This window comes from Paraburkholderia sp. GAS38 (genome assembly GCF_050434965.1).
GTDB classification, from domain to species: domain Bacteria; phylum Pseudomonadota; class Gammaproteobacteria; order Burkholderiales; family Burkholderiaceae; genus Paraburkholderia; species Paraburkholderia phenazinium_A.
In genome coordinates, this window is record NZ_JBNDJO010000011.1 from 56,800 (window position 1) to 114,470 (window position 57,671).

General features: G+C 63.0%; 46 protein-coding genes (1 of these 46 running past the window's edge). 22 read left to right on the forward strand and 24 right to left on the reverse strand.

Features of this window, described 5'->3' with window-relative positions; translation table 11 throughout:
- Together P3T42_RS23985 and P3T42_RS23990 are read right to left on the reverse strand one after the other, a co-directional pair.
- On the reverse strand, window positions 1-87 hold the 5' end (the start) of the coding sequence (locus P3T42_RS23985) for an HIT family protein (RefSeq protein ID WP_074300799.1). The gene continues 348 nt to the left of window position 1, outside the view; 87 of the gene's 435 nt are visible here — the first part of the coding sequence; its start codon is at window positions 85-87; the stop codon falls past the left edge of the window.
- A 34-nt stretch (window positions 88-121) separates the two neighbouring features.
- On the reverse strand, window positions 122-4,216 hold the full coding sequence (locus P3T42_RS23990) for a DUF3683 domain-containing protein (protein ID WP_429307440.1): 4,095 nt from the start codon (window positions 4,214-4,216) through the stop codon (window positions 122-124).
- 527 nt (window positions 4,217-4,743) lie between these two features.
- Between P3T42_RS23990 and ilvA the strand changes: the two genes are divergently transcribed.
- The 3 genes from ilvA to queF are packed head-to-tail and all read left to right on the forward strand — an operon-like array spanning window position 4,744 to window position 8,023.
- Window positions 4,744-6,267 carry a threonine ammonia-lyase, biosynthetic gene (gene ilvA, locus P3T42_RS23995; RefSeq protein ID WP_074300802.1) on the forward strand — a complete coding sequence of 508 codons (1,524 nt, stop codon included), beginning with the start codon at window positions 4,744-4,746 and terminating at the stop codon, window positions 6,265-6,267.
- Between the two features lie 17 nt (window positions 6,268-6,284).
- Window positions 6,285-7,202 carry a 5'-nucleotidase gene (locus tag P3T42_RS24000; protein WP_074300803.1) on the forward strand — a complete coding sequence of 306 codons (918 nt, stop codon included), beginning with the start codon at window positions 6,285-6,287 and terminating at the stop codon, window positions 7,200-7,202.
- Window positions 7,199-8,023 carry an NADPH-dependent 7-cyano-7-deazaguanine reductase QueF gene (gene queF, locus P3T42_RS24005; RefSeq protein ID WP_074300804.1) on the forward strand — a complete coding sequence of 275 codons (825 nt, stop codon included), beginning with the start codon at window positions 7,199-7,201 and terminating at the stop codon, window positions 8,021-8,023. The genes P3T42_RS24000 and queF overlap by 4 nt, the downstream gene beginning before the upstream one ends.
- Before the next feature lie 577 nt (window positions 8,024-8,600).
- Here queF and P3T42_RS24010 read toward each other — a convergent pair.
- The 4 genes from P3T42_RS24010 to P3T42_RS24025 all read right to left on the reverse strand — a co-directional run bounded on the left by P3T42_RS24010 (window position 8,601) and on the right by P3T42_RS24025 (window position 12,377).
- Window positions 8,601-9,071 carry a hypothetical protein gene (locus P3T42_RS24010; RefSeq protein ID WP_429307441.1) on the reverse strand — a complete coding sequence of 157 codons (471 nt, stop codon included), beginning with the start codon at window positions 9,069-9,071 and terminating at the stop codon, window positions 8,601-8,603.
- Window positions 9,072-9,498: 427 nt separating this feature from the next.
- The gene (locus P3T42_RS24015; RefSeq protein WP_074300807.1) at window positions 9,499-9,891 is read right to left on the reverse strand and encodes a RidA family protein; all 393 of its coding nucleotides are present in this window, start codon (window positions 9,889-9,891) and stop codon (window positions 9,499-9,501) included.
- A 110-nt stretch (window positions 9,892-10,001) separates the two neighbouring features.
- Complete coding sequence (locus P3T42_RS24020; protein ID WP_429307442.1) at window positions 10,002-11,483, reverse strand: N-acyl-D-amino-acid deacylase family protein; 1,482 nt, start codon at window positions 11,481-11,483, stop codon at window positions 10,002-10,004.
- A 3-nt stretch (window positions 11,484-11,486) separates the two neighbouring features.
- The gene (locus P3T42_RS24025; RefSeq protein WP_429307443.1) at window positions 11,487-12,377 is read right to left on the reverse strand and encodes a MurR/RpiR family transcriptional regulator; all 891 of its coding nucleotides are present in this window, start codon (window positions 12,375-12,377) and stop codon (window positions 11,487-11,489) included.
- 175 nt (window positions 12,378-12,552) lie between these two features.
- Between P3T42_RS24025 and P3T42_RS24030 the strand changes: the two genes are divergently transcribed.
- Complete coding sequence (locus P3T42_RS24030; protein WP_074300810.1) at window positions 12,553-13,830, forward strand: amino acid deaminase; 1,278 nt, start codon at window positions 12,553-12,555, stop codon at window positions 13,828-13,830.
- A 42-nt stretch (window positions 13,831-13,872) separates the two neighbouring features.
- On the opposite strand, the gene P3T42_RS24035 is transcribed toward P3T42_RS24030, so the two are convergent.
- Together P3T42_RS24035 and P3T42_RS24040 are read right to left on the reverse strand one after the other, a co-directional pair.
- Window positions 13,873-14,328, reverse strand: a complete 456-nt coding sequence (locus tag P3T42_RS24035; RefSeq protein WP_429307444.1) for a MarR family winged helix-turn-helix transcriptional regulator — start codon at window positions 14,326-14,328, stop codon at window positions 13,873-13,875.
- A 29-nt stretch (window positions 14,329-14,357) separates the two neighbouring features.
- Window positions 14,358-15,953 carry an MDR family MFS transporter gene (locus P3T42_RS24040; RefSeq protein ID WP_074300812.1) on the reverse strand — a complete coding sequence of 532 codons (1,596 nt, stop codon included), beginning with the start codon at window positions 15,951-15,953 and terminating at the stop codon, window positions 14,358-14,360.
- Window positions 15,954-16,095: 142 nt separating this feature from the next.
- On the opposite strand from P3T42_RS24040, the gene P3T42_RS24045 reads away from it, so the two are divergent.
- A complete protein-coding gene (locus P3T42_RS24045; RefSeq protein ID WP_074300813.1) occupies window positions 16,096-16,938 on the forward strand; it encodes an EcsC family protein in 843 nt (280 codons plus the stop codon).
- On the opposite strand, the gene P3T42_RS24050 is transcribed toward P3T42_RS24045, so the two are convergent.
- The 8 genes from P3T42_RS24050 to P3T42_RS24085 all read right to left on the reverse strand — a co-directional run bounded on the left by P3T42_RS24050 (window position 16,908) and on the right by P3T42_RS24085 (window position 28,264).
- Window positions 16,908-17,867: an alpha/beta hydrolase gene (locus P3T42_RS24050; protein ID WP_429307445.1), complete on the reverse strand. Its 960-nt coding sequence runs from the start codon at window positions 17,865-17,867 to the stop codon at window positions 16,908-16,910. The two genes, P3T42_RS24045 and P3T42_RS24050, sit on opposite strands and share 31 nt — an antisense overlap.
- 193 nt (window positions 17,868-18,060) lie before the next feature.
- On the reverse strand, window positions 18,061-18,495 hold the full coding sequence (locus P3T42_RS24055) for a CHRD domain-containing protein (protein ID WP_074300815.1): 435 nt from the start codon (window positions 18,493-18,495) through the stop codon (window positions 18,061-18,063).
- Between the two features lie 387 nt (window positions 18,496-18,882).
- Window positions 18,883-23,280 (reverse strand): ATP-binding protein, encoded by a 4,398-nt coding sequence (locus P3T42_RS24060; protein WP_429307446.1) that lies wholly within the window; start codon window positions 23,278-23,280, stop codon window positions 18,883-18,885.
- A gap of 105 nt (window positions 23,281-23,385) precedes the next feature.
- A complete protein-coding gene (aqpZ, locus tag P3T42_RS24065; RefSeq protein WP_074300816.1) occupies window positions 23,386-24,132 on the reverse strand; it encodes an aquaporin Z in 747 nt (248 codons plus the stop codon).
- Between the two features lie 241 nt (window positions 24,133-24,373).
- Window positions 24,374-25,018, reverse strand: a complete 645-nt coding sequence (locus P3T42_RS24070; RefSeq protein WP_074300817.1) for a response regulator transcription factor — start codon at window positions 25,016-25,018, stop codon at window positions 24,374-24,376.
- A 112-nt stretch (window positions 25,019-25,130) separates the two neighbouring features.
- The gene (locus P3T42_RS24075) at window positions 25,131-25,823 is read right to left on the reverse strand and encodes a response regulator transcription factor (RefSeq protein WP_074300818.1); all 693 of its coding nucleotides are present in this window, start codon (window positions 25,821-25,823) and stop codon (window positions 25,131-25,133) included.
- A gap of 166 nt (window positions 25,824-25,989) precedes the next feature.
- Window positions 25,990-26,640 carry a response regulator transcription factor gene (locus tag P3T42_RS24080; protein ID WP_253190228.1) on the reverse strand — a complete coding sequence of 217 codons (651 nt, stop codon included), beginning with the start codon at window positions 26,638-26,640 and terminating at the stop codon, window positions 25,990-25,992.
- Window positions 26,641-26,932: 292 nt separating this feature from the next.
- The gene (locus P3T42_RS24085) at window positions 26,933-28,264 is read right to left on the reverse strand and encodes an MFS transporter (protein WP_429307447.1); all 1,332 of its coding nucleotides are present in this window, start codon (window positions 28,262-28,264) and stop codon (window positions 26,933-26,935) included.
- A 97-nt stretch (window positions 28,265-28,361) separates the two neighbouring features.
- Between P3T42_RS24085 and P3T42_RS24090 the strand changes: the two genes are divergently transcribed.
- The 7 genes from P3T42_RS24090 to P3T42_RS24120 all read left to right on the forward strand — a co-directional run bounded on the left by P3T42_RS24090 (window position 28,362) and on the right by P3T42_RS24120 (window position 34,837).
- Entirely contained in the window at window positions 28,362-29,252 is an 891-nt protein-coding gene (locus tag P3T42_RS24090) for a LysR family transcriptional regulator (RefSeq protein ID WP_074300820.1), read from the forward strand.
- A gap of 309 nt (window positions 29,253-29,561) precedes the next feature.
- Window positions 29,562-30,278 carry a c-type cytochrome gene (locus tag P3T42_RS24095; RefSeq protein ID WP_429307448.1) on the forward strand — a complete coding sequence of 239 codons (717 nt, stop codon included), beginning with the start codon at window positions 29,562-29,564 and terminating at the stop codon, window positions 30,276-30,278.
- Window positions 30,275-31,576, forward strand: coding sequence for a c-type cytochrome (locus P3T42_RS24100; RefSeq protein ID WP_429307449.1), 1,302 nt, complete (start codon window positions 30,275-30,277; stop codon window positions 31,574-31,576). The genes P3T42_RS24095 and P3T42_RS24100 overlap by 4 nt, the downstream gene beginning before the upstream one ends.
- 88 nt (window positions 31,577-31,664) lie before the next feature.
- Entirely contained in the window at window positions 31,665-31,841 is a 177-nt protein-coding gene (locus P3T42_RS24105) for a hypothetical protein (RefSeq protein WP_171991728.1), read from the forward strand.
- Between the two features lie 2 nt (window positions 31,842-31,843).
- Window positions 31,844-32,416, forward strand: coding sequence for a cytochrome C oxidase subunit II (locus P3T42_RS24110; protein WP_074300823.1), 573 nt, complete (start codon window positions 31,844-31,846; stop codon window positions 32,414-32,416).
- Window positions 32,403-34,028: a b(o/a)3-type cytochrome-c oxidase subunit 1 gene (locus tag P3T42_RS24115; protein ID WP_429307450.1), complete on the forward strand. Its 1,626-nt coding sequence runs from the start codon at window positions 32,403-32,405 to the stop codon at window positions 34,026-34,028. The genes P3T42_RS24110 and P3T42_RS24115 overlap by 14 nt, the downstream gene beginning before the upstream one ends.
- Window positions 34,025-34,837, forward strand: a complete 813-nt coding sequence (locus tag P3T42_RS24120; RefSeq protein WP_429307451.1) for a c-type cytochrome — start codon at window positions 34,025-34,027, stop codon at window positions 34,835-34,837. The genes P3T42_RS24115 and P3T42_RS24120 overlap by 4 nt, the downstream gene beginning before the upstream one ends.
- 38 nt (window positions 34,838-34,875) lie before the next feature.
- Here the strand turns inward: P3T42_RS24120 and P3T42_RS24125 are convergent, their stop codons facing one another.
- On the reverse strand, window positions 34,876-36,510 hold the full coding sequence (locus tag P3T42_RS24125; protein WP_074300826.1) for a methyl-accepting chemotaxis protein: 1,635 nt from the start codon (window positions 36,508-36,510) through the stop codon (window positions 34,876-34,878).
- Between the two features lie 337 nt (window positions 36,511-36,847).
- Here P3T42_RS24125 and P3T42_RS24130 point away from each other — a divergent pair, with 337 nt between their 5' ends.
- Entirely contained in the window at window positions 36,848-37,651 is an 804-nt protein-coding gene (locus P3T42_RS24130; RefSeq protein WP_429307452.1) for a hypothetical protein, read from the forward strand.
- Window positions 37,652-37,690: 39 nt separating this feature from the next.
- Here P3T42_RS24130 and P3T42_RS24135 read toward each other — a convergent pair whose 3' ends face one another.
- Window positions 37,691-38,764: a Leu/Phe/Val dehydrogenase gene (locus P3T42_RS24135; RefSeq protein WP_429307453.1), complete on the reverse strand. Its 1,074-nt coding sequence runs from the start codon at window positions 38,762-38,764 to the stop codon at window positions 37,691-37,693.
- 288 nt (window positions 38,765-39,052) lie between these two features.
- Between P3T42_RS24135 and P3T42_RS24140 the strand changes: the two genes are divergently transcribed.
- The gene (locus tag P3T42_RS24140) at window positions 39,053-39,511 is read left to right on the forward strand and encodes an Lrp/AsnC family transcriptional regulator (RefSeq protein ID WP_074300829.1); all 459 of its coding nucleotides are present in this window, start codon (window positions 39,053-39,055) and stop codon (window positions 39,509-39,511) included.
- Here P3T42_RS24140 and P3T42_RS24145 read toward each other — a convergent pair.
- Window positions 39,448-40,401, reverse strand: coding sequence for a LysR substrate-binding domain-containing protein (locus P3T42_RS24145; RefSeq protein ID WP_429307454.1), 954 nt, complete (start codon window positions 40,399-40,401; stop codon window positions 39,448-39,450). The genes P3T42_RS24140 and P3T42_RS24145 overlap by 64 nt on opposite strands.
- Window positions 40,402-40,574: 173 nt before the next feature.
- On the opposite strand from P3T42_RS24145, the gene P3T42_RS24150 reads away from it, so the two are divergent.
- From P3T42_RS24150 to P3T42_RS24175, 6 genes are all read left to right on the forward strand, one after another.
- Entirely contained in the window at window positions 40,575-41,174 is a 600-nt protein-coding gene (locus P3T42_RS24150) for a LysE family translocator (RefSeq protein ID WP_429307455.1), read from the forward strand.
- A gap of 867 nt (window positions 41,175-42,041) precedes the next feature.
- Window positions 42,042-43,658, forward strand: a complete 1,617-nt coding sequence (locus tag P3T42_RS24155; protein WP_429307456.1) for a peptide ABC transporter substrate-binding protein — start codon at window positions 42,042-42,044, stop codon at window positions 43,656-43,658.
- 44 nt (window positions 43,659-43,702) lie between these two features.
- Window positions 43,703-44,641, forward strand: a complete 939-nt coding sequence (locus P3T42_RS24160) for an ABC transporter permease subunit (protein WP_074300833.1) — start codon at window positions 43,703-43,705, stop codon at window positions 44,639-44,641.
- A 49-nt stretch (window positions 44,642-44,690) separates the two neighbouring features.
- The gene (locus P3T42_RS24165; RefSeq protein WP_074300834.1) at window positions 44,691-45,590 is read left to right on the forward strand and encodes an ABC transporter permease; all 900 of its coding nucleotides are present in this window, start codon (window positions 44,691-44,693) and stop codon (window positions 45,588-45,590) included.
- Between the two features lies 1 nt (window position 45,591).
- On the forward strand, window positions 45,592-46,599 hold the full coding sequence (locus tag P3T42_RS24170; RefSeq protein ID WP_429307457.1) for an ABC transporter ATP-binding protein: 1,008 nt from the start codon (window positions 45,592-45,594) through the stop codon (window positions 46,597-46,599).
- A gap of 29 nt (window positions 46,600-46,628) precedes the next feature.
- Window positions 46,629-47,726, forward strand: a complete 1,098-nt coding sequence (locus tag P3T42_RS24175; RefSeq protein ID WP_429307530.1) for an ABC transporter ATP-binding protein — start codon at window positions 46,629-46,631, stop codon at window positions 47,724-47,726.
- Between the two features lie 67 nt (window positions 47,727-47,793).
- On the opposite strand, the gene praA is transcribed toward P3T42_RS24175, so the two are convergent.
- A complete protein-coding gene (gene praA, locus P3T42_RS24180) occupies window positions 47,794-48,276 on the reverse strand; it encodes an alkane oxidation protein activator PraA (protein WP_074300837.1) in 483 nt (160 codons plus the stop codon).
- Between the two features lie 221 nt (window positions 48,277-48,497).
- On the reverse strand, window positions 48,498-50,153 hold the full coding sequence (locus tag P3T42_RS24185; protein WP_429307458.1) for a DUF2957 domain-containing protein: 1,656 nt from the start codon (window positions 50,151-50,153) through the stop codon (window positions 48,498-48,500).
- Between the two features lie 487 nt (window positions 50,154-50,640).
- Between P3T42_RS24185 and P3T42_RS24190 the strand changes: the two genes are divergently transcribed.
- Together P3T42_RS24190 and P3T42_RS24195 are read left to right on the forward strand one after the other, a co-directional pair.
- On the forward strand, window positions 50,641-51,591 hold the full coding sequence (locus P3T42_RS24190) for a hypothetical protein (RefSeq protein ID WP_429307459.1): 951 nt from the start codon (window positions 50,641-50,643) through the stop codon (window positions 51,589-51,591).
- A gap of 319 nt (window positions 51,592-51,910) precedes the next feature.
- Complete coding sequence (locus P3T42_RS24195; RefSeq protein WP_074300840.1) at window positions 51,911-52,963, forward strand: hypothetical protein; 1,053 nt, start codon at window positions 51,911-51,913, stop codon at window positions 52,961-52,963.
- Window positions 52,964-53,032: 69 nt separating this feature from the next.
- On the opposite strand, the gene P3T42_RS24200 is transcribed toward P3T42_RS24195, so the two are convergent.
- From P3T42_RS24200 to P3T42_RS24210, 3 genes are all read right to left on the reverse strand, one after another.
- On the reverse strand, window positions 53,033-54,211 hold the full coding sequence (locus tag P3T42_RS24200; protein WP_074300841.1) for an anaerobic sulfatase maturase: 1,179 nt from the start codon (window positions 54,209-54,211) through the stop codon (window positions 53,033-53,035).
- 184 nt (window positions 54,212-54,395) lie between these two features.
- Window positions 54,396-56,000: an arylsulfatase gene (locus P3T42_RS24205; RefSeq protein WP_429307460.1), complete on the reverse strand. Its 1,605-nt coding sequence runs from the start codon at window positions 55,998-56,000 to the stop codon at window positions 54,396-54,398.
- Window positions 56,001-56,241: 241 nt separating this feature from the next.
- Window positions 56,242-57,201 carry a SphA family protein gene (locus P3T42_RS24210; protein WP_429307461.1) on the reverse strand — a complete coding sequence of 320 codons (960 nt, stop codon included), beginning with the start codon at window positions 57,199-57,201 and terminating at the stop codon, window positions 56,242-56,244.
- Between the last annotated feature and the right edge of the window lie 470 nt (window positions 57,202-57,671).

The window sequence follows — 57,671 nt, forward strand, 5'->3', positions numbered from 1 at the left end:
ATCGTGTTCGTCGGCGAGGACGACACGCAGCGTATCGTCCTGCCACAGCACGTCGCCGCCATCTTCACGGCAAAATACACAGTCCATCGTCGTCCTCAGGCGGGAATCGTCAGTCGTGCCATTAAACCAGCACGCGCTCGATTCCGCCATTGTTCGCACGCTGAACGTAGTCCGCCATCCAGTCTTCACCCAGCACGTGACGGGCCATTTCGACGACGATGTAGTCCGCCTCGATGTTCGCGTCCTCGTTGTAGCGCGACAGCCCTTGCAGGCAGGACGGGCAGCTCGTCAGGATCTTGATGTCGGTGGCGCCGTTCGGCGTTGGACCGTTGCCGGCCTTGAGCACCGAGCCTTCCGGCGCGCCGGCCGCACCCGCAGAAGCATTAGCCGGGTTGATGCCGTTGGCGCCGGCTTCGGCCACCAAAGGAATGCCCCGCAGCTTCGCGGCGCCCTTGCGGATCTCCTCTTCCTTGCGGAAACGGACCTGCGTCGAGATGTCCGGACGCGTCACCGCGAGTGTGCCGGATTCGCCACAGCAACGATCGTTCTTCTCGATCGTGTAGCCGTCCTTCTCCGAACCCATCAGCTGGTTGACGAGCTTGACCGGGTCCATCGTCTTGATCGGCGTGTGGCACGGGTCGTGATACATGTAGCGCATGCCATTGACGCCGTCGAGCTTCATGCCCTTCTCGAGCAGGAATTCGTGGATGTCGATGATCCGGCAACCGGGGAAAATCTTCTCGAATTCGTAGCCGGCGAGCTGGTCGTAGCACGTGCCGCACGACACCACCACCGTCTTGATGTCGAGGTAGTTCAGCGTGTTGGCGACGCGGTGGAACAGCACGCGGTTGTCCGTGACGATCTTCTCGGCCTTGTCGAACTGGCCCGAGCCGCGCTGCGGATAGCCGCAGCACAGGTAGCCCGGCGGCAGCACGGTTTGCACGCCCGCTTCCCACAGCATGGCCTGAGTCGCCAGACCCACCTGCGAGAACAGACGCTCGGAGCCGCAGCCCGGGAAGTAGAACACCGCTTCCGTATCCACCGTGGTGGTCTTCGGATTGCGGATGATCGGCACGATCTTGTTGTCTTCGATGTCCAGCAGCGCGCGCGCCGTCTTCTTCGGCAGATTGCCCGGCATCTTCTTGTTCATGAAGTGGATCACCTGCTCCACCACCTTCGGCTTGCCGACGGTGGCCGGCGGGTGCGCCGTCTGCTTCTTCGCGAACTTTTTCAGCACGTCGTTGCCGAGCCGCTGCGCCTTGTAGCCGACGCCCATCATCGCGGTGCGCGCGAGATTGATGGTCTGCGGGTTGGTGGCGTTGAGGAAGAACATGCCGGCCGCGTTGCCCGCGTTGAACTTCTTCTTGCCCATCTTGCGCAGCAGATTGCGCATGTTCATCGTGACATCGCCGAAGTCGATCTTCACCGGGCACGGCGTCACGCACTTGTGACAGACCGTGCAGTGATCGGCGACGTCGTTGAACTCATCCCAATGTTTGATGGACACGCCGCGGCGCGTCTGTTCCTCGTAAAGGAACGCCTCCACCAGCAGCGAGGTGGCGAGAATCTTGTTGCGCGGGCTGTACAGCAGGTTGGCGCGCGGCACGTGGGTCGCGCACACCGGCTTGCACTTGCCGCAGCGCAAGCAGTCCTTGATGGACTCGGAGATGGCGCCGATGTCCGACTGCTGCATGATCAACGATTCATAGCCCATCAGCCCGAAGCTCGGCGTGTAGGCGTTGCGCAGGTCCGCGCCTTCGAGCAGCTTGCCCGCATTGAAGCGGCCGTGCGGATCGACGCGTTGCTTGTACTTGCGGAATTCGCCGATCTCTTCTTCGGTGAGGAATTCGAGCTTGGTAATGCCGATGCCGTGCTCGCCCGAGATCACGCCGTCAAGCGAACGCGCCAGCTTCATGATGCGCGCGACCGCCGTATGGGCGTCCTGCAGCATCTCGTAGTTGTCGGAGTTGACGGGCAGGTTCGTATGAACATTGCCGTCGCCCGCGTGCATGTGCAGCGCGACGAACACGCGGCCACGCAGCACCTTCTTGTGGATGGCCTGCGCTTCTTCGAGGATCGGCTTGAATTCGCCGCCGTTGAAGATCTGGCGCAGTTCGGCGCGAACTTCCTGCTTCCATGAGACGCGGATCGTACGGTCCTGCGTGACATGGAACACCGTGGCGTCGGGCTGCGCGTCGGCGCGATCGGCAAACTTCTCCGCGAGTGCTTCGTAGCCGAGTCCCACCAGGTAATGCTGGGCTTCACGCAAGGACAGATCGAGCTTGTCGCGCAGGAATTCCCAGCGGGTGCGGACCTGCTTGAGGAGATCGAGCGCGTGCTGCACGCGGTCTTCCAGCAGTTCGGCGCTCGGAATTTCATTGGCGTCGTCGCTCTTGCCGAGCGGCAGCTTGCCGGCCTTGAAGAACGCTTCGAGCGCGTCGAGCAGTTGCAGCTTGTTCTTGATCGACAGTTCGATGTTGATGCGCTCGATACCGTCGGTGTACTCGCCCATGCGGTTCAGCGGAATCACCACGTCTTCGTTGATCTTGAAGGCGTTGGTGTGCTTCGCGATCGCGGCGGTGCGGCTGCGGTCCAGCCAGAAGCGCTTGCGCGCCTCCGCGTTCACCGCGACGAAGCCTTCGCCGCTCTTGCCGTTGGCCATGCGCACGACTTCCGAGGTGGCTTGCGCCACCGCATCCGCATCGTCGCCGACGATATCGCCGATCAGCACCATCTTCGGAAACGCGTTGCGCTTGGACTTGGTCGCATAACCGACTGCGCGCAGATAGCGCTCGTCCAGATGCTCCAGGCCGGCGAGAATCGCGCCGCCCTTCTTCGACGTTTCGAACAGGTAGTCCTTGATTTCGACGATGCTCGGAATCGCGTCGCGCGCCTGGCCGAAAAATTCGAGGCAGACGGTGCGCGTATGCGCGGGCATCTTGTGCAGCACCCAGCGCGCCGACGTGATCAGGCCGTCGCAACCTTCCTTCTGGATGCCCGGCAGGCCGGCGAGGAATTTATCCGTGACGTCCTTGCCCAGGCCTTCCTTGCGGAACACGCGGCCCTTGATGTCGAGCGATTCCGTGCGCAGCAGCTTTTCACCGGGCGCGTGTTCGCCGTCGAACCACTTCAGTTCGAAGCGGGCCACCTTGATGTCATGGATCTTGCCCATGTTGTGGTCAAGACGCGTGACTTCGAGCCAGTTGCCCTCCGGGTCGACCATGCGCCACCAGGCGAGATTGTCGAGCGCGGTGCCCCATAGCACGGCCTTCTTGCCGCCCGCATTCATGGCGACGTTGCCGCCAATGCACGAGGCGTCGAGCGAGGTGGGGTCGACCGCGAACACGAAGCCCGCCTGTTCGGCCGCTTCCGTCACGCGGCGCGTGACGACGCCGGCGCCCGAGAAGATCGTGGCGACCTTGCGCGGCACGCCCGGCAGTTCGGTCATTTCAACCGCGCCCAACTGTTCCAGCTTCTCGGTGTTGATGACGGCCGAGAACGGCGTGAGCGGCACGGCGCCGCCCGTGTAGCCGGTGCCGCCGCCCCGCGGAATCACCGTCAGGCCCAGCTCGAAGCAGGCCTTGATCATGCCGGCGATCTCGGCTTCGGTGTCTGGCGTCAGCACGACGAACGGATACTCGACGCGCCAGTCGGTCGCGTCCGTGACGTGCGAAACGCGTGAGAGGCCGTCGAACTTGATGTTGTCTTTCTGCGTGACGCGGCCCAGCACCTTGGTGGCGCGGCGGCGCAGCTCGGTGGTCTTGTCGAACTCGGCGGAGAAGTCGTCCACGGCACGGCGCGCGGCCACCACCAGCGTTTCCACGCGGGCTGCCCGGCCGACGCCCGCTTCGTCGCCGTGCTCGGTCAGGTCGGCGCGACGGCGCTTCTCGATCTCCGACAGGCGGTGATGCAGGGCTTCGATCAGCAGCGCGCGGCGCTTCGGGTTGTCGAGCAGGTCGTCTTGCAGGTAAGGATTGCGGCGCACCACCCAGATGTCGCCGAGCACTTCGTACAGCATCCGTGCCGAGCGGCCGGTGCGGCGTTCGGCGCGCAATTCGGCCAGCGCGTCCCACGCATCGTTGCCCAGCAGGCGGATAACGATTTCACGGTCGGAAAACGAGGTGTAGTTATAGGGAATTTCGCGCAGGCGCGCTTCAGGGTCGGCGGCCACCGCAGCGGCGGCTCCGTGCGGATCGAATACTTGAGGTGCGTTCATGGTTGGACGACTCGGTAGGTCTGTCAGTTGGGCGCGCTCGCTAATCGACGACGTTGATTGACGATAAGGAGGCACCGCCTGACGGTGCGCGTGGGGCGCAATTCTGGAAATCTTCTAGTTCAGCGAAGCACCTGCCGGCGGGCGACACACGCCGGCCGCTTCGCGGCGCTCAGAGGCAGCTACACGATCGTGTGCAACAGACGTGCCGCTGCGCCGCGGGGCGAGACTCACGCGGGGCGGGCATCAAATGGGCGATCCGAGGCTGCCAGTGCATCTTCCGGTCCTTGTTCCAAATTGGAATTCTACCGCATGATCTGCGCACGCGTTGATGCTCGAATCGGGCTGTAACGAGGCTTTTGCACGCGCAAGCGCAGAAATATGTTCCAACTGGTGAGTTCATAATTGATCGACCGAACGGTCGGGCGGCTGCGCTTCCCGCACCCTGGCCATTCGGTAGAGTCCAGCGCACGGGCCGTTGGCGCTATCATTGTCCTTTCCCGTCTCACACAGCGCACCGCGCCACCCGCATGGCTTCCCACGACTATCTGAAGAAAACCTTGACCGCGCGCGTCTACGACGTCGCCCGCGAGACCGAACTCGAGCATGCGCCGAATCTGTCGGCACGGCTGCGCAATCCGATTTACCTGAAGCGCGAAGACAACCAGCCGGTCTTCTCGTTCAAGGTGCGCGGCGCGTACAACAAGATGGCGCATATTCCGGCCGAAGCGCTGCAACGCGGCGTGATTACGGCGTCGGCGGGGAATCACGCCCAGGGCGTGGCGCTGTCGGCCGCGCGCATGGGCGTCAAGGCGATTATCGTGGTGCCGGTCACGACACCGCAGGTGAAAGTCGACGCGGTGCGCGCACACGGCGGCCCGACGGTGGAGGTCGTGCAGGTGGGCGAGTCGTATAGCGACGCCTACGCGCATGCCGTCAAGCTGCAGGAAGAGCACGGCCTGACCTTCGTGCACCCGTTCGACGATCCGTACGTGATTGCCGGCCAGGGCACGGTGGCAATGGAGATCCTGAGCCAGCATCAGGGGCCGATTCACGCCATCTTTGTGCCGATTGGCGGTGGCGGGCTGGCGGCCGGGGTTGCCGCTTACGTCAAGTCGGTGCGCCCGGAGATCAAGGTGATCGGCGTGCAGACCGACGATTCCTGCGCGATGGCGCAGTCTCTTAAGGCGGGCGAGCGGGTCACGCTGAGCGAAGTGGGTCTCTTCTCCGACGGCACGGCCGTGAAGCTGGTGGGCGAGGAAACCTTCCGCCTGTGCCGCGAGTATCTCGACGACGTGCTGATCGTGAATACCGACGCCCTGTGCGCGGCGATCAAGGACGTGTTCCAGGACACCCGCAGCGTGCTGGAGCCGGCGGGCTCGCTGGCGGTGGCGGGCGCCAAGCAGTATGCGGAGCGCGAAGGCATCGAGAACCAGACGCTGATCGCGGTCACCTCCGGCGCCAACATGAATTTCGACCGGATGCGTTTTGTGGCTGAGCGTGCCGAGGTCGGCGAGGCGCGCGAGGCCGTGTTCGCGGTGACGATCCCCGAAGAACGCGGCAGTTTCAAGCGCTTCTGCGAACTGGTCGGCACGCGCAGTGTGACCGAGTTCAATTACCGGATCGCCGACACGAACTCCGCGCATATCTTCGTGGGCGTGCAGATCAGGAACCGCAGCGAATCCGCGCAGATTGCAGGCGCTCTCGAAACACACGGCTTTGCCACGGTCGATCTGACCGGCGACGAGCTCTCCAAGCAACATATCCGCTACATGGTGGGCGGCCGCTCGCCGCTCGCGCATAGCGAACGCCTGTTCCGTTTCGAATTCCCGGAACGGCCGGGTGCGTTGATGAAATTCCTGTCGTCGATGGCGCCGAACTGGAATATCAGCCTGTTCCATTACCGGAACCAGGGCGCGGATTACAGCTCGATCCTGGTGGGCATCCAGGTGCCCGTTTCGGAAAGCAGCGAGTTCGACCGCTTCCTGACGACGCTCGGCTATCCGTATTGGGAAGAGACGACGAACCCGGTGTACCGGCTGTTCCTCGCATAGGCTCACGGACCAGGCTTATGGCACTTACGCTTCAGGACAAACTGGTCGTCGCGATTTCGTCGCGCGCGCTGTTCGACTTCGAGGAAGAGAACCGCGTGTACGAGGAAGGCGACCTGCACGCCTACGAGACGTTGCAGCGCGAGCGGCTCAGCGTGCCCGCCAAACCGGGCGTGGCGTTTCCGCTGATCCGCAAGCTGCTGGCGCTGAATGCGGGCGCGCATCGCGTCGAGGTGGTGATCCTGTCGCGCAGCGATCCGATTAGCGGACTGCGGGCGTTCCACTCGTGCCGCGAACATGGCCTCGCGATCGAGCGCGGCGTGTTTACGCGTGGACGTGCGCCGTTTAGCTATTTGAAGCCGCTGAATGCATCGCTCTTTCTGTCCGCCAATCAGGAGGACGTGCGCGATGCTTTAGCCGCAGGATTTCCGGCTGCACGCGTGTTGCCGGAATCGGCGAAAATGGCGAGCAAGTATCCGGACGAGATCCGCATTGCCTTCGACGGCGACGCCGTGCTGTTTTCCGACGAGGCCGAACGGGTGTTTCAGAAAGATGGCTTGCGAGCGTTTGTGGGCCATGAAATCCACAACAAGGATTTGCCGTTGGCCGACGGCCCGCTCAAGCCCTTGCTCGAAGCGCTGCACCGGCTGCAGAACCTGGCGGGCGAGGCTGCGCCGACCCAGGCCGCGCCGATGCACATTCGTACGGCGCTGGTGACAGCGCGTTCGGCGCCGGCACACGAACGCGCAATCCGCACGCTGATGGCGTGGAACATCGAAATCGACGAAGCGATGTTCCTCGGCGGTCTCGACAAGAGCGCATTTTTGCGCGAGTTCGAGCCGGACTTTTTCTTCGACGATCAAATTGGCCACTGCGAATCGGCCCGCGTCGTGACGGCGACGGGGCACGTGATGAGTGGCATCGTGAACGCATCATGACACCCGAACAATCACCGCTTGGCAAACCTGCCGCTTATACCGAACAGTACGACGCGACGCTGCTCTTTCCGATCGCGCGCAAGGCCGCGCGCGAGGCGATTGGGATTGGCGCGCAGTTGCCGTTCTTTGGGACGGACATCTGGAATGCCTACGAGCTTTCCTGGCTGAATGGGCGCGGCAAGCCGCAGATTGCTGTGGCGACTTTTTATGTGCCGGCGGATTCGCCGAATATCGTCGAGTCGAAGTCGTTCAAGTTGTATCTTGGGTCGTTTGCGCAGACTTCGTTTGAGTCGTTTGAGGCGGTTAGGGATACGATCAAGCGGGATGTTTCTGCTGTCTGTGGGGCGAGTGTTTCGGTGCACCTCACCGGGCCGATGGATTTTGGCAAGCTCGCGCTTGAGGAGTTTGAAGGCACTTCACTGGATCGGCTTGATCTCGATACGGATGTCTATCAGCCGGATTCCTCTTTGCTCAAGGCCGCGCTTGAGGAGTCTCCTGTTGAGGAAACCTTGTTTTCCAATCTTCTTAAGTCGAATTGTCCTGTTACCGGGCAGCCTGATTGGGGGAGCCTGCAGATTCACTACGTCGGGCCACAGATCGATCATGCCGGGCTACTGCGGTATATCGTTTCCTACCGGAATCACACCGGGTTTCATGAGCAGTGTGTTGAGCGGATCTTTGTCGATGTTCTCAAGATTTGCAAGCCGCTGAAGTTGGCTGTGTATGCGCGTTACACGCGGCGTGGGGGGCTTGATATCAATCCGTTTCGTACTAACTTTAATCTGCCTATGCCGGATAATTTTAGGACTGCGCGGCAGTAAGGGTTTTGCCTGCGGCGCCTTGTTGGTTGTTTGTTTATGGCGTTGGCCTCTCCTTGTATTCTTATCGGTCTATTTGTGTCGCCCCTGTGCGGGGCGGCACTTACTTTCTTTGCCGCCGCAAAGAAAGTAAGCAAAGAAAGCGGGCTCACACCGCTAGCCCGTAGTGAGACTCCTCTCTTACAACCACGGAGTGGTCCGAGACGAGATGGGCTCTCGCGCTACAAGCGTTAGTGACACAGCCATCATCCGCTCCAGCGTCGCGCTTCGCGCCCCGCCGATAGGTATAGTCCATTTGTACCTCCTTGAAGAACATCGTTCGCAATGAACCGCAGTTCCCCCTGTCAAATTTCGTAGAGTCTCTACCGTGCATGGCCCCAAAGCGATTCAATCCCATGTCGGCCCATGTACAGAGGCAGGTTCGAGCAATGCCCAGTGTTTTGCTCTGGCGGCGTGTTCGGTCTGAAATGTGGTGGGCCGACTCCTCCAATTCCGGCGGTTCCTTCATCCTCGTTGCAACGCCGTAAAGGCGCGATCGCTCCCAGCCTTCGTCGTTACTTTGCGCCATGTGTACGTGCTCTCAGTGCTGCACAGCTACCGTCTGCACATCGGTTGTCGCCAGCTTAACGCGTTTCGCTGACACCGCTTTACTTCTAACGCCTTTAGCCCCACCTCGAGCCCCGCGGGAATCACCTTCCGCTTTCCGCGCCGACGTCAGAAGCCGCGCGGCCGACCGAGCATCGAGCCTCGTATCCGGCACCCCGCCCGCATCGCAAGCAATAATGCGGAACATCTCAAGTGAGCCCTCCGCCTCCCTCAAATACGTCTCCGCCGTATCAACGAGCAGCCCGAGCAGCACATGTTGACTTTGTCGCTCCTGAAACGTCATCGCAGGAGCCCTAAGCATGGCCGCCGACAACTCGACAAGTCTCTTAAGGTTATCTATCTGCCCTTCGCAAAACTCAAAGGCAGAGCGCGCAACGCGCTCATGGTGGATGGCGCTGACAGGCTTGGGTGGCGCAAGGTGTTTGTGTTCAGCCGATTGGGTCATGGTGCGATTTCCGGTTGTATCCCTGGATCGCCCGACACTCGCTTACAGATGGGGTGAGCGGGCACGTAACGGGGTTAGCAGACCGGGTCATAACCAAACCGGCGAGCCTTGCGGCTCCCCCGCTACGGCCCGCCCATTGAAGACAGACGTGCAGCAGCAGACGCACGCCCCGCCTGGACGGGGGTGCGGGTTATGACGCAGGCTGCTAAACCTGACCATCGGTTGTTGCCAATGGCGAGGAAAAGTATAAAACCGCCTACGCCGAAACCCATCAACTATTCAGGCGAAATACAAATATTCCAGAAAATCGGATTTATCTAATTGCAATTTACCTGGCACTACGATCCAAGTGGATCACACAGCGGCCCCCTCAGAGTCAGCGGTCTGACGGACCTGTCCCGACTCCGTCAGACGCAACACCCAAACCTCAAGCCTTCCCAGCAGGCGCCTTATAAGCAACGCAATCAACTTCGACTTTACAGTCAATCACCATGCTGGAAACCACGCATGCCCGCGCCGGAGGATTCTCCCCAAAATACTCGCGAAACACTTTATTGAACGAAGCAAAGTCTCGCGGATCATCGAGCCAAACCCCGCATCGAACCACGTGCTCAGCGCCATATCCAGCTTCCTTGAGAATAGCGAAGACGTTCTGAATCGCCTTGTGCGACTGCGCCACAATCCCGCCCTCGATCACTTCGCCGTTCTCCATCGGCGTCTGCCCCGACACGAACAACCACCCATCCGCTTCAACCGCACGCGCGAACGGCATATGTTGCCCGCCGGTTCCCTTGCCACCTTCAACGCCATAACGCTTCATCGAAACACTCCTTATAAGATCCAGCGGCACGCAAGCCCAGGCCCAATCGCAAGCACCAAAGCACCAATGCACCCAAGCCAAACACGCACCGCATCAACAAAAACAAACCCTCAAAACACGCCCTGCGCATCCACCCGCGATGCCGCACCGCGCGCCACAAAATGCCCGGCCCGCTCACCGGTCGGCTGCCCATCCCGATACGACAACACGCCATTCACCCACACCGCGTCAATCCCATCCGCCGGCTGCTGCGGCTTCTCGAACGTCGCCGCATCGCGCACCCGCGCCGGGTCGAACAGCACCAGATCCGCGTGATACCCGATATGCACCTCGCCACGCTGCGTCAACCCAAAGCGCCGCGCCGACAAGCTCGTCATCTTGCGCACCGCCTCCTCCAGCGGCAACAACCTCACATCACGCGCGTAATGCCCCAGCACGCGCGGGAACGCGCCCCACAAGCGCGGATGCGGCAACGGATCGTTCGGCAAGCCATCGGAGCCCACCATCGTCGCCGGATGCGCCAGGATGCGCATCACGTCGTCCTCCGACATGTTGTGATACACCGCGCCCGCCGGCTGCAAACGCTTGCCCGCCTCCTGCTGCGACACGCCCCACTCCGCGGCAATCACCTTCACCAGCTTGCCCGCCATCTCCGGATGCGGCTCCGACCACGTAATCGTGATGTTGATATCGCCCGTCACCTGCTTCAGATCCAAAGTCGACGAACTACGGTTGTACGGATAACAGTCGCAGCCAATAGGCTGCAATCGACGCGCGCCCTCCAGCGACTTCAGCACCTCGGGGCTGCGCCCCCAGTTCGACGGCCCCGCGCACTTCAGATGCGAAATCACCACCGGCACCCGCGCGTGACGTCCCACGCGGTAGGCCTCATCCATCGCGTCGAGAATCGCCTCGAACTCCGTGCGCATGTGCGTCGTGTACAGCGCACCGGCCGCCGCGAGAGGCTCGGCGAGCGCCATCACTTCTTCCGTCGGCGCCGAGAACGCTGAGCCGTACGCCAGGCCCGAACTCAGCCCGAGCGCGCCATGCTGAAGCGCCTCTTCCAGCTGCGCGCACATCCCTTCGATTTCCTGCGCGGTCGCCGCACGGTCGAGCCGGTCCATCTGGTTGTTGCGCAGCGCCGTATGCCCGATCAGCGCACCGACGTTCACCGCCGGGCGCGCCGCATTCACGGCTTCGACGTACGCAGCGAAGGTCGGATACTGGAACGCGTCGCGCTCGCCGAGCAGATTCATCGGATCGGGTGGATCGCCCTTCAACGCCACCGGCGACGCGCTGATGCCGCAGTTGCCGACGATCACCGTCGTCACCCCCTGGCTGATCTTCGGCAGCATTTGCGGCGCGCGAATCACGTGGGTGTCGTCGTGCGTGTGGACGTCGATAAACCCTGGCGCCAGCGCCCGTCCGTTCGCTTCGACGATCTCTTCGGCCAGCCAGTTGGACAGATTGCCGATCGCCACAATCTTGCCGTCACGCACGGCCACGTCGCGTTCGACCGGAGGCGCGCCTGTGCCGTCGTACAGTTGTGCGTCGATGATCAGCGTGTCCGCGGCTTCGGGATGCGAATGCATGGGTCAGTCTCCTAGCGGTTGTCGGTCGCCGCCGCCGCGGTGCGCATCCAGCGCGTGTTTCATGCGGCGCAGCAATTCGCGGCTCTCGTCACCCTGGCTGACAGCGAGTTCGGTGACGAGAACATCGAGCGCCATCATCATCGCGTAGCGGGATGACGATGGCTTGTAAATGAAATCGGTTTCGAAAGCGACGATCGGGATCACCCAGTCGGCCAGCCGCGCCAGCGGCGATGCGGGCGCGGTCAGCGTAATCAGCGTCGCGCCGTAGCTGCGCGCGATGCGGCAGTTCTCCACCATCTCCGGCACCCGTCCGGTGGCCGATAACGCAATCACGACACATTCGCGCGATACCGTGCTTGCCACCATGCGTTGCAGCAAGCCGTCCTGGTAGGTTGCCACCGGCCGGCCGAGGCGCACAAGGCGAAAGCGCATTTCATCGGCCAGCGCAGTCGAACCGCCGCCCATGCCGAACACGTAGATCATGCGCGCTTCGCGCAAGGCGGCGGCGGCCTCGGCGACCGGCGCCTTGCGCAGCAACTGATGGTTATGAGTCAGCGCGGTCTGCACTTCCTCGAACACCCGGGTAGCAAGCGGTTCAGGCGTCTGTGCCGACGCGCCGCTTTGCAAAAAGCGCTGGCCCACCGCCGCCGCCTGCGCGAGCCGCAGCTTCAGTTCGCGCACGTCACGGCAGCCCACGGCCTTGGCAAAGCGCGTGACCGTGGCGACGCTCACGCCGGCCTGCAGCGCCAGCGCGCCAATGCTCGCGCGCGATGCGCCGGTCAGGTCGTCGAGGATCAGCGCGGCTACCTTGCGCTCGGCCGAACGCAACTCCGGCGCGCATTCGGCGATGCGGGCGACGATGTCGAAAGTAAGCGGTTCAGCGCTGGAGTTCATGAGGGACGTCAGGATCGTGGGGACCGTAGCGGCGCCCGAAACGCCGCGCGCGGCACCTTGTACCAACCGGCTGTGCCGTCGTGGTACTAAATAACATTTCAGGAAACATCCTACTTTCGGTAACATGTGAAAGTCAACTTCGCTGCAATTTATCTGGACGATGGAGCAGGATTACATGAAAGTTACAAACTATCAGGGCGCAACGATTGATCCTTATAGCAAGGGCTTGGGCATGGTTCCGGGCACCAGTATCCAGTTGATGGACGCCGGCCGCCTTGAATGGAATCTGCTGAACGAGGACGTGAGCCTGCCGGCCGCCGTGCTCTACGCAGATCGCATCGAGCACAACCTGAAGTGGATGCAAGCGTTCGTCGCGGAATACGGCGTCAAGCTCGCGCCGCACGGCAAGACCACCATGGCGCCGCAACTGTTTCGCCGTCAGCTCGAAACCGGCGCATGGGGCATCACGCTCGCCACCGCTCACCAGGTGCGGGCCGCTTATCACGGCGGCGTGTCGCGCGTCCTGATGGCCAATCAACTGGTCGGTCGCCGCAACATGCTGATGATCGCCGAAATGCTGAGCGATCCCGAGTTCGAGTTCTTCTGCCTGGTGGATTCGGTTGAGGGCGTCGAGCAACTCGGCAAGTTCTTCGGCTCGGTGCGCAAATCGCTGAACGTGCTGCTCGAACTCGGCGTGCCGGGCGGGCGCACTGGCGTGCGCGACGAGGCACAGCGCAACGCGGTACTCGACGCGATCGCGCGCTATCCGGATGCGCTGAAGCTCGCCGGCGTCGAACTGTACGAGGGTGTGCTGAAGGAAGAGCAGGAAGTGCGCGAGTTTCTGCAGAGCGCCGTGGCCATCACGCGCACGCTGACTGACGAAGGACGCTTTGCGCGCACGCCGGCCATTCTGTCCGGCGCCGGCTCGGCCTGGTACGACGTGGTGGCGGAAGAATTCGTGAAGGCATCGCAAGCGGGCGAGGTGGAAGTCGTGCTGCGGCCGGGCTGCTATCTGACGCATGACGTCGGCGTCTACCGGAAAGCGCAGACGGACATTTTTGCGCGCAATCCGGTGGCCAGGAAGATGGGTGAAGGGCTATTGCCGGCGCTGCAACTGTGGGCCTATGTGCAGTCGATTCCCGAACCGGACCGCGCCATCATCGGACTCGGCAAGCGTGATTCCGCTTTCGACGCCGGCATGCCCGAACCCGCCCGCCACTACCGTCCGGGCAACGAAGCGCCGCGCGAGATTGCGGCCAGCGAGGGTTGGGAGATTTTCAGCATGATGGATCAGCACGCGTATCTGCGGATTCCCGCCGGAGCAGATCTGAAAGTCGGCGACATGATTGCGTTCGACATCTCGCATCCCTGCCTGACCTTCGATAAGTGGCGCCAGTTGCTGGTGGTGGATCCGTCGTATCAGGTCACGGAAGTGATCGAGACGTTCTTCTGACAGAGGAACATACGAGGAGCGGTAAGCGTGAGCGCTTGCCGCTCACTGAGCGTCTTGCGCCGCTCCCGCCGCGCTGACCTCGCCAATCCGTACCTCGAGCATCTTCAACGCACCGGATAGCGCAGCCAGCGCGTCGTCCGGTACCCCGGCGATCGTGTCATGCAGGAACGCGTTGCGGCGCGGCAGGCTCTCTGCTGTCGCGGCCATGCCCGCTTCCGTGAGACGCACGTTGGTCACGCGGTTATCGCGCTCGTCCATGCTGCGCGAAATCCAGCCCAGCACTTCGAGCGCTTTCAACTGCCGCGTCAATGCACCGGGATCGACCCGCAGGCGCTCGACGAGTCGCTTCTGCGACGACTCTCCACCCTGGTCGTGCAAGGCCAGCATCACACGCCAACGCGGCATGGGATGCCCAACCTGCGCCTCGAACGCCGACATGAACGCCCGATAGGTGCGGCCGAATTGCTGAACGATGGCGATGCGATCCTGATCTTCCATGGTGTACCGACGATGCGGGTGTTCGAAACTCAATCTGCGTGGATGACCGGTTCAACCTGACGCCGGATCTTGATAGGCGGCACACGGTGGCTCTGCCAGACCGACACGACGGCGATCACGGCGGCCAGCGCGAGACCCAGATGAATCGCCGAGACAAGCGCTTCGCGCGCCGACTCGAGCAGCATTGCACCGTTGTGGCCGGCGTGCGTCAACTGGCCCAGCAAGGTGGCTTGCGCGTCGTGATTGATGAGGATCTGCGGATCCCCGAGATCGGAGAACCAGTGCGTGGCCTGATCGCGCTCCAGCGCGCTACGCACGCCGCTCGCGTACATATGCGTCACGAGCGTACCGGTCAGCGCCGTGCCGATCATCCCGCCAATCATCCGCAGCGATTGCAGCAACGCCGTCGCAATACCAAGGTGTTCCCGCCCGGCGGTTTGCTGCGCGAAGATCGTCAGATTCGGCATCACAAAGCCAAGACCAAGACCGCCGATCACCATGAACGTCATCAACAGCCATTGCGGCATCGCGCGGGTCGCCACCACGACGCCGAGACACGCCAGCGCCATCATCGTAAAGCCGATATACAGCATCAGATTCGGATTGCGCACCCGCGACACGATCCGGCCGTTGGCGATGCTGCCAATCGTAATGAACACGACCAGCGGCGTGATCACGAGGCCCGCCTCCTTCGGCGACATGCCAAAGCCGCCCTGGAACAGCAGCGGTGCGTAGAACAGCAGGGAGAACATCGAAAAACCGCCGAGCACGGCCAGCGTGAACAATGCGGCGAGACTGCGGTTGCGGAACATGTCGACCGGCAGAATGGCCGTCGGGCAACGCTGTTCCCATTTCCACAGCGAGTAGGCCGAGGCCACGCTCGCCACCAGCAGGGCAACGGCCGTAAACGTCACGCCGTGTTTAGGCAGCATCTCGACGAACAATTGCAGCGAGCCGAGCGAGATGGCGATCAGCAACGCGCCAGGCCAATCGAGGCGCATCTTGCCTTCGTGCTCGACATGCCGTAAATGCGGCAGGAAGCGCCAGACGAAGAACAGCGACAGCAAGCCGACCGGCAGATTCACATAGAAGACCGAACGCCACCCGTAGTACTGCGTGAGAAAGCCGCCGAGCGATGGTCCGATTGCGTTGGCGATGCCGAACGCCGAACTCATCAACACCTGCCAGCGCAGGCGGACGACGGAATCGGGGAACAGATCGGGAATACAGGCGAAGGCGGTGCCGACCAGCATACCGCCGCCGATACCCTGCAGACCGCGCGCCAGCACGAGGAACAGCATGCTGTTGGCCATGCCGCACAGTACCGAAGCGGCCGTGAAGACCACGATCGACGCAATCACGAACGGCTTGCGCCCGTAGTAGTCGCCGAGGCGGCCGAAGATCGGCACCGTGATGACCGAGGTCAGCAGGTACGACGTGGCGACCCACGCGTAGAGCTCGAAGCCTTTGAGCTCGGCCACGATCGTGGGCAACGCGGTGCCGACGACGGTTTGGTCGAGCGCGACCAGCATCGTCACGAAAGACACGCCGAGCATCGCCATCAGCGATTCCCGGAACGGTAAGACTTGCCCACTCGAGTGGTGAGCCGCGGTATGGACGGCCATATTTTTGATAGCGCAACAGTTGACGCGTCAAACAATAGGGAATCATACCATGTTATGGCGCTCTAAACTGCGAGTGACGGTGCACATTCCGGTTCGCCGCCGATCGAACTATCTACAGAATCCGCCTGCGCCAGGGAGGCACATGGAGTCCACTTCGCTCGCCGAACAAAGCTTGTCCGACGAAGACCTGATTGCGCTGCGCCGCGCAAAACACGAGCTGGAAAGCCCTGCGCTGGCGATGAAACTTGCCAGCATCGTCGGGGCGCCGCTCGAAAAGCTGCTGTCGCGGATGCCGGCCATCGCCAACGAAAAGGTGACCGACGCCACCCAGCTCGCGCTACGCAAGTGCCTGCAGATCGCGCTACGCACGCTCGGGCGTCAGGACGGTGCCACGCCGATAATGGTGCCGGACAAGCCCAGCAATCTGCTGCACAAGTTCGCGGTGGCGACAACGGGTGCGGCCGGCGGGGCCTTCGGGCTGTTCGCACTACCGGTGGAATTGCCGGTCACGACCACGCTGATGTTCCGCTCGATCTGCGACATCGCCCGCAGCGAGGGTGAGGACCTGTCGTCGATCGACACGCAGTTGCAATGTCTCACGGTGCTGGGGATGGGCGGCACGTCGAAAGCCGACGACGATGCCGACTTCGGCTATTTCATCATGCGCGGCGCGCTGGCCCAGGCGGTCTCGAAGGCGTCGTCGGAGATTGCGACCAAGGGCTTCACCGCGCACGGCTCAGCCGCACTGCTGCGTCTGCTCAACACCATCGCCTCGCGCTTTTCCGTTCAGGTGAGCGAACAGATCGCGGCCAAGTCGATCCCGGCGATCGGCGCCGTGCTCGGCGCGATGGTCAATACGGTGTTCATGGACCACTTCCAGCTGGTGGCGCATGGCCACTTCACGGTGCGCCGGCTCGAGCGCCAGTACGGACCGGAACTCGTCAAGTCCGCCTATCAGACCATCGACATCGCGCTCGACGGTTGACTGCTGCGCGGGCTCGTCACCTGGCGCACGAAACCGGCGGCGCCGTCGAGCGCCCGCCGCGCCTCCGGGATGAAGGGCGTGAAGATCTGCCAGACGTGCGGCATGTTCGGCCATATCTGCAATTCGACCGACACGCCCGCCGAACGCGCGGTCTCGGCTACCCGTCGCGCGTCGTCCAGCAACACCTCGGTGCTGCCGGCCTGAATGAACAGCGGCGGCAAGCCGTGCAGGTCCGCATAGACCGGCGACGCATAGGGATGAGTGGCTGGCGTATCGCCCAGATAGAGCTTGGCCGCCCGGCCGATGGCGGGACCGCTGAACATCGGGTCGACGCCGTCGTTGGTGCGGATCGACGCGCCGCTCGCGCCCAGATCCGTCCACGGTGAGAACAGCAGGCCGCCCGCCGGCAACGGATCGCCGGCGTCGCGCAGTGCGACGAGGGTCGCCAATGCAAGACCGCCGCCCGCGGAGTCGCCGGAGATCACGATCGATTGCGCCGGCGTGCCGTCCGCGAGCAGTTGGCGGTAGGCGGCCAGCGCATCGTCGAGTGCAGCGGGAAACCGGGCTTCGGGTGCGAGCCGGTAATCGAGCGAAAACGCGGGCGCGCGCGAGCGCGTCGCGAGGCCGAACACGAGCGACCGGTGCGAACGCGGCGAACAGAAGTAGTAACCGCCGCCGTGCAGATAGAGGATGGTAGGTGTGCCAGCCGCGCGGCCCGCGCCGGCGGCGGCAGGTTCCAGCCACTCGCCGCGCAACGTCTCGCCGGCGCCGTACTGTTCGCGCAAGCGCCACCCGGACGGCACTTTCGGCGACCATGCGCGCTTTGCCGTCAGGGCGCGCGCGCCCGCGACATTGATCTCCGTCTTTTGCGTGGCCGGTCGAAACTGACGGCGCAGATACCAGCATGCGAGAGCACTTTGCCAACTCATCGGATCCCCTCCGTGAACGCTTGACGGTCATGGTACGTGCGTTCGTGGGCACGTCGCTGGGTGAGCGGTTCTAATCCGGCTGGAATGCGACCTGAACGGGGGCCTTCGTGATCGGCATGTGCCGCGTCCGGGGCGAGAACGTGATATTCATTCCGACCAGCCGACGGCTATGGCTGTGGCTACGACGCGCCGGTTAGTTGGAAGGCAACACCTGACCGCGAATCTCACCCGATGGGTTCTGCACGGTATGGATGTTGAAATACCATTGGCCGGCCATCAGGTCGGTCACCTGCTGATCCGATAGGGTCGCCGAACCTTTGATCGGGCTGGCGAGCGCACCCTTCTCGATCGGAACCTGGACCTTGGCGTTTTGCCCGACCGGCGCCGGACCGTGGAAGTGAGCCCCCGTAGTGGGACTGGACAGGCCTTCGTATGTGATCGTCCACTGCAACGCCTTGGTCGACGTATCGAAGGTGGCGTTCAGCATGCCGTGCCCGTGACTCACGCGCGGTGGCACTTCGCTCGACGGTTCGAGGTCGGCCTTGAGCGCCACCGTGTCTGCGAAGGCGATCCCCGACGCCAGCGCCCACAACACGACGCCCAGACTCAGCTTCCGAATTGCAATCATTTTTTTCTCCGGACTTGGTGCACCGCCGCACCAGCGGACAGGCTGCGCACGGAGCCACCACATACTAGTGCAATTCACTCGCTGACGTTGGGCTGACTGGACCATCCGACGCACGGCCGATTCCTTCCCGGCAGAAACCGTGCCGCCACCCGGTTCAACATTTCAAAATACTTAATTGCGCATTTTGCACAGAATCGACTCGCGATGGAGCGCTATGCTTCGGTTAGCGAGAAGTGACTCCTTCATCGAAGGATGTCTCCAATCTTTAACGCGGCTTCGGCCGCGTTTTTTTTCGCCTGGAAGAACGGGAAAGCTGTGCCCGGTGGCGCCGATGAGCCGATTCGCGACATGCGCCGCGGCGCGGCCACCGCCACCGCCGCAGCCTGATCAGGCGAGCAGTGCAGCCTGCTCTTCGATCCCATCGAGCATGGCGTGGCATTTTCTGACGAGCGCGAGGCCATCCGCGCGGAGCGAATCGGGCGTCTTGACGGCCATACCGGCCCGGTATTGTTCCAGCGCGGTGAGGAGTGGCGGATACTGCAGCACGCCCACCGCGCCCGCCACCCGGTGATGCCATTCGCGCAATTGCGCGACATTCGCGTCATCGAGCAACGTCGGCAACGCCCGGACGTCGTCCCGCACGGACGTGACGAACGAATCCAGCAACGCCTTCACGGTCGATTCACTGCCCCACAACTGCGTCATGTGGCCAAGATCCACGGGCACGAAGGGTTCGACGGACTCCTGCCCTTGCTCTGGGACGGCCAGCGGGACGCTGACCGCGTCGGCCGGCATCGCGGCCTGGCGCGCCCCATCCGCGCCGAACCAGCGGCTCAGATGTTCGCGCAGGGTTGCGAGACGGGTGGGCTTGACGAGGCAATCGTCCATGCCGGCGTCGCGGCATTGGCTCAAATCCTCCGGCGCAGTGTTGGCCGTGATACCGAGGATCGGCAGACGCTGCGCGCCGCTGCCCTGTGCCTCTTCAGCTTCGCGCACTCGACGTGCCAGTTCGTAGCCGGACAGGTTTGGCATATGGCAATCGGTGATCAGGCATCCGTAGCTTGTCTGTTTCAGCGCGGCGAGCGCTTCTACGCCGTCGTTCACAACATCGCACGCGAACCCGAGCAGCGTCAGTTGATGACGGATCAACTCCTGATTGACCGGATGGTCCTCCGCCACGAGGATCAGGCGGCCGCTTGCGATGGCACGCTCCCGGTCCGGCGGAGCCGAGCCCGCTTCGGCAAGGCCGCGTGAACGCGGCGCAGGAGTCGACAGGCCGGTCAACGCCGCCGCACACGCTGCACCGAGTCCGCGCCAGGAGATGGGGTTGATGCTGACGCGCACGGTGTCGTCGAGAATGCGGTAACCGGTCGGCTTGGGTTTCTCCGTCAGGCAAATCAGACGCGAGCCGAGACGCGCGGCGCCCGGTATTTCGATCCCCTCGCTCAGGAAAATCAGGTCCGCGCCAGCCAGCGCCGCCGGGTCGCTCAACTCCGCGCTACCCAGCCCCACCCTGCGCAATTCGATACCGAGCGCCTGGCCAAAATGCACCAGCGCCTGCGCGACGCGAGCGTCGGCCACGGCGACGACACCGCGCTTGCCGCGCAGACCGCCCACCTTGTAGCGCTGCGCCTCGATGGGCATCGCGAGCCGCACGGTCATGCGGGTTCCCACGCCAGGTGTGCTCTGCAACTCCAGCACACCGTCCATCAGGGCGATGAGCTTGCGACAGATGGTCAAGCCAAGCCCTGTGCCGCCGAAGCGCCGCGTCGTCGACGATTCCGCCTGCACGAACGGCTCGAACAGGCGCGCCTGCACGTCAGGCGCGATACCGATGCCGGTGTCTTCAACCGTCATCTCGAGCGTCTGCGCCGCGTGGGTCTGTTCGGTGACCGCGACCCGCACGTCGACCTCGCCGACCGGCGTGAACTTGATGGCATTGCCGAGCAGATTGAAGAGAATCTGCCGCAGCCGCACGCTGTCGCCCCGCAAGCTCGCCGCCACCTCGGGCGCAATGTCCACGCGCACTTTCAGGCCCTTCTCGTGCGCGCGCCCGGCAAGCAGGCCCACGGCGTTGTCGACCAGTTCGCGCATGTCGATCGGCTCCGCTTCAATCGTGAGCCGCCCGGCTTCGATCTTCGAATAGTCGAGCAGATCGTCCAGAATCTGCAGCAAGGCACCGGCGGACTCGTGGATCATGCCGAGCATTTCGCCCTGATCGGCGTTCAGGCGCGTACGTTCCAGCACCTCGACGAGTCCGAGCACACCGTTCATCGGCGTGCGGATTTCGTGGCTCATCATGGCGAGGAAATCGTCCTTGGCACGCGATGCCGCTTCGGCGAGATCGCGTGCACGCGCCAGCTCCTCCGAGCGAGCGTGCTCCGCGCTGGCGTCCACCCAGTAACCGCTCCAGACCACACTGTCGGGAGATTCGCGACGCGGCACCAGTTCCGCCCGCACCCACTTGAGGCCGTCGGACGCCAGGAAGCGAAACTCCATATGAATCTGGGTTCCGGCGCGTGCCGAGCGTTCGAGTTCGGCCAGCACGCGCGGCCGGTCTTCCTCGCAGACGCGCTCGAAGTCGATCGCGCCGCGGCTCGTGAACGCGCTGCTGTGGCCACCCAGCAAATGCTCGGCGTCGCCCCCAATATACGGAAACGAGTAGCGGCCATCCGCATCGCGCCGCAACTGAAATACCACGGCCGGCAGCGAGCGCGTGACGTCGAACAGGCGCCGCTCGTTCTCACGAGCGCGCATCTCGGCTCGCCGGATATCCGTGATGTCGACCATCGTGCCCAGCACGCACGAGGGCTGGCCGTCGACGCGATGACAAATGCTGGTCCAGAACAGGCCATGACGCCCATCGCCGTTGGCGTCCTCGAACTCGAGTTCGAGTTGGGCACGCTCGCCGGTTTCCAGCATCTCGCGCGTCGCCCGTTCGAGTCGGCGGCTGTTGAGTGGGCCCCAGGCCTGCACCTGCTCGCTGGTCAGTCCCATCACTTGCTCGCGCCGCAAACCCGAACTCTCCTCGTAAGCGCGATTGATGGCGATATAACGCCCTTCAAGGTCTTTGGCGACGAGCGGATAAGGCACCGTCTCCATCATGGTCTGCTGGAAGTTCAACTGCGCTGCCAGTTCCAATTCGGTCTGCTTGCGCCGCCGCACCTCGCGCTGCAGCAGCAGGTAGGCGCGCAGCGTCACCGCCAGCACCGCGCCAATGCCGATCAGCAACGGCAGCAAACGCACCGCCGTCACGCTCCAGGCGCCGTGCTCTCCGGTATTTCCGGTCACCCATTTCTGACGGATACGTTGCTTTTCTGCGGGTGGCATCGCCAGCAGCGCGCGATCGATCAACCCGGCCAGCGGCGCCAGATCGGAGCGCACGGCGAAACCCAACGAGTCCGATTCGCCGACGGTGCCAAGGATCTTCAGCTCGCCTGCATAGCGCGGCTTCAACTCGAGATCGACGGCAGCCACGTTGCCGACCAGCACATCGGCCTTGCCGCGCGCGACCAGATCGAGTGCGTCGTCAAGGCTTGGTGCGACCGTGATGTTCGTTGCCGGGACGTTGTACGCGGACAGCGGAATGGACCCGGCCACATGCGCGGACATGGCGATGCGACGCGCCGCGAAATCATTCAGACTCCGCGCGGCGGGCTCGTCCTCGCGCCCCACGATGACAAGCGGGTAGCTCTCGTAAGGACGGGTGTTCACCGCATTTTTCAGACGCGGGTCGCCGCGCGATGAAGTGGCCAGAACCGCCAGCTCGCCGCGCTGAAAGGCGCCTATCGTCGCAGACCAGTTGGCAAGCGGCGGCCGGGTGAACTGGACGCCTAGTGTGCGGCTCAGATAGTCGAGATATTCGGCGGCGATGCCGCTTGGATGCCCTCCATCGTCGAGGTAACTGAATGGCGGCCAGCCGCTGTCGAAGCCCATGGTGAGCGGTGGCAGCGAGCGCAGCCAGGTCTGCTCGGCAGGAGTCAGCACCAGACGTTTCGCGGGATAGATGGACGGCGAGTCGAAACTTGTGCCGAGCCAGCGCGCGCGAATGGCGGTCTCGTCCGAGGGATACAACGCCGCAAGCGCACGATCGAGCTGATCGCGCAGAGCGCCGTGGTCGCGCGAAACGGCGAAGCGCAGCTCACTGGGCCTACCGCTATCTTCGAAGGCGATGCGCAAACCACGAAATGCCTCGTTCGACAGCGCGTATTGAACCGAGGGCGTGAAGCCCAGATAGGCGTCCGCGTCACCTTGCGCGACGGCTTGCAACGCTGTGCCCGTGTCGGCAAACGAAGCGATCTGCGCATGGGGAAAACGTTCGCGCAGCACGCGCTCGAGCGCGAAGCCTTTTTCGATGGCGAGACGGGCATTGGCCAACTGTGCGGGGTCTTTGACGGCGTTGCCATCGGCCTTCACCACGACGGAAGTGGAGGCCCGGAAATACGGCGCCGTAAAGCTGAGGCTGTGCTCCCGCTCAGGAGTGCGGGCGATACTCATCAACAGGTCGACCTTGCCGGCCGCCACGGCCGCGAGAAGTCGCGGCATGTCGGGATAGGTCACCGGTTCGATCACGACGCCCGGGCCGACGAGCGCGCGCAGGTAATCCGCGCTTAATCCGCTCAGACGGCCGTCTGCCACTTCCTCGAAGGGCCCCCATCCGCCCGCGAGCGTCCCGACGACGAGCTTCGCCGGAACGGCGCCGCTCGCCGCGGTTGCGGCGGACGCGGTGTCTCCGCCTGCTAACACCGGTGTTGCCGCAAGCGCGAACTGAGTGACGAGCAGCATGAGCAAAACCGCGACGCTCCGCGCAAGGCGTCGCGCGGCTTCGCACACGTTCCTGATACCGGGCGCATTCATGATAGACACGCGGACCATGCCGGGACTCGCCATTCAGGCGGCTCCGCCACACTTCGCCGCTGCGCCGCCACGGCTCACTTGCGGCTTGCCGCACAGGAGAGCGTGCAAAGCGCCGGCGGCGATGCCCCCGGCCATCGGCGCGGCCCAGAAAAGCCATAGCTGATCGAGCGCCCAGTCGCCGACGAACAATGCCGGCCCCGTAGAGCGGGCCGGATTGACCGCCCCGTTGGTGACCGGCAGCGCGACCAGATAGATGAGTGCAAGGCAGCCGCCCTTTACGAACGGCGTGACGGAACGCGAAGCGCCTCTGCGCGACATGAGCAGATTCGCCATCACCAAAGCAAAGGACATCACCAGTTCAATCACCACGACGGAGTGGAACTGATAGTCCGAAGGGGAGTGGTCGCCGAAACCGTTGGCGCCGAACTCGCTTGCCGCGAGATCGAACCCCGGCCGCCCGCTCGCCACGTAGGCGAGCAGCGCAGTGCCTGCGACCGCGCCGAGAATCTGAGCAGCAATGTAAGGCACCAGATCGCGAATCGGGAAGCGATTGGCGACAGCAAAGCCGACCGTCACGACAGGGTTGAAATGCGCCCCGGAGAGACGCTCGAGCGCATAAGTGGCCGTAGCCAGCGCCAGACCGAACGCAAGCGCCACTTCCAGTACGCCATAACCTGGCTGCGAGGCCGCCCCATTCAGGACGATGCTGCCGCACCCCACGAACACCAGCCACGCCGTGCCCACCCCTTCGACCACCAATCGTCTGCCCAAGCTAATCATTGCGCCCCCTCACTGTCCGAGTCACACGGTGCGAAGGCGCGCGCTGTGCGCCGGCCCGCTGCCATGCAGATTCTTTGATGAAATTTGCATGCCGAATCGTTTATTCGTGAAAGATCGTTGCAACCGTTCATGAACCGCATGCCACATCAAAGTATGAGATGGCGGTGCGGCCTCACTAATCAGACGATTCCGAAATCAGCGAAGATGCCCGACAGATTCTGAGAATTTCTCTCACACGCGCTCAGGTCAAACCTAGCTGCTGTGCATATTTGATCAGTGCGGATTCCGAATCGAGTCCCAGTTTGCGCATCGCACTGCGTTTTTGCGTGCTGATCGTCTTACCGCTACGGTCGAGTCTCATTGCAATCTCGCTGATGGACATTCCTTCTATGTAGAGTCGGAACACTTCCCACTCCCGCGCACTCAGAACACCCGCGCGAGGTTGTGGGAAAGAACCCATTTCGTCGAAGGCCAATTGCACGCTGGCTGACAGATAACGATGCCCCGCCACCGCAGCCTCGATGGCATCCGCGAGCGCGCCGATGGTGTCGCGCTTGTCGACGATGGCCGACACGCCCACGTGCAGCAGGCCCGATAGGGTCGGCGGATGACAGATCATCGTCAGCACCACGACGCGCGGATGCGGCGGGTGTCGCAAGACACGCCGCAAGGTCGGCGTGGCATTTCTGAGGCCGTCGATGTCCGGCATGCCGATATCGGATACGACGACGTCGCATGGACAGGTGTCGACGAGTTCCGCCAGCGTTTGCGTGTCGGACGCTTCGCCGACGATCGACAGGGACGGCACGGCTTCCAGCAGACGCCGCACGCCAAGGCGCACGCAGCTATGGTCGTCGGCCACAATCACTCGGGTAATCGGTGTCATCTTGTTGTTGTGGTATTGACTGGCATTCCTTGCACGCAGTGCATTCCCCAGGAACGGCTCAGTCATGGTTCTGACCGTCGCGCCGGCTTGCCGTACGCGACGCCCTACCGGATCAATGGCGGTGTTGCGGCAAATCGTCCGGCAGCAAACCGTGTTCGGCCGCAAATTTGAACAGCTCGCTATCGCTGTGCAGAGCGAGCTTGCGCATCGCCTTGCATTTCTGCGAACTGATCGTCTTGACGCTGCGGCCGAGAAGATTGGCAATTTCCGTCACGCCGATGCCCGACGCGTATTGCTTGAGCACCTCTATCTCGCGCGGCGTCAGCAACTCGCGTACGAACTCGCGCCGCCGCGCGATGCTCGCCTCGGCGATGGCCGCGCGTACCGCCGGTCCGACATAGCGCTCGTGCGCGAGCGCGGTGATGATCGCAACATGAATCAGGTCGATGCGGTCACGCTTGCTCATCACCGCCTCGACCCCGAGCGACATCAACCGCTCCAATACCGCGGGCGCCGTTTCCATGGTCAGCACCACCAGCGCCACGTCGGGGTAGCGCCGGCGGAACTGCTTGAGTGTGCCGAGGGCATCTGCGTCAACGCTTCCCGGCATGTACAGATCGATCACGGCAAGATCGCACTCGACGCGATCGGCAACGGCCATTAACTCGGTGGCGTCGCTGGCCCGACCCACGATCTGCATGTTGGGAAAGCCCGTCATCAGACTCTCGATCGCCAGCAGGACAAGCGGATGATCGTCCGCGATAATTGCTCTGATGGGCGTGCTTGTGTCAGCGCCTTCGTTCATGGTGGTGGGAGCCCATTCGTTTTATTGGATTCGCGTCGCTCCCTCGCGGAGCAAGCAGCCTAAGGCGAGCATCAAACATTTGTGGAAACACAAACATAAGATTGCTCCGAAATGCCACGCGAGCGCGGCTCGAAAAGCCTTTTTACTTAGTTATCCGACACGATTGTCAGAATGATCCATGGGCTCTGACAAACGCAAATAGACCAGGATCGTTCGCGATGCCGAGCTTCGTCATGGCGAAGCGTTTTTGCCGACTCACGGTGCGGACATCGCGTCCGAGGGCTTGTGCGATTTCAGATATCGACAGCCCCTGTGCGAACATTCCTATCACCTCCAATTCTCGCGGTGACAGATTTCTCATCTGCAGCATGCCGTCGGGTTCGCTGTCGAGTCCGGCGAGCGCCTCGAGGATCGACCGGCTGATGTGAGTTTGCCCGGCGCTCGCCGAGCGAATTGCGGCGACCAGTTCGTCCATCGGCTCCGTCTTGTTGAGCATACTGACCGCGCCGTCTGAAACGACGGACCTCAGAATGGCGGTATGGGTCAAACTGGTGAGTACCACGATGCGCAGCGCCGGCCAGTCGCGGCGGAGCCTGCGAATCAGCCGCAAGCCGTCCTCGGCCGGGCCGGTCACCTCGGGCATGGTCAGATCGGTGACGAGTACGTCACAGGCAACGCGCCGCAACAGGTCGATCAAAACCGAGGGACTCGCCGCTTCGCCGGCGATCGTGATGTCGCCATGGGCGGCAAGCGCAGAGCGGACGCCGAGCAGAACGAACGGATGATCGTCTGCCACGATGACTCGAAGGTTCACCATGATTTTCTCTCGTTTGTTGTATGTCTATGCGCGTCAATCGCTTCGATGGAACGCGGTCAGGAGTACCGCTCGCCCGGCCAGGCTCACGGCCCCCTCACAGCTTCGAAACGGTGCGGCAGGTGCCCCCATGAGATCACGTTCTCGACAAAATTAGGATCGGAGCTTTCCGAATCAACCGTTAGCGTCGACAACCTCTCCCAAACAATAAGGAATACAGAATTTATGCGTAGGAATGTTGGAAGCACAATATTCCGCACGCCCCTGACTGCCGAACCACCGGAGAACCATCGCGCTACGGTTCGCAACGCGCCTGCACCTGCGTCTCTACCGCTGCCCGTACCTTGGCGGTAATGGCACGCGGAAACACCGGCAACGCAATCAATGCAAATACGCTGGCCACCGCCCACACCATCGGCCATGAGCCGAGCGCGAGCAGCGGCGGAATCGCCAGCGGCGTCAGGAACAAGGTCAGAAACGCAAACGTGTTGCCCATCGCGAGCGCGGTGCCGGCCCGACTGGTGCCGGCGAGCGTCGCGAGTTCGGTGAACGCAACGCCGTGCCAGGCCGACGCGCTCACGCCACCCAGCACCAGCAGCCCGGCAAACGCGGCTGTCATCGCCGCGTGGTGCGGGCCGAGCAAACCCGTCACCACGGTGAGCAGCGCAAACAGCAAAGCGGTGACGAGGCTACAGGCCCGCATGTATGCACGACGATTGCCGCGCCGGTCGGTCCAGCGGCCGCTCCAGACGCGGGCGATCGCCGCGCCCGTCTGCACAGCCGCCATCGTCGCGCTGATCAGCAGCACACCGGCATGGTCGAAGTCATGCAAAAAGACCGTGCCGAAAGTCACCACCGCGAGCTGCGGTACGCACAGCGCGCCGATGCCCAGCGCAACCCGCCATACGCGGATATCGCGCAGCGGACCCGAGGACGCGCTCGCGACCGCCGCCGCAGTAGCAGGCGCGCCGCTGCGCACGGCATCGCCGTGTTCGTGGGTCGCCGGTTCATGCAGCCAGGACCAGGCGAAGGCCGCCGTCACCGCGCAGAGCAGCGCCAACACGCCGTACACGCTGGCGAAGCCGAAGTGCGACGCCAGCGCCGGCAACATCAGCGCACCAAGACCGCCGCCGGCGGGTACGGCCGTCTGGCGAATGCTCATCGCCAGGCCTCGCTCGCCTTCGCGAAACCACGCCATCACCGCGCGGCCGCTCGAGCCGTTGACGCTGCCGCCCAACAGCCCCACCAGCAACAGGCCGAGCGCCAGCATGGGCAGGCCCGGCACGTAAGCTCCGCGCGGCACCACAAACAGCCCCATGCCCGCGAGCGCCACAGCGGTCGCACCCAGACCGAGCAACAGAACCCGCCGGTCGCCCCAACGGTCGGTAAGCAGGCCCCATGGCAGTTCGCTGACGGCGATGCCGAGTCCGAGCATGCCGAGCACGAGACCAAGGCCGCTATTGCCGACGTGATAGCCGGAGCGCAGAAACACCGCCGTCGTCGGGATACCGGAGAATGCCGCCGAAAAGCTGGCGTTGGCCGCGAAGCCCACCCCCAGCACCTTCCAGCGGTGATGGACGCCGCGTGCGCGGCCTCCCTGTGCAACAGATAGCGATTCGCTTCCCATGATGCCCTCGGCAAAGATGAACTGGGGCCATCGTACGGCTGGACTAACTATCGGAAAAGCCGGAAAATCAGATCACTTCCATCGGAGATTCCGAATCATGAACTGGCGTGGATTCGATTTGGGCCAACTGCGCAGCTTCGTCGCCGTGGCCGAGGCGGGCAGCGTATCGGCGGGCTCGGAGCAAGTGTTCCTGTCGCAATCGTCGGTCAGCGAGCAGTTGAAGAAGCTGGAGGAACGCGCGGGCCAGCCGTTGTTCGTGCGCAGCAAGCAGGGCGTCACGGCCACCCAGGCCGGTGGACGGCTACTCGATCATGCGCGCCGCATCCTCGCCATGAGCGAAGCCGCGTTCGAAGACCTGCAAGGCCATTCGCTCGACGGCGAACTGCGTATCGCCATCACCGACTACTACCGGCCGCACGATATCGCCCGCATTCTGAAAACGTTCTCGGAGCAATATCCGCGGCTCAAGCTGCACGTCACGGTTTTGCCGAGCGCCACGATCGACGAAAGCGCAGGTGACGACGCCGCTTTCGACATCGGCCTGTCGTTGCGCCTCATGACGCCGGGCAACCGGCGCGGCGCCGCCGGCAGCGCCCGCGTGCAAGGTGTCGTGGTGCGGCGCGAGAAGCTGCTGTGGGCCATCGCGGCCGACGCGGCCCCCCACGTCGGCAAGCCGTTCCCGCTGGTCCTGCTGCCGGCCACCTGTCAGTTACAGCGCTTTGTCGTCAAACGGCTCGACGAACTCAAGGTGCCGTTTCTGATCGCCCATTCGGCATCGGGCGTAGCCGGCCTGCAACTGGCATTGAAGGCAGGGCTCGGGATTGGCTGCCTGAACGAATCGTCGATCGGCGCCGGGGTCGTCGCGTGTGCGGCGAGCCTCGGTTTGCCGGCGCTGCCCACGGTGGAGTTTCATCTGCTGCCGGGGCGCGCCGGAGAAAGCGAACGCGTCAGCAACGCGCGCGCTGCGTTGGTGCGACTGTTCAGTTGATGCGCGTCGCGCACGCAAAAGCAGCCTGACGCCCCTCTCGCTTGCGTGCAATGCGAGTTTGAAAGCACGCAGGATGCCGCCTATGATTAACCGGTGTCCGCGAGAAAGGGGGTTTTGCGCGGGCACCGTAGTCAGAAAAGTAAATATTCGGCCGCATTATTTTGCACTGCGCATCATATTGAACCCATCGGTTCGGATTCTCGGTTTCGCTGTCGCGTTCTGAAGCAGGTTTGAAGGGCTGTCGTGCATGGGCATTCGCATGCATGAAAAACAGGCGTCCCCAACGTGCTCTCCCTGACGAGGCTTGGCGTGCATTGCAGAACTATCGGATGGTCCGTTCTGTTCGCGGTTTGCAGCGCGTGGGCTGGCGCCACGCTCGCCGCCACCGACGCCGCCGCGCCCATGCCCTCGGCCATGGATGAGCGTGTGCGTGCCTGTACGTCCTGCCACGGCGCGCAAGGCCAGGGGCGCGACAACGACTACTTTCCGCGCATCGCCGGCAAGCCTGCCGACTACCTGTTCAACCAGTTGATCTCGTTTCGCGACGGCGGCCGCACCTATCCGCCCATGGGCTATCTGATCGCCTTCCTGCCCGACGACTATCTGCGCAAGATCAGCCAATACTTCGCAGACCTGCAGCCGCCTTATCCGAACGCGGATACCGGCGAGGTTTCACCCGCCGTGCTCGCCGACGGCGAGCGGCTCGTCACGCACGGCGACGCCGCCCGCAAGCTGCCCGCGTGCGCGGCCTGCCACGGTGCGCGGCTGACCGGCACGCAACCTGGGATCCCAGGCCTGCTCGGCCTGCACGCCAGCTATATCGCCGGACAGATGGGGACCTGGCGCTCCGGCACACGCCATGCGAACGCGCCGGACTGCATGCATTCGATTGCAGTCAAGCTGACCGACAAGGACATCACCGCGGTGTCGAGCTGGCTCGCGCGCCAGCCGCGGCCCAGCGATCCGCGACCGGCGCCCGTGAGCAGCGCGACGTTGCCGTTGGCATGCGGGAGTCAACCGCAATGAAGCCGATCACGTTTCGTCTCGCGTTTGCGCTGGCCGCCGCACTTTGGCCATTGACGCCCACTGCGTTCGCCGCGACCGCCGCAGAAGCCGACGCCAGCGCGGCAACAGCAACAACGGCAAGCGCCTCCCCCGACACCCGCCCCGACATCGTCAAGCGCGGCGAATACCTCGCGCGGGCCGGCGACTGCATTGCGTGCCACACCGCGCCGCGCGGCAAGATGTTCGGCGGCGGCCTCGCCATGGACACGCCGTTCGGCACGCTCTACTCGCCGAACATCAGCCCGGATGCGCAGTACGGCATCGGCGCATGGAGTGCGGACGCATTCTTTCACATGATGCGCACCGGCCGCACGCCGGACGGCAAGCTGCTCTACCCGGCCATGCCGATTGCGCAATACACCAAGGTCACGCGCGAGGACTCCGACGCGATCTTCGCCTATCTGCAGTCGGTGCCGCCGGTGCGCGAAGCGAGCCGCCCGCAGGCGCTGAAGTTCCCCTTCAACCAGCGCAAGCTGCTGCTCGGCTGGCGCACGCTGTATTTCCGCGAAGGCGAATACCAGCCGGACCCGACGCGCTCGGTCGAATGGAATCGCGGTGCGTATCTGGTGGAAGGGCTCGGCCACTGCACCTTGTGCCATACCAAGATCAATCTGCTCGGCGGCTCGTCGCAGCGCGACCAGTTCGCGGGCGGCCTGATTCCGGTGCAGAACTGGTACGCGCCGTCGCTCACCTCCGACAAGGACGGCGGCCTCGGCGACTGGAGCGTGAAGGACATCGTCGATCTGCTGCAGGCCGGCATCTCCGATCGCGGTGCCGTCTACGGCCCGATGGCCGAGGTCACCTATCACAGCCTGCAGTACATGAGCGACGCCGACATCAAGGCGATGGCCGCTTATCTGAAGACGCTGCCGGACAACGACCCCGGCCGCAAGGCGGGACCGTCCGCGCCGACCCATACCCGAGTGTTCGAACTCGGCGGCCAGATCTATGCGGGCAAATGCGCGCTGTGTCACGGGCAGAACGGCGAAGGTCAGGTGCAGCATTACCCGCCGCTCGCGCGCAACCAGTCCATTGAAATGAATTCGGCCGTCAACCCGATCCGAATTGTCCTGAACGGCGGCTTCCCGCCAGGGACGCAGCGCAATCCCGAACCGTATGGCATGCCGCCCTTCGGCCAGGAATTGAGCGACACGGACGCGGCCGCCGTGGTGACCTACATCCGCACCGCCTGGGGCAATCATGGCTCGCCCGTGACGGAGCGCGAGGTCAACGAACTGCGCAAGGCGCCGTTGCATTGAACCGCCTGGCGGCTGGCGCCGGGCCGGCCACGAGCCAGGCCACGAGCCGGCGTGACCTGTTCCAAACGTTGTTGCGGAGAACCTGCAGATGGACGACAAAGACAGCCCGAGCGCCGCACCGCCCTCCGATGACGAGGTCGAACGCGTGGTGGCCGCCGGACCGCACGGCGCGATCGCCGTGGCCGGCGTTGCCACGCTGATCGTGATGGCGATCTGGGTCGGCTTCTACCTGTTCGTGTTCTTGCCGCGCGGGATCGTTCACTGATCATGGCGACGCCCTCCCCTGACCATCCCACCGGCGGCCATGCGGTTGCCCTGCGCGCCGAACGGCGCTGGGCGATCTTCGCAGCGGGCCTGATCCTGCTGATGCTGGTCGTGATCGTGTTCTCCGGCCTGCATTGGGCCATGATGCCGCCTTCGCGCGTCGAGACGGTCGATCCGGCACGTCTGCAGTTATCCGGCGAATTCGTCGAAGACAACCTCGGCTCCGCCGTCGAAGCGGACGGCTCGGTCGTGGTGCGCTTCGTCGCGCAGCAATACTCGTTCACGCCGCAATGCCTGCTGGTCCCCACCGATACGCCGGTCACCTTCCGCACCACCAGCGCGGACGTCGTGCATGGGCTGCTGGTCACGGACACCAATATCAACACGATGGTCGTACCGGGCTACATCTCGACGCTCGCCACGAGCTTCGCGCATCCCGGCGACCATCTGATGCCGTGCCACGAATTCTGCGGCTTCGGCCATCAGACCATGTGGGCGCACGTAAAGGTGATAGACAAGGCTGCGTTCTTCGAGCAGGCACGACAATCAAGGAGGCTGAGCTGTGTTTCTCGCTAAGCGACTCGTTCTCGCGCACTTCTGGCTCGCCTTCATTGCGTTTCTGCTGGCGCTCTTTCTCGGCGCGTGGCAGATGCTGGTGCGCAGTCCACTGCTACCGTGGGTGGGCAACCCCGAGCTCTACTACCGCTCCGTGACCGCACACGGCACGGTGATGGCCTACGTGCTGCCCACGCTCGTCGCGATGGGCTTCGGCTACGCGATCGTCGAACTCGCCTTGCGTCAGCCGCTGATAGGACTCAGATGGGCGTGGGCCGCGTTCTTCGTGCTGGCGGCGGGCGCGGTGGTGGCGATGGTGCCGGTCTCGATGGGCCAGGCGTCGATACTCTTCACGTTCTATCCGCCGATGATCGGCAGTCCGCTCTATTACCTCGGCGTGGTGCTGGTCGTGGTGGGGTCGTGGATCTGGGTCGCGCTGATGCATGTGAACCTGCGCGCCTGGAAGCGCGCGCATCCCGGCAAGCCGGTGCCGCTCGCGATGTTCGCCAATGTCGCGGGGGCTTATCTGTGGGCATGGACCGCCATCGGCGCGGCGCTTGAAATCCTGCTGCAGATCCTGCCGGTCGCATTCGGCTGGAAGACCACCATCGATGCCGGCCTCTCCCGCGTGCTGTTCTCGTGGACGCTGCACGCCATCGTCTACTTCTGGCTGATTCCCGCGTATATCGCTTACTACACGATGGTGCCGGGCGCGATTGGCGGGCGTCTGTACAGCGATTCGATGGCGCGCGTGTCGTTCATCCTGTTCCTGATCTTCGCCATGCCGATCGGCATTCACCATCTGTTCGCCGATCCGCAGGTCGGCGCGGGCTTCAAGTTCCTGCACGCGGTCTTCACGGGGATGGTGTCGGTGCCGACGCTGCTCACCGTGTTCACGATCTGCGCGTCGGTGGAAATCGCCGGACGCCTGCGCGGCGGCACCGGTGCGTTCGGCTGGCTCACCGCGCTGCCGTGGCGCAATCCGATGATGCTGGTGCTGGCGTTCTCGTTCGTGATGCTGGGCCTGGGTGGCGCGGGCGGCCTCATCAATATGAGCTACCAGTTGAATTCGACCATCCACAATACGCAGTGGGTCACGGGCCATTTTCATCTGATCTTCGGCGGCGCGATCGTCATCATGTATTTCGCCATCGCCTATGAACTGTGGCCGCAACTGACGGGACGCGCGCTGTGTTCGCTGAGTCTCGTGCGCACCCAGTTGTGGCTGTGGTTCATCGGCATGATGGTCGTCACGCTGCCGTGGCACTACGTGGGCCTGCTCGGCGCGCCGCGACGCATGGCCTATTACGACTACAGCGCGCCCGGTCTCGAACCGCAGGCCATCTGGGTGGCGATGTCGGCGATCGGCGGCTTCGTGCTGGTGATCTCCGGCGTGCTGTTCATCTACATTCTGGCGAAGTCGCAATTCGGACCGCTCGCACAGCCGCGGGAATTCCGCTTTAGTCTCGCCACGCATCCAGTGGATCACGTCCCTGCCGCTTTGAATAGCTTCGGCCTGTGGGTCGGGCTGATGATTGCGCTAACGGTCGTCAACTACAGCGTGCCGATCTTCCAGTTACTGCGGCTGCAGCAGACCTCCGTGCCGGCGGTCGTCGTCGGAGCCCAGCGATGAATCACGAACGCGTCTTCAGCGTGCGCAATCCATGGTTCGTGACGAGCGTGGGCGGCACGATTGCGCTTGCCATGGTATCGATCCTGATCGGCTTTATCTGGCTGCCGTCGGCCAACGGCGATTTCAGCGGGCACGGCTTGTGGGCGACCATTTGCAGCGCGGCAGGCGCGCCGTCGAGCTGGTACGGCGGCGGGGCGAACGTGGCAGGCCCGGCGCCCAGCGAGGTCGTCGTGCTGCCGCCGCCGCGGCATGTGAGTGTCGATACGGGTTCGATCGGCCGCGGCGCGACCATCGCGACGCAGAACTGCTCGATGTGTCACGGTGTGCTCGGCACCGTGCAGGTCACGGCACCGGCGCTCGCCGGTCAATATGCGGATGTGATCTACAAGGAGTTGCGCGACTATCAGAACGGGCTGCGCGCCAACGCGATCATGCAGCCGATCATCCACAATCGCAGCGATCAGGATCTGCACGATCTGGCGGCGTACTACGCTTCGCTGCAACGTGCTGCGCCGGCCCAACCCGGCGCCGCCGACGCCGCGCAGGATGCGGATGCGGTCAAGCTGGCGATGCAAGGCGACCCGATCCGCAATATCGCGCCGTGCGCCGCATGCCACGGCCAGCTAGATCGTAAAGGCGCCGCGCCGTGGCTCGGCGGCCAGTCGTCGATCTATCTGGCCGCCCAAATGCAGCGCTTTGCGAGCGGCGAGCGCCGCAACGACATCAACGAGCAGATGCGCAATGTGGCGCGGCATCTGACGCCGCAGGAAATTGACGGGCTGGCGAAGTACTACGCGGCGCAGCCTTAGCGGCTCGGCCGTGTCCAGCGTGTCCGGCGCAAACCTGCCTAAGCCGCGACCGGTTCCACCCGACGCGCACCTGCAGCTACATTCGCCGCCGGCCGCGCGCGGCCACCCACGGCCGACGTATCCGTACGGAACACCGCGACCGCCGCCGTCAAACGACGCGCCTGATCTTCCAGCGAGCTGGCAGCGGCCGCCGCCTGTTCGACAAGCGCAGCGTTCTGCTGCGTGACTTCGTCCATCTGCGCGACCGCGAGGTTGACCTGATCGATGCCGGTGCTCTGCTCCGTCGCAGCCGCGGCGATCTCGCCCATGATTGCGCTCACGCGCGCGATCGCGTTGACGATCTCGGTCATCGTCGTCCCCGAGCGTTCGACCAGTTGCGCGCCGGTTTGCACGCGCGCATTCGAATCGTCGATCAGCGTCTTGATCTCTTTGGCCGCGCCCGCGCTACGCTGCGCGAGCGAGCGCACTTCGCTCGCGACCACCGCGAAGCCGCGACCCTGTTCGCCGGCGCGGGCCGCTTCGACCGCGGCGTTGAGCGCGAGAATATTGGTCTGGAACGCGATGCCTTCGATCACGCCGACAATGTCGGCAATCCGGCGCGAATCGGCGACCATGTGATTCATCGTGCCGACAACCTGCTGGGTCAACTCGCCACCCTGCGCCGCCAGGCCCGACGCGCCCTGTGCGAGCGAACTCGCCTGCTTGGCGTTCTCGGCGGTCTGCTTGACGGTGGAGGTAAGTTCCTCAATGCTCGCGGCGGTCTCCTCGAGCGAAGCCGCCTGCTCTTCGGTACGCTGCGACAGATCGGTGTTGCCGGCGGCGATTTCGCTGACGCCGGTATCGATCGATTCGGTGCCCTGACGAACGATATTGACCGTCGAGATCAGCGAGTCCTGCATCTTGCGCAGCGCGGCGGCCAGCTTGCCCATTTCGTTGTCGCTGGTGACTTCGATGCGGCCTGTCAGGTCACCTTCGGCGATGCGCTGAAACTGTCCGATCGTCGCATCCACGGGATGGACGATAGCCCGCACCAGCACCACCCGCCCAAGCCACGAGAACACCAGCGCCAGCACCATGCCCACCGCAACCGCGACGCTCACCGCAAAGAAGCGGTCCTGCGCGTCCTGATAGCGTTGCGCGCCATGGTCCAGTTGCAGTTGCTCCAGCGTGAGCATCGACTTTTCGTACGCGTTGTAGAGCGAAGGCAGCTTATGCGCCTGCAGTTGCTGGAAGGTCGGCTTGTCGCCGGACTTCAGCGCGGCCATTGCCGGTTCGACGCCTTCGTGCAGGAAGATGTCGCGCTTGTCCGTCATATCCTTGATGAGGCGCTGTTCGTCGTCGTCCGAACCGGCGCGGCTCACATAATGAGCAAGGCGGTCGTTCGACACCTTCAGATACTGATCGAAGCGCTGCAGGACCGCCGAGGCGCCATCCTGGTCGTTCAGGTCGACCAGCGATGCGTAGGTAGCCAGCGCGAGGCGCAGGCGCAGCAACTGGCCGGCGCTGCCTTCGAGATCGGCGACCGCGGGCGTATCCACCGTGTACATCTGCTGCAGCGAGTCGTTACTGGCGCGCAGCGAGAGCAGCCCGGCCGCCGCCCCGATCAGCAAGACGATGCCGAAGAAGGCAATCATCAGGGTTAGACAGGCGCGGATGGACAGCTTGGTCAACATGGGTCAATCTCCATTGGGCGGCCTTGCCGGCATTCAGCGAGAAGGTCCGGTCAGGCATGCTGCGCCCAAGCCCATTGGCCAGGTCCGCAACTTGATGATTAAAATTTAAGCGAACGCCACACAGCATGGTCTACGGCCAATCTAAAAAAAACTTTAAGGTTTTCGTCAGACAATTCGCCTTACCGTCTTTTGCGGCACGGTGTGCAATCCCGGATACTGATGGTGTCAGCCCACCCAGGCGCCGCGCGCCGGCCGCCTGGCCCGGGACTCCCCGAGGTTGTCCCCGCGCACAAGTTGGTGGACAGTAGCGAAGCGACGTTCCGCGGAGTCACGCGCCATGTACGAGATTGGATCGGCCTTGCTGGTGTTCGTGCTGCTTCTGATCGGCACGGGGACGGGCGTGGTGGTAAGACCCTTGCTGCCGGAGGAGCACAAGGCCCACGAAACGGTTCAGCTCATCCAGCTGGTGATCGGCATGCTCGTCACCTTTGCGGCCCTGGTGCTGGGGCTGATGACGGCGTCCGCGAAAACGGCCTTCGATACGGTCGGCAACGACTTTCGTACCTACTCCGCGGACCTGATCCAGCTCAACGCCACCTTGCGTGAATACGGCGCTGACGCGAGCGAGGTGCGTCAACTGCTGCGCGCCTACACGGCAGCGGCCATCGCCAGCACCTGGCCGACCGAAGCGCACCCGCCCGGCGACTACTATCCGAAAGACATCCCGGTGGAGAACAACACCGACAAGCTGGAGGACACCCGGCTCGGCGACATGCTCAACCTTGCCGGCCAGAAGCTGCGCCAGATGTCGGCGCCGGACACTTTTCACCAGCGGCTGCTGGACCGCAGCATCGAACAATTCGAAACCATCATGCAGGCGCGCTGGAAGCTGATCGAGGAAGCGCACAGCACGATCTCCCAGCCGTTCTTCAAAACGCTGACGTTCTGGCTGTTCGTCATTTTCCTGAGCTTCGGCCTGATCGCGCCGCGCAATGCGCTGGCGCTGGTGACGATCACGCTTGGGGCGTTGTCGATCGCGTCGGCGGTGTACGTGATCGTCGATCTGGATACGCCGTTCACCGGTCCCATTGTGATTTCGAGCCAGCCGATGCGCGACGCGCTGGAACATCTGAACCGCTAGCGGCCGCGCATCGGTGGGGTGAGGGCGTGAGTCCTCGCGTCAGCAGGCCGCCATCTTTTCACGCGCCCATGCCACTGCGGCACGCGCCGGCGCCACACCGGTTGCCTTCACACGCTCCGCCAGTTCGAAGACGCGCGGACCGATCTTCGCGACTTCGGCGAGCACGGCCTGCTCTTCGCCGGAGCCTTCATATTCCCGCACGCAACTGATGATGCCGCCCGCGTTCACGAGGAAGTCCGGCGCATAGAAGATACCGCGTCGATGCAGGACATCGCCTTCGGCCAGCGAGATCAACTGGTTGTTGGCGCCGCCCGCCACCACCTTGAACCGGCATTGCGCCGCGACCGATTCCGTAATCGATCCGCCGAGCGCGCAAGGTGCGAAGACGTCCGCTTCGACACCGGTAATCTCCGCCGTCGCCACCACACGTGCGTCGAAGCGTTGTTGCGCGAGCGCGGTTTTGCCGGCGTCGATGTCCGACACGATCAGTTGCGCGCCCGCCTGATGCAGACGCTCGCACAGGTCCCAGCCCACCGAGCCGAGCCCTTGCACCGCCACCGACACGCCGTCGAGCGTCGTGCGCCCAAGCGCCGCTTCCACGGCAGCCAGCAGACCGACGAACACGCCGTAAGCCGTGCGCGGCGACGGGTTGCCGCCATACACGTCGTTGGCGCGCGGAATGCCGCTCACGTAGCGGGTCTCGCCTTGCACCGCGCGCATGTCGTCGGCGGTCGTGCCGACGTCCTCGGCGGTGATGTAAATGCCTTCCAGCGATTGCACCAGCCGGCCGAACGCCTTGAACAGCGCCGCGCGGTCGAGCGCTGCCGGACTGCGCAGGATCACCGCCTTGCCGCCGCCGAACGGCAGGTCGGCAAGCGCGTTCTTGAACGCCATGCCTTGCGACAGGCGCAGCGCGTCGTTGTACGCCTCGTGGTCCGATGCGTATTGCCAGTAGCGGCAGCCGCCGAATGCGGGGCCGCGCGCCGTGCTGTAGACGGCGACGATAGCTTGCAATCCGGAAGCGGCGTCGGTGGCGAGCACGATGCGTTCGTGAGCGGGTTCGCCATGCAGTCCAAAGAGCGTGCCGGCGGCGGTGGTCGTCAGTCGGTCCATCAGTATTCCTTCCTTGTGGGCGGAGAGTTCAGCGTCCGCGCGAAGCGATGGCTTCGCGCCTGGCCGCATGCGGTCCGGATCGCGGCAGCATGCGGAGGTTGAGCGAGACGCACGGAGTGCGACGGGGGTGCGCCTCGACCGCAAGAGTGTATGCGGCCAATTCTGGGGATTTCTTCTGTTTATCTGGCATCATGCGAGCCACGGCAGAAGCAATGACCATCGAAACTCTGAATTGAAGACGAATCGTCTCTCCGTGCGCCGTGCGGGGAGAGCCCACTGGAGCACGCCATGAAGCTCGACGCGATCGATCAGCGGATCCTGCGCGAACTGCGCAGCGACGGCCGCCTGTCCAACGCCAAACTGGCCGAGCGCGTCGGCCTGTCGGCGACGCCTTGCTGGAACCGAGTGCGTGCGCTCGAAGAAGCCGGCGTAATCGAAGGCTATGCGGCGCTGCTGAATCAGAAAGCGCTGGGTTTGCCCGACACCGTCATCATCGAGGTGACGCTCGACAAGCACGACGAGCGCACGCTGGAGCGCTTCGGCCAGGCGCTGGCGGATCTGCCGGAGGTGGTCGAGGCGTTTCTGGTGTCCGGCGAGTACGACTATCTGATCAAGGTGGCGGTAGCGGGCACCGAAGGGTATGAATCGTTCCTGCGCCGCAAGCTATACCGGCTGCCGGGCTTTCAGAACAGCCGCTCGATCTTCGCGCTGCGCTGCCTGAAGCGATCCATTTCGGTTGAGCCTTGAGGAACCGCGGAAGCCGTCGCCACGCCCTCCGGCGCCGCAGCCGCGAACCCTTCGCGGATGAAGCGCACCATCTCCTGCACGGGCGCGGCGAGCGGAACCGCAGGCAGGTGGAGATGAATCGCAAACTCAGGCAGGCTGGGCAGCCCGGCCTCACGCGGCAGGACCTGCAAGTCGAGCGGCACCGTCGAATCGAGCCACGCCGTCACGGCCATATCCATCCGCACCGTCGCACGGGTTGCGTCGAGATTGGCGTTTTCGAAGACGGTCCGCCAGGGCACGCCGTGCAGACGCAGCGCATCGAAAATCGCCGGCCGGAAAGCGCAGGTATCGCTCACGATCGACACCGCGAGCGGCCGCTTCAAGTAAGCGCTGCCGCCCGGCGCGCCCACCCATTGCAAGGGCTCGACACGCAAACACTCGCCGCCCGGTTCGCCCACGCGCTGCTCGACGATCGCGAGATCGACTTCACCGGCATTCAGCGCGCCGAGGAGTTGCGGCGAGGCGAGACACACCAGCGAAAGCTCGACCTGCGGATAGCGTTGCGCAAACGACTTCAGGATGCCCGCCAACCAGCCGTCGACCAGATCGTACGGCACACCGATCCGCACCTCGCCGGCGAAGGCCGTGCCGCGCATGTCGGTCCAGATCCGATCGTTCAACTCGATTAGCCGCTCCGCATTGTCGAGCAGCCGCTCGCCGGCTTCGGTGAGCTTCAGACCGCTCCGCGCCCGCTCGAACAGCGCCAACCCCAGGCAGGACTCCAGACGCTTGATCTGCTGGCTGACCGCCCCTTGCGTCACGTGCAGTGCATGGGCCGCCGTCGTCATGCTGGCGCCGCGCGCGACAGTCACGAAGGTTCGCAGCAGGCTCGTATCCAGGTTGCGGGGCATGGTGAGCGATTAGAAACGTTAATGCGAGCCATTATAGACATTCGATTTCCTCGCGCAGGACGCCCGCTTACAGTCGGCATGTCGCGAGCGCGTCGGTCCGGGCAGGTCCGCCCAGGCCCGCGCGAATTCGCATGAATTCGCATCGTTCAAGCCTTCATGGAGATCGTCCTGTCATGTCTGAAATGCTGTTTTCCCTGCTTCTGTTCGTGATCGTCGCCACGATCACGCCCGGCGGAGCGACGACCCTCGCCACCGCCTCCGGCGCGCAGTTCGGCTTCAGACGCAGCATGCCGTTGATGGGCGGCATCGCGCTCGGCCTGGCCTCGCTCGCGGCGCTCGCTGCGGCCGGGCTGGCCGGCTTGCTGCATGCGCTGCCGGTCCTGCAGGTCGTGATGAAGGTGGCGGGGTCGGCGTATCTGTTGTGGCTCGCGTGGAAGATCGGCACGAGCGGTCCGCCGAACCTCCAGGCCAAAGCCGCGCAGAAGCCGGCCAGCCTGATTGGCGGCGCGTTGCTGCTGTGGCTGAATCCGAAGGGATGGGCCATGGCGCTCGGCGCGGCGGCTTCGTTCGCCGCCTTGACCTCGAACCCGCTGCGCCTTGCCATGATCCTCGGCTCGTCCTTCGGCCTCGCGGCCATCGTGTCCCTCACGCTGTGGTGCGTCGCGGGCGTCATGCTGAGGCGGGCGTTGCGCACCGAGCGGCACTGGCGGATCGCCAACGCCATCCTCGGTTTGCTGCTTGCCGCGTCGATCGCGCCAATCTGGCTCGCATAGGCATCGCCGCGAGCAAACGCGTCATCGCTTGCCCAGTCTGTCCACCAGGCAAAACCGCCGGTTCAAACGGGTGCATTCGCTGCACCAGGATGCGGTAGATCATTTCCTCTAGTTTCGATGTTTACAAAATCGCGAACTCTTTCGGCGTGTTATAAGCGCGATACCCTTTCGACCGCGTGGGTACCGGCGAATGCCTGAGCACCGTTGGCGCTATACCAGCCAACGGGTCGGTTGCCTCGGCTTCAACGGCGCCGCCAACCGGTCGACGGGAATCGAGCCGCGCTTTGGCACAGCTTCTGCTTAGTGTGCCGTCGCCTCAAACCAGCGCGCTGCCGACACAATCGGCGTTGCGTGCTGATGGGACTTTCGATCACGAATGTTGCGCGTCAACGGCAAAACGCTTGCCGGACAACGCGCATGACTGCTGACGCACGGCTCGTGCGTCGACATGCAGATCGTCCATGCTTGTGGCTTCAACGACAGGAAGAACCGTAAGTGAAACGTATGCAAGTGGTATCGGCCGCCGGGCGACGCAACGGCGGTACGCCCATACTGATGTGGCAAGACCTCGAACCATCCATGACCGCGATGGCAGCACGGCCCGCCGGCACTGGCGAGCCGCCCGCGCGCACTGCAGCGCCCGGTCGAGCATCTCACGCGCTTGCGCGCCTCCCTCTGTCGCCCGACTCCCCATTGCCTTCCAGACGCCCTCGCCCCCTTGCGGGCAAGAGCGATTTGCGTCCCGCGCCCAGGTGAACCTGTGTGTGCGTGCAGCGCTGCTGCGATATCGCGCTTTCCTCTCCGCCTCCCCTCGTGCCATGTCACGGGGTGCGGTTTGCTTTTGAACTCCTTCTTCCCAAACAGGCCATGAAACTGTCGCATTCCCTTACCGCGGTGCTCTCAGCGCTGACGCTCACTTTTGCCGGCACAGTCCTGGCGGTCACGGTGCCGCCCGGCACCACGCTTGCCGCCAAGCAGGAGTTGACGCGTCAGGTGCCGACCGAAGTCGAATCGCTCGACCCCGCGCACATCGAATCGTGGACAGGCGATACCATCGGCCTCGACCTGTTCGAAGGCCTCACCCGCATCAGCGCCTCCGGCGCGGTCGTGCCGGGCGTTGCGGAGTCGTGGACGCGCACTGCGCCCGACACCTGGGTGTTCAAGCTGCGTCATGACGCGAAGTGGAGCAATGGTCAGCCGGTGACCGCGGCAGATTTCGTCTACGCGTGGCAGCGCGTGCTCGATCCGAAGACGGGTTCCAAATATACGATCCTGCTGGAATTCGTGAAGAACGCCAAGGCGATCCTCGCCGGCAAAGCGCCGCTTACCTCGCTGGCCGCGCGGGCAGTCGACCCGTACACGCTCGAGGTCAAGACTGAAGTGCCGGCCGCTTTCTTCACCGAACTGACCGCCATGCCGGCCATGGCACCGGTGAACAAGGCAACGGTGGACAAGTTCGGGGATAGCTGGACGCGCCCGGGCAACCTGGTGAGCAACGGTCCATACACGCTGACCGATTGGGAGCCGAATAACCGCATCGTGATGGTCAAGGACAACAACTACTGGAACGCGCAACACGTGGTGATCGCGAAAGTCACCTACGTACCGGTGGAAAGCGACGAGACAGCGATGCGCATGTACCAGTCCGGCCAGATCGACTATACGTATTCGATCCCGTCGGGCATCTACGCCCAGGTCAGCAAGCAGTTCGGCACGGAACTCAAGACCGGCGTGCAGCTTGCGACGTACTTCTATAGCCTGAACAACAGCGATCCTGCCTTCCATGACCCGCGTGTGAGACAGGCGCTTTCGATGGTGATCGACCGTGATCTGCTCACCTCGAAACTCACTCAGGCGGGTGAAGTGCCGATGTACGGGCTGATCTCCAAAGGCACCAAGGGTGCCGCCGTCTACACCCCCGACTGGGCGAGCTGGCCGATGGCCAAACGCGTGGATTATGCGCGCGGCCTGATGAAGGCAGCGGGCTATTCCGATGCCAACCCGCTCACTTTCACCCTCACATACAACACGAACGACCTGCACAAGAAAGTGGCGCTCTTCTCCACCTCGGAATGGCGCACCAAGCTGGGCGTGAATGCGAAGCTGGAGAACGTCGAATACAAAGTGCTGCTGAGCGAGCGCCATGCGGGCAAGGTGCAAGCCTCGCGCGATGGCTGGTTCGTCGACTATAACGACGCGATGTCGTACTTCGATCAGCTCCACTGCGGCGGCGTGCAGAACGACCTGCATTTCTGCGACCCGAAGGTCGACGCGCTGGTCGACCAGGCCAACGCGCAACTCGACGATGCGAAACGCACCGCGCTGCTGACGCAGGCGCACAATCTGGCCATGAGCGAAACACCGCTGATCGCCCTGTTCCAGTACTCGGCGGACCGGCTCGTGAAGCCTTACGTGGGCGGCTATCTGCCGACCAACTATGTGGATCAGCGCGCCTCGCAGGACATGTACCTGCTGGCGCACTAAACCCTGAGCCCTGACCATCGAATGCTGAAGTAACGGAATCCGCCATGCTCGCCTACGCGCTGCGCCGCACCTTATGGGTCATTCCGACCGTTCTTGCCGTGATTACGGTGTGCTATCTGATGTTGCACGCGACGCCCGGCGGTCCGTTCGACACCGAAAAGCATCTGTCCGCGGCGACCCTCGCAAACCTCAACGCGAAATATCACCTCGACCAGCCGCTCTGGAAGCAGTACCTGCTGTATCTGGACGCGCTGCTGCATGGCGACCTCGGGCCGTCGGTCCGCTATGTGGACTGGTCGGTCAACGATCTGGTCGGCAAGGCGCTACCGGTGAGTCTCGGCGTGGGCGGCCTGTCGGTGCCGATCGCGCTGGTGATCGGCGTGCTGCTCGGCACCGCGGCCGCGGTGCGCCGCGACGGCATCACCGATCGCATCGTGATGCTGCTCGGCAACGTCGGCAACGTGATTCCGCCGTTCGTGCTCGGCCCCGTGCTGGTGTGGGTGTTTGCGATTCTGCTCAAGCGCTCCGACGGTCACGGCTGGCTGCCCGCCGGCGGCTGGGGCGACGGCGGCTGGCGCTACCGCGTGCTGCCAATGGCGCTGCTGGTGATCATCAACGTCTCGTCGATTGCGCGGGTCATGCGCGGCAGCATGATCGAAGTGCTGTCGGGCAACTTCATCCGCACCGCACGCGCGAAGGGCATGCCCGGTCACGTGATCGTGCTGCGGCACGCGCTCAAGCCGGCCTTGATGCCAGTGGTGTCGCTGCTCGGTTCGATCTGCATTTCGTCGATTACCGCCGCCGTGGTCACGGAGTCGGTGTTTGCGCTGCCGGGTCTCGGGCAACTGGTGGTGGACGGCGCCATCAACCGCGACTACACGCTGGTACTCGGGCTCGTGGTGCTGACGACCGTCGCGGCCGTCGTGTTCAACCTGCTCGTCGATCTGGCATACGCGTGGCTCGATCCGCGCATCCGCTATTGAGATCCTCGTACGGATACCGCCTTGATCATCGAACTACGCTAGAGACACCATGAACACTTCCCCTTCCACCACAGCATCGACGGCCAACGCCGCCCCGCGGCGCTCGCGCAGTCCGCTCGAACTGGCCTTCCGGCAGTTTCTGCGCAACCGTGCCGCGCTCGCCAGCCTCGTGATCCTCGGGATCATCGTCATTGCCTGTTTCGTGGGCCCACTGTTCCTGACTAACGACCCCGCCGCCAACGACTGGGGCGCCATCAGCATTCCGCCCACGCTGCTCGGCCAGCACTGGTTCGGCACCGACGAGCTCGGCCGCGATCTGCTGGTGCGTACGCTCGCAGGCGGACGCGTGTCGCTCGAGGTCGGACTGCTCGGTACGCTGGTGTCCGGTTTGATCGGCGTCGCGTGGGGCGCTACGTCCGGCTATATCGGCGGACGGACCGACGCGGTGATGATGCGCATCGTCGACATGATGTATGCGATTCCCTACATGCTGATCGCCATCCTGATGATGACGCTGCTCGGCCGCGCCTTCTACCTGGTGGTGCTGACGATCAGCGCGTTCTCGTGGCTCGACATGGCGCGCGTGGTGCGCGGCCAGACGCTGTCGCTGCGCACCCGCGAGTTCATCGACGCGGCCCGTGCCACCGGCGTGAGCACGCCAGGCATCATCCTGCGCCACATCGTGCCGAATCTGCTCGGCGTGGTGGTGGTGTACGCAACGGTGACGGTGCCGGGCATCGTGCTGACCGAATCGGTGCTGTCGTTTCTCGGCTTGGGCGTGCAAGAACCAATGACCAGTTGGGGCGTGCTGATCAACGACGGCGCGCAAAAACTGGAGTCGATGCCGTGGCTGCTGCTGTGCCCGGCGGTGATGCTGTGCGTCACGCTGTACTGCGTGAACTTTGTCGGCGACGGGCTGCGCGACGCGCTCGATACCAAGGAGCGGTGAGATGGCGTTGCTTGAAGTAAAAGATCTGGGCGTGCGCTTCACACGACGCGACGCCTCGCCGGTGGATGCAGTGCAACGCGTGTCGTTCACGCTCGAAAAGGGCAAGACGCTGGGGATTGTCGGCGAATCGGGTTCAGGGAAAAGTCAGACGGTGATGGCGCTGCTCGGGCTCTTGCCCGGCAACGGCCTGACCTCCGGCGAAGCGCTCTACGCAGGACGCAACCTGCTGACGTTGAGCCAGCGCGAACTGAACCAGATTCGCGGCGATCGCATCGGCATGGTGTTCCAGGATCCGATGACCTCGCTCAACCCGTTTCTGACGGTCGAGCGGCAGATGACCGAGGCCCTGCAACTGCACCGCGGCGTGTCGCGGCGCGAGGCGCGCCAAAAGGCCATCGAGGCGCTGCAGCGCGTGTGGATTCCGGATGCGGCGCGCCGCATCGACCGCTATCCGCACGAGTTCTCGGGCGGCATGCGCCAGCGCGTGACGATCGCCACGGCGCTGCTGACCGAGCCGGAAATCCTGATCGCCGACGAACCGACCACGGCGCTCGACGTGACGGTGCAGGCGCAGATCATCGAACTGCTGCGCGAGCTGAACCGCGACCTGGGGACGGCGATCATTCTGATCACGCACGACATGGGCGTGGTCGCGGGACTCGCGGACGACGTGATGGTGATGTACGCGGGCCGGACGGTGGAACGCGCCGGCGCGCAGGCGCTCTTCGAGAACCCGACCCATCCGTACACACGTGGGCTGCTCGACGCGTTGCCGCGCATCGACGACAGCGACGGGACCCATGACATCGACGCGCCGCTGCGCACGATTGCGGGCAATCCGCCGGCGCCCGGCGAGGCGATCGAAGGCTGCGCGTTTGCGCCGCGCTGTGCGCTGGCGAAAGAACGCTGCCACAGCACGCGGCCCGAACTGGAGGCGATCGCCGGCGAGAAAGACGGCTGGCGTGCATGCTTGCGGCCGGTCGGCGAGATGATGGAGGTGGTGCGGTGAGTGAGACGGCGACGCAAAGGACGGTGGATATGGGTAACGGGACGGCAGGAAAGCCGCTCGGCGGCGGCGCGGCGGGTGGCAATGCCGGCGCCGCGGTGGGCGAGCCCGTGCTGACGGTGCGCGATCTCAAGGTGCACTTCCGGGTGCCGCGCGGCGCGTATCCGTGGTCGTCGAAAGCGACGCTGCGTGCGGTCGACGGCGTGTCGTTCGAGGTTCGGCGCGGCGAGACGGTGGGGCTCGTCGGCGAGTCGGGTTGCGGCAAGTCGACGCTGGCGCGCGCGATCATCGGCTTGACGCCGGTGACCGCGGGCAGCGTGCGCTGGCGCGATACCGAAACCGTCAGCGACGGACGGCGGCCGGCCTCCGCCATGGAGCGGCTGCGCAAGGATGTGCAGATGGTGTTCCAGGATCCGCTCGCGTCGCTCGATCCGCGCATGACGATCGAGCAGATCGTCACCGAGCCGCTGAAGGTGCAACGCCCCGGGCTCGGACGCGACGAAACGCGTGCCCGCGTGGTGACGATGCTCGAACGTGTGGGGCTCGGCGCGCATCATCTGTCGCGCTATGCGCATGAGTTTTCCGGCGGACAGTGTCAGCGAATCGGGATTGCGCGCGCTTTGGTGGGCGAGCCGCAACTGGTGATCTGCGACGAACCGGTCTCCGCACTGGACGTGTCGATTCAGGCGCAGATCGTGAACCTGCTGCGCGATCTGCAGCGGGAGTTGCAGCTTTCCTTGCTGTTTGTCGCGCATGACCTGGCCGTCGTCAAGGCGATCAGCCAGCGAGTCCTCGTGATGTACCTCGGGCGCGTAATGGAGCTCGGGACGCGGCACGAGGTGTATGGCTCGCCGCAGCATCCTTATACGCGGGCTTTGCTGTCGGCTGTGCCGCGGCCCGATCCAGCGACGGAGCGCACGCGTACCCATGCCGTGCTGACCGGGGAAATGCCCTCGCCGTTGAACCTGCCTTCCGGGTGCGCGTTTCGCACGCGGTGTCCGGAGGCGATCGGCGCGTGCGCGGAAGAAGTGCCGCAGTCGATCTCGCGTGGGACGGGGGATCGGCGGGTGGCGTGTATCCGGGTGGGAGCGGAGCCGGTTGCGTCCACGGTCCACGCTGTTAGCCGCTAAAGCGCGTACCGTTCAGAGCGATGTTTGAGCGAGCTTCGCCGCGTGATGCGGCGAAGCTCTACATGCATTACGGCGAAACGGTAAAGGCCGGATTCGGACTCACCGACAGGCTGTTGACCGTGCAACTGCCGCTAAGCGGTTGCGCACTCGCGCTGAGCGTATTGGTGGCGTTGCTCCAACTGCCGTTGATCGTCGAGGGGCCGCAATTCGCGCCGAGCACGCTAAAGCCGACGTTCGCCACGTTGCCCGCCGTCGTGCTGGTGGCGACGAGTTTCCACGGCAGCCCGATGATCTGCGGCACGCCGCACAAACCGCTACCGGTGATCGCCACTGAATTGATCTGGGCGTAAGTGCCGTCGGTGCTGACCACGCCGCTGAGCGTGATGCCGCAACTGACGTTGGGCGCAATCGGCGTGCTGACATTGATCGTACCGGGCGCCGTGAAGGAAGAACCGGCCGGCCCGATCGTGGCGGCCGAGACTATCGGTGACAGGGTTGCGCAAATTAGAGCGACAGCAGCACCGCGAGCAAACGTCTTGATGAGCTTCATGATTTGCCTTCCATAGTTGATGGCAACGAAGTTGCCGGATAGAGGCAACAGGCAGCGCTGTTCAGACCGCTCGCCACCCCGCCTTTTCGATGAACCAAACTGGCGCTACCTTCTTGCGACAAGCGCGCAGTAAGCGTACGCGCTGACGCATTACTCATTCGTCATCCTTATTGTTTTTCGAACCCGGAGGACAGCCGGGTTCCACATACGCGATGCGAGATTTATTGCACGAACGCGCCGATCGAGAGGTAAGGATTGACGACGCCGGCTTGAGTGGGCGTGGACGATGGCGTGTTGACGCCGTTCATCAACAGGCCGTATACCTGCCCTACCTGGACCATCACGCCGGAATCGCCGGCCTTGTAGATCAAGGTGCTACCCGACGTCAGCGGACGCGTCGCCGTGACATTGACGAGCCCCGGTTTCGACTGCGTGTAGTCGAAGCTGAAGTCACCGGAATCTACGGTCGTGAAGGGATTGACCAGTTTTCCGACCGAGCCCTGAAACAGCGTCGAGGTGTAGTTCACGCCGGGTGCAAACGACGCGCTGCCGTCGATGCAGGCACCCGCCGACGCGTAGGCGGTCGAATACTGCCCGTTGATCACCACACTGCCTTGCACCGCGGCGCTATAGGTGACCACGCCGCACGCCGACGCGCTGTTCGCCCCAATGTAGCCACCGCTCAAGGTGCCCGCAGCCAGTTGTGTCGCCGGCGCCAGCAGGGAAATGCCAAGCTGGTCGTCGAGTACCGAAGCGAACGGATTGGCCAGATCGGCCGACGCGTAACCGACGCGAATGATGACGGGCACCAGTTGGCCATTCACATTGCCGACGATCATCACGCCATGCGCGTGGTTGGTACTGGTGATCAGTTGGGTGACCCCCTGCCCGACAGCCGGGTAGTACAACTGTCCGCTCGGCGGTGTGCTGACGAACACGTTGTCTGGCGTTCCGTCGGCATTGGTTCTAAGCGTCCATGGCGTACCGGTGGACGTACACGAGTAGGTGGAACCGTCGGGCACGCAGGTGCCGTTGGCATCGAAGCTCTCCGAGGCCTGGATCGCATCGGGCTCCCAGCCTACGTTGCTGCCGGACGTCACAACCGGCGCGCCGCTCTGGAAGCTGGTGCCTTCCGGTGTCATGCGGAATCCCAACTCGTTGTAGGCGCCGGCCACTTTCGAGAAGTCCGTGACCGTCTGGCTGAAGCCGAGGAACGGGTACGAGTCGAAGGTGCGCGACGGCACCGCGCCGATGGTGTAGCCCGGGAAGAGCGGAACGCCGCCGAACGAGATCGTGGCGCCGGGAATACCGCCGCCAATGATCCCCTGTCCGACGAACAGCATGGGAGGATCCTGCGGGTTCACCGTGATCGAATAGGCGCCGTCCTGGGTCTTGCCATTTTCCAGCAAGATCGCGCATCGGTTCTGTTCGGCGGTCGGCAATGCGTAAGGCGTGCTGACGTTGCCGCTGGCGTCCGTCACCTGGTACTGGTTGGGATGCACGTACGAACCCGTGATCGTCAGACCCGCACGCGTCTGATTGACCTGGCCCGCCGAGACCGGCACGGCCGATTCCACAAAGGTCATCTGATACTGGCTCGTTGCCGAGTTGAACTGCATCTTGATGTATTCGCCGCTCCCGGAGCCACCCGTGTAGGTCGTCGAGTTGTCGAGCGACTCGGGACATAGCTGCTTGGCGGCCACCGGCGTGGAGGTGGGCGCGCCCTGTCCGCTACAGGTACTGCCCGAGCATTGCGGCACGGAGATAGCAGCCGGCGAACCGGGGGTGTCTCCGTTGCAGCCCGATAGCATTACAGGCAATGCGAGTACGCAAAATATGAAAACTGCCAGCCCTCGCCGGCTCCCTCGATGCGCCATTACTCGTCTCCGTAGTCGTATTTTTATTTAAAACCCAGACATCATCTATTCACCCGGCATTGATGTGTCCATTCATTGCAATGCGTGCAAATCAATGCATAAAACGTTTTTGCGCTACTCTGGCCGCCGGATTAAACGGAATAACATTTCCCGCGGCAAAATGCATATTGCATTGAAGGACAACCGGAATCCGCAATACGCGTAGCACATTGCAGACTGCAATGCAGTTGTCTTCCCTGGCGGATATGGACCTCGTGGTGCATTGCGCTAATTGGCCGGATATTCATGTAATTTGTGGGCATACACTAGCCCTACAGACCTGACGTGTACATAGAGTCTTTGATCCAAACAAGCTAGCTGGGACAGCGGTGCCTGTTCTCATGGGTCTGCCGGGATTTAAAACGGGTGTGTGAATGGGTTTGCCTGCTTGAAGTGAGATTACAGCGACCCATGGGATGCAATTCACGTATTCTGATCTCCGGTATCCATGGCAAGCGCAACGAATCGCGAGTCCAACGAATGCGTTGCGATTTTGTTCGTTAATCTGGGAGCTGGCATGCTGTCCTTGCGAAGCGAGAAAAAACATACCGCGATATCGCTGTGGAGTGGCGTGGGGTGGGCGATATGTGGATGCGTAGCGATTGCGGTGACGTTGGTGGCGATGGGGCGGTGGCCGGCAGGCGGCGGAGGTATGACGCCTGTTGCGATGCCGGCGGGAACGCAAGGCTCGGGTGCCGTAGCGAATGCGCCTACGGGCGCGGGAGGCGCGCAACGTTCATTGGTTCAGCCGGCTTCAGCGGCGACGAACGGGGTGGACGTGCTGGCACGACTCGAGACGGCAGGGGGTAGCGGTCATGCCGTTCAGTCTGAAACGAATACGAGCAACACGCTAAACGAAGCGCTGCAACGCGCGTTCTCTTACCCGGATTTCACTGCACTGGCCGGGCGGAGCGATCCTGAAGGTCTGGTGGAAGCAGCGGCTTGGGCCGATGCGTGCGCGGGCGGGATGCTGGCCGCACAGGAGCAATTGCTGCGTTGCGGCGACGCGAAACTGCACGAGGCGCGCTATGCCGAGGACATGCTAAAGAAGGCCGCTGACGCCGGGCAACCTGCGGCTGTTCTTGCGCTGGCGCAGCGGTACCCTGCGCAATGGTTGGAGATTCCTCTGCCCGGCGGGGATATGCTGGGTGACCGCGTGTTTACGCTTGCTGCCCGTGGTCACCCCGCCGCCCTGGCGATGCTCAGCCAGTTGTGCGCTGTCGAAGGCGCATGCGTCGAGCCGCAGTTGACGCGCAACGTGCTGGCACTGCTGCAATTGAGTATCTACAAGACCGGAACGTCTGATGTTAGCCAGTATCTGACGGGGCCTGAGAGCGAGCGGCGAGCCGCTGCCGATCGGGCCGCACAACTACGCGCGAGGTTGAATTGGCCGGCCTGAACGAGAACCTTCGTTAAGATCTGGTGCCCGTCATAGCTAGTACACCTTACGAGAGATGCACACGACGTCGACCGGCCTGTGGCTTTCGTCGGACGAGACGGTTGGACACCGACCGTTTGGCGGCCATCGGGGACGCGAGCGTCGAATCGTCCGAGTTCATCGATCTTTTGGCGGATGCAGGTATGTCGATGGGAGGATCGTACCGATAGAGTATGGGTCGAGAAAGATCTACCGGGGCAGATCAGATTTGTCTAACTTGGGGGCTGCCCGCAACCGGCGCAGCGAATTGCGGCACTTCTATTTTTTAGTTGGGGCGCACATGCGCATCTCCATCGGAACATGGTTCGTCGCTGACTCGAAAGAGAACGAAACCGCATTTCCACAAGTTGGGCAGCGCTCCTCAACCCTCGCCTTTCAGGACGTCTACTGGCGTTGCGTCGCGTGCTTCTACGTCACGAGTGTTGCCAACAATCCGCACGCAAGGCACGTGTTTTATACAAACACCCACATCAGACATGTCGACGGTTTTGACATGCAAGGGCTGTTCGACCGGCTTGGTGTGGAAGTTATCCAGCTTCCCATCACCTACAGGCTCCCGCGAGACAAGGCCAGATCCTGGGGGAATCAGTTTTACATCCTGGACATCATCAAACACATGGCCGGAAACCCGTCCACTGATAAGTTCGTCATTCTCGACAGCGATTGCATCTGGAATTCGAGCGCAGAAAAGCTGAGCAGTGCGCTCGATGAATGTGGATGCCTGATGTACACGCTTGGTAATGAGGAATTCGAAACCAACGCGGCTATCAACGGTATTACGCGGCAGCAGATGCGGGCAGCCCTGAATGACTGGCAAGGCACAAGCACACCAGGCGCATCGGCTGAAGCCGAGGGCGTCGAATATAACGGTGGCGAACTGTTCGCCGCTACGCACGCCGAATGCAAGGTCCTTGCCTCCATGATCGACGATCTATGGCAATGGCAATCTGGACAGCCGGACAAAAAGGGATTTCTTGAGGAAGCTCATTTCCTCAGCATCCTCTATGCGGCTCGCGGATACAAGACGTCGACTGCGAATCCGTTTATCAAGCGGATGTGGACCGCATTCAAGTTCAACAATGTCGAGAAGAAGGATCTCGGCATTGACATCTGGCATTTACCTTGCGAAAAGAAAAGCGGGTTCCGTACAGCGTTTGGACAACTGGCGGATGGCAAATTGCCGGACGACCCGTCCCGTTTGAGCGCTTATTTTGCGCACACCATGGGAATTCCTCGGCGCAGCACAGGAAAATTCGTTGCGGACGCCTCGCGGAAGATCAACGAAAAAGCGCAGGCTTTTGTGGGTGCCAGGATTGGGTTGAGGGCGGGGTAAGCAGGGCTAGCGAAGCTTCGTCAAAGAGACGTCGCAAACCGACGCGGTACACCCCACAGGCAACGCCGCTCACGCGAGTTGCGCCGCCATCTGCCGGAGCCGAGGACCGGCGTGGTTATGAAAGCGCTGGATTCCTGCGCACAGGTAGTTAAGCCCCGGCTCTCCGTCAGGCGTACGCAGGAAGCGGTTCTTCGGACACTCCCCCCAGCACAGTTTCAGGTGCTTGCATTGTTTGCAGTAGGTAGGCAACGTGCTCCGCTTCGCATATCCAAACGTCTGCTGACGGGCAGAAAATGCCATCGCGCCGAGATGCTCGTTCTGGATGTTGCCCAGAGCGAAGTCAGGATAGACATAGTGATCGCATGAGTAGGCGGTGCCGTCGTGCTCCACGGCGAGCGCCTTGCCGCAGAACTCAGCCGTCACGCAGGTTTGTGCCGGCTGACCCATGGACTGCGCCACGGCGGTCTCGAACACACTGACCAGCACCCGTCCGGCGTCCTTACGGTCCCATTCGTCGAAGGTGCGGCAAAGAAAGTAGCCCCAATCCTGTGGGTCGACGGACCATTCGGTGACGATCGAGTCGGGGTTTCCTGGCCTCGCCGCACTTGAGTCCATCAAAGGCATGGAGTCGAGCGGCCAGTGTTGCGGAGCAACCGTCGTGAAGTCTTTCGGCTCCACGCATGGAATGAACTGCATATAGGTCGAGCCGATCTCGTCGCGCAGAAAGCGGTAGACATCGAGCGGGCGCTTCGCGTTGATGCGGTTGACCACGGTCAGCGTGTTAAATCGCACGCCATGGCGCTTCAGCGCGCCGATCCCGCGCATGACCGAGTCGAACGTGGAGTTGCCTTTCCGGTCCACGCGAAACGCATCGTGAAGCGCGCGCGGTCCATCGATACTGACGCCCACCAGAAAATCGTGCTTCGCGAGGAACGCGCACCAGGCATCGTCGAGCAGTGTGGCATTGGTCTGCAGGTCGTTGACAATGCGTCGCCCCATGAGCCGGTAGCGCGCCTGCAACTCCACGATCAGCTCAAAGAACGCGAGACCTAACATGGTCGGCTCGCCGCCTTGCCAGGAAAACACAATCTCATCGGCGTTCTGCGCCTCGATGTACTGCCTGATATAGCGTTCCAGCATCGACGACTCCATCCGCCGGCCGCGATGTTGATCGAGCAGGTGTTCCTTGTGCAGGTAGTAGCAGTAAGTGCAATCGATATTGCACGTCGAACCCACCGGCTTGGCCATTGCGTGAAAGCGCCCTTTGCGCTCGGGTCTGCACGGCTCTGCGGCGGGCGTTGGATTGAGGCAGGGTAGCGGGCTTGTGCCAGCAGCTTTGCGCACAATAACTTTCATGGGAAGCAGCTCCTTCGGTTCGTGTGCGCCGGCCGCGTGTATGGCGGCCGGCGCACGAGGTGCAGGAATCAGCCGGTTAATCGCCGGCTGCGCTCCCCTTCTGGATCGATTCGAGTCGCTGGCGCAGCGCCTCGACGCGCTGGAACTGCGAATTCCTCACTGGCCCCGTGTAGGACACGCTCTGGACCGGTCGCGGCGGATATTTGATGTAGCTGTCAAGCGACTGCTTCAGAACCTCGTCGAAGATCGGCATGGTCCAGCTCTTTTCAGTCCAGCTGGTCATGAAGATGTCGTAGTGTTCACCCGGATCGGCCTGCAGGTCATAGAGGCGCGGCACGGTCGCGACATATTTGTCCGGACCACGCCAGCCTGTGTGCTCCTCATCGGAGAAGGGCGGGTAATCGCCACGCAGATTGAACACAGCCTTGAACTTTCCGACGCGGATAGCGCCAGGTGCAAGCTCATCTTCGGTCTGGTAGAGCCAGAAGTTACGCCTGGACTTGCCGGTACCCAGCAGAATCGGCGTCATATCGTAGCTGTCGAAGATAGTCGGTTTGCCCTCGCGGTCGGTGGTCGGCAAGGTCGCCCCTGCTACGTGTGCAAAGGTAGCCATCAGGTCGAGACCACCGGCGATGTCCCACGACGAACCATAGGGCTTGATGTGCTTCGGCCACCAGGCAATGGCGGGAACGCGGCTGCCGGCTTCCATGTCGGTGCCCTTGGTGCCGCGGAACGGAGTCCATCCGGCATCCGGATACACGTCTTGCCATGCGCCGTTGTCCACGGTGTAGAACACGAGCGTGTTGTCGGCAATGCCCGCGGCACGGATCGCGTCCATCACGCGACCGATACGGGTGTCTAGCTCGACGACCGCGTCGCCGTACTTGGTCTTGACTGCCGATTTCCCAACGAACTCAGGCGCCGGCAGATTAGGCTGATGGTTCTTCGTGAAGTTGATGCTCATGAAGAACGGCTTGCTGTCGTGGGAATGGCCGTTAATGTAGTCAATGGACGCGGTCTCGACACCCTGGTCCAGCGTAGGAATATCCTCGCTGGTGATTTTCCGAACCTCCTGCGCATTTTCACCCGCCTTGCCCTGCAACTCGCCCAATGGCTTCACCTTCTGAATGTCGACCGGCCAGTCGGGATTCCATTTCGAATCGGCGTACGTATAGGCGTTCAGGTGATACAGATAAACGCTCTTCATTTCGTCGTAGCCATGCGCTGTCGGCATCGCGTAGTCGGCTTCACCCAGATGCCATTTGCCGGTGAAGAACGTGGAGTAACCCGCGTTCTTGAGCACGTCGGCCACAGTCACCTCGCCCTTCGGCAGACCGCCACCCTGCCCAGGCGCCGCAACCGTCGTCATCCCGCTGCGGTTCGGCAAGCGTCCGGTCTGCATCGCAGCACGGCCGGGGGTGCAACTCGGTTGTCCATAGAAGTCCCAGAACTGCATGCCTTCGTGCGCCATGCGGTCCAGATTCGGGGTAGGCGCCCCGCGCCCTTCCCCGCCGCCATATACGCCCAGGTCCCCCCAGCCGGTGTCGTCCGAGACGATCAGGACAATGTTCGGTTTCTGGCTGGTCTGCGCCAGTGCCGGTGCGACCCCGGCGCAGATCAACGCGGCCGCCGCGGCGACTCTCAGGAGCGCTGGGTGCCTCGATGCAGGTTTATAAAACATAGATTGCTCCGTTGGAGTTGAAAAAATTGCCTGACACTCGTATTGCTTAGGTTTGCTTCTTATTGACCTCGTGTTAACGAAGCTGTGGTGGTCGCTCCCACCCCACCCGTACTGATGACAGGCTCGGCCACGACGACGTCGCGAGGTAAAGATTCTGTTTCGCTCTTTTAAATCGGATTGCTAAATTAGTGGCGGCCCTCGCCTCGTGCTCGTCTTCGCTGATATGTCGAAGCGCTTCCGCCTATTTGAAGCTGGCGCCAAGCGACAACTCGACTGCATTGCCCTTCGGACGATTACGGACTTCAAACTCGTTGACCCAGCGCAGGGATGCTGAAACGGGCCTACTACTCCATTTTCCCGACCAGGTGACGACAGGCCCCATGCCGATCGAGTGCCCGCTCGCGCCTCCGGTGACATCGGCCAGTCCACCGTAGTCGTCGCCCAATTGCTGAACCCAACCGCCGATCAGGCCCACGCCCCAACCGCCGGTGAGGCGCTTTAGCGCGAGCAGGTCCAGAACGCTGACGGGGGCGTTGTGATAGTGCGTGGCGTTATTGGCGGTATAGAACTCGACGCCGTAGTTCGCCGACAACTCAATGTCCTGTGAGGGCAGCAGTTTCGTGTACGCAATGGTCGGGACGAACGTCCAGGTGTTCTGTCCAGCATTGGCAAGACGGCTTGCGCTGTAGGCGCCGGTGGGCGCATACATCTGAATGCTCAACGCAATATGATCGACTTTAGTCAGGTGATAACCGGCGACGACCGGGGTAAAGAAGATGTCGGCGAACTGTGTGCCGCTGTCGGCCGGGAGCAGGCCGTGGAACGACGAAACCGACGTGTACTGAACCGGCACGCTGAATGCCGATGCGAAATTCCAGCCGCCCGCGGTGATGCCCCAGCTCTTTGCCGCGCTGATCAGGTTGTACGAGATATGGTAATCAAGGCCCATTGAAACGGTGCCGGCAACCGGGATGGCTTTGCTTTTGCCGAGCGAGCCTTCGTAGTAAATGGAGGTGACCGAAACCATCCAGTCCGAGGTGGGCGGCACAATCCCCGCATACGGCGCGATCTGCATGCCCGTGATCGGCCGGCCAATCCCCCCTTCTGTCGCGCTCGCGAGCGACACCCAGCCAAATGCCACCGACGCCACCATCGCCGACAGGCAGCCATACGGCAGGCGCCGCGCTGACAATTCATTCATCTTGCAATCCTTTCCTTCTAGAGCCATTTCTTAATTCGAATAGATATATTTCGCATATCTTATTAATTAGATGAATGGAAACCCCACCGTGTCTGGACGCGCGCCGCGCTATCGCAATTGAGTGCGCGTGCACGGCGGACCCGAACGCTGCCTGCGTACTTCGTCGCGGCCAAACCCTACGGCAACCGGGAGATTGCTCTGTTCGTCGCCAAATACCTGGATTACGTTGAGGCGCCCTCGTGCCGCATAAGCACCACCTGCATCGGCGTTTAATTTTCAGCGACGAATCGGGATTTATCGAACCCCTCGTTTCCCGGCATCATCATGCTGCTCTTTGGGCAAACAGGAATTTTGCGGGCCATTCTTTAATAGAGATCAGCACGGAAAGGTCAAGGGGCTCCGAAGTATTGGATTCCACTTCCCCACATGGCAGACTATTAATAACGAAATTTCGATTATTTAACTACGAA

Bases quoted from the DNA above. Each gene is read 5' to 3' on its own strand.
- P3T42_RS24150 (WP_429307455.1), top strand. From the start codon at position 40,575: ATGTCTGAAATGCTGTTTTCCCTGCTTCTGTTCGTGATCGTCGCCACG.
- P3T42_RS24185 (WP_429307458.1), bottom strand. From the start codon at position 50,153: ATGGCGCATCGAGGGAGCCGGCGAGGGCTGGCAGTTTTCATATTTTGC.
- P3T42_RS24090 (WP_074300820.1), top strand. From the start codon at position 28,362: ATGAACTGGCGTGGATTCGATTTGGGCCAACTGCGCAGCTTCGTCGCC.
- queF (WP_074300804.1), top strand. From the start codon at position 7,199: ATGACACCCGAACAATCACCGCTTGGCAAACCTGCCGCTTATACCGAA.
- P3T42_RS24120 (WP_429307451.1), top strand. From the start codon at position 34,025: ATGAATCACGAACGCGTCTTCAGCGTGCGCAATCCATGGTTCGTGACG.
- P3T42_RS24040 (WP_074300812.1), bottom strand. From the start codon at position 15,953: ATGGCCGTCCATACCGCGGCTCACCACTCGAGTGGGCAAGTCTTACCG.
- P3T42_RS24060 (WP_429307446.1), bottom strand. From the start codon at position 23,280: ATGCTGCTCGTCACTCAGTTCGCGCTTGCGGCAACACCGGTGTTAGCA.
- P3T42_RS24145 (WP_429307454.1), bottom strand. From the start codon at position 40,401: ATGCCCCGCAACCTGGATACGAGCCTGCTGCGAACCTTCGTGACTGTC.
- P3T42_RS24195 (WP_074300840.1), top strand. From the start codon at position 51,911: ATGCGCATCTCCATCGGAACATGGTTCGTCGCTGACTCGAAAGAGAAC.
- P3T42_RS24175 (WP_429307530.1), top strand. From the start codon at position 46,629: ATGGGTAACGGGACGGCAGGAAAGCCGCTCGGCGGCGGCGCGGCGGGT.
- P3T42_RS24080 (WP_253190228.1), bottom strand. From the start codon at position 26,640: ATGGTGAACCTTCGAGTCATCGTGGCAGACGATCATCCGTTCGTTCTG.
- P3T42_RS24165 (WP_074300834.1), top strand. From the start codon at position 44,691: ATGAACACTTCCCCTTCCACCACAGCATCGACGGCCAACGCCGCCCCG.
- P3T42_RS24025 (WP_429307443.1), bottom strand. From the start codon at position 12,377: ATGAACTCCAGCGCTGAACCGCTTACTTTCGACATCGTCGCCCGCATC.
- P3T42_RS24015 (WP_074300807.1), bottom strand. From the start codon at position 9,891: ATGAAGCGTTATGGCGTTGAAGGTGGCAAGGGAACCGGCGGGCAACAT.
- aqpZ (WP_074300816.1), bottom strand. From the start codon at position 24,132: ATGATTAGCTTGGGCAGACGATTGGTGGTCGAAGGGGTGGGCACGGCG.
- ilvA (WP_074300802.1), top strand. From the start codon at position 4,744: ATGGCTTCCCACGACTATCTGAAGAAAACCTTGACCGCGCGCGTCTAC.
- P3T42_RS24200 (WP_074300841.1), bottom strand. From the start codon at position 54,211: ATGGCCAAGCCGGTGGGTTCGACGTGCAATATCGATTGCACTTACTGC.
- P3T42_RS24010 (WP_429307441.1), bottom strand. From the start codon at position 9,071: ATGACCCAATCGGCTGAACACAAACACCTTGCGCCACCCAAGCCTGTC.
- P3T42_RS24100 (WP_429307449.1), top strand. From the start codon at position 30,275: ATGAAGCCGATCACGTTTCGTCTCGCGTTTGCGCTGGCCGCCGCACTT.
- P3T42_RS24000 (WP_074300803.1), top strand. From the start codon at position 6,285: ATGGCACTTACGCTTCAGGACAAACTGGTCGTCGCGATTTCGTCGCGC.
- P3T42_RS24035 (WP_429307444.1), bottom strand. From the start codon at position 14,328: ATGGAAGATCAGGATCGCATCGCCATCGTTCAGCAATTCGGCCGCACC.
- P3T42_RS24170 (WP_429307457.1), top strand. From the start codon at position 45,592: ATGGCGTTGCTTGAAGTAAAAGATCTGGGCGTGCGCTTCACACGACGC.
- P3T42_RS24140 (WP_074300829.1), top strand. From the start codon at position 39,053: ATGAAGCTCGACGCGATCGATCAGCGGATCCTGCGCGAACTGCGCAGC.
- P3T42_RS24155 (WP_429307456.1), top strand. From the start codon at position 42,042: ATGAAACTGTCGCATTCCCTTACCGCGGTGCTCTCAGCGCTGACGCTC.
- P3T42_RS24205 (WP_429307460.1), bottom strand. From the start codon at position 56,000: ATGTTTTATAAACCTGCATCGAGGCACCCAGCGCTCCTGAGAGTCGCC.
- P3T42_RS24105 (WP_171991728.1), top strand. From the start codon at position 31,665: ATGGACGACAAAGACAGCCCGAGCGCCGCACCGCCCTCCGATGACGAG.
- P3T42_RS24130 (WP_429307452.1), top strand. From the start codon at position 36,848: ATGTACGAGATTGGATCGGCCTTGCTGGTGTTCGTGCTGCTTCTGATC.
- P3T42_RS24160 (WP_074300833.1), top strand. From the start codon at position 43,703: ATGCTCGCCTACGCGCTGCGCCGCACCTTATGGGTCATTCCGACCGTT.
- P3T42_RS24085 (WP_429307447.1), bottom strand. From the start codon at position 28,264: ATGGGAAGCGAATCGCTATCTGTTGCACAGGGAGGCCGCGCACGCGGC.
- P3T42_RS24045 (WP_074300813.1), top strand. From the start codon at position 16,096: ATGGAGTCCACTTCGCTCGCCGAACAAAGCTTGTCCGACGAAGACCTG.
- P3T42_RS24135 (WP_429307453.1), bottom strand. From the start codon at position 38,764: ATGGACCGACTGACGACCACCGCCGCCGGCACGCTCTTTGGACTGCAT.
- P3T42_RS24070 (WP_074300817.1), bottom strand. From the start codon at position 25,018: ATGACACCGATTACCCGAGTGATTGTGGCCGACGACCATAGCTGCGTG.
- P3T42_RS24210 (WP_429307461.1), bottom strand. From the start codon at position 57,201: ATGAATGAATTGTCAGCGCGGCGCCTGCCGTATGGCTGCCTGTCGGCG.
- P3T42_RS24125 (WP_074300826.1), bottom strand. From the start codon at position 36,510: ATGTTGACCAAGCTGTCCATCCGCGCCTGTCTAACCCTGATGATTGCC.
- P3T42_RS24050 (WP_429307445.1), bottom strand. From the start codon at position 17,867: ATGAGTTGGCAAAGTGCTCTCGCATGCTGGTATCTGCGCCGTCAGTTT.
- P3T42_RS24110 (WP_074300823.1), top strand. From the start codon at position 31,844: ATGGCGACGCCCTCCCCTGACCATCCCACCGGCGGCCATGCGGTTGCC.
- P3T42_RS24020 (WP_429307442.1), bottom strand. From the start codon at position 11,483: ATGCATTCGCATCCCGAAGCCGCGGACACGCTGATCATCGACGCACAA.
- P3T42_RS24190 (WP_429307459.1), top strand. From the start codon at position 50,641: ATGGCAAGCGCAACGAATCGCGAGTCCAACGAATGCGTTGCGATTTTG.
- P3T42_RS24055 (WP_074300815.1), bottom strand. From the start codon at position 18,495: ATGATTGCAATTCGGAAGCTGAGTCTGGGCGTCGTGTTGTGGGCGCTG.
- P3T42_RS23990 (WP_429307440.1), bottom strand. From the start codon at position 4,216: ATGAACGCACCTCAAGTATTCGATCCGCACGGAGCCGCCGCTGCGGTG.
- P3T42_RS24030 (WP_074300810.1), top strand. From the start codon at position 12,553: ATGAAAGTTACAAACTATCAGGGCGCAACGATTGATCCTTATAGCAAG.
- P3T42_RS24075 (WP_074300818.1), bottom strand. From the start codon at position 25,823: ATGAACGAAGGCGCTGACACAAGCACGCCCATCAGAGCAATTATCGCG.
- praA (WP_074300837.1), bottom strand. From the start codon at position 48,276: ATGAAGCTCATCAAGACGTTTGCTCGCGGTGCTGCTGTCGCTCTAATT.